General features: G+C 69.2%; 57 protein-coding genes, 1 tRNA gene and 1 pseudogene (2 of these 59 running past the window's edge). 26 read left to right on the forward strand and 33 right to left on the reverse strand.

Annotated elements, in window-relative coordinates; genetic code table 11:
• The 7 genes in view from RSP_RS05980 to RSP_RS06010 are tightly spaced (at most 26 nt apart) and all read left to right on the forward strand, a layout consistent with a single transcriptional unit that may run on beyond the window.
• Positions 1-460: the end of an ABC transporter substrate-binding protein gene (locus RSP_RS05980; RefSeq protein ID WP_017140178.1), read on the forward strand. Its footprint begins 725 nt before the window's first position; 460 of the gene's 1,185 nt are visible here — the last part of the coding sequence; its start codon lies beyond the left edge, outside the window; the stop codon is at positions 458-460.
• 20 nt (positions 461-480) lie between these two features.
• Positions 481-1,443 carry a YVTN family beta-propeller repeat protein gene (locus tag RSP_RS05985; protein WP_017140179.1) on the forward strand — a complete coding sequence of 321 codons (963 nt, stop codon included), beginning with the start codon at positions 481-483 and terminating at the stop codon, positions 1,441-1,443.
• A gap of 26 nt (positions 1,444-1,469) precedes the next feature.
• Complete coding sequence (locus tag RSP_RS05990) at positions 1,470-1,913, forward strand: cupredoxin domain-containing protein (protein WP_002719733.1); 444 nt, start codon at positions 1,470-1,472, stop codon at positions 1,911-1,913.
• Between the two features lie 15 nt (positions 1,914-1,928).
• Positions 1,929-2,177: a hypothetical protein gene (locus tag RSP_RS05995; RefSeq protein WP_011337585.1), complete on the forward strand. Its 249-nt coding sequence runs from the start codon at positions 1,929-1,931 to the stop codon at positions 2,175-2,177.
• Positions 2,174-2,902: an ATP-binding cassette domain-containing protein gene (locus tag RSP_RS06000; protein WP_011337586.1), complete on the forward strand. Its 729-nt coding sequence runs from the start codon at positions 2,174-2,176 to the stop codon at positions 2,900-2,902. Before RSP_RS05995 ends, RSP_RS06000 begins: the two co-directional genes overlap by 4 nt.
• Positions 2,899-3,759 carry an ABC transporter permease gene (locus RSP_RS06005; RefSeq protein WP_011337587.1) on the forward strand — a complete coding sequence of 287 codons (861 nt, stop codon included), beginning with the start codon at positions 2,899-2,901 and terminating at the stop codon, positions 3,757-3,759. Before RSP_RS06000 ends, RSP_RS06005 begins: the two co-directional genes overlap by 4 nt.
• A gap of 9 nt (positions 3,760-3,768) precedes the next feature.
• Positions 3,769-4,362, forward strand: coding sequence for a hypothetical protein (locus RSP_RS06010; RefSeq protein ID WP_002719737.1), 594 nt, complete (start codon positions 3,769-3,771; stop codon positions 4,360-4,362).
• A gap of 144 nt (positions 4,363-4,506) precedes the next feature.
• On the opposite strand, the gene RSP_RS06015 is transcribed toward RSP_RS06010, so the two are convergent.
• Positions 4,507-5,550 (reverse strand): quinoprotein relay system zinc metallohydrolase 2, encoded by a 1,044-nt coding sequence (locus tag RSP_RS06015; protein ID WP_023003593.1) that lies wholly within the window; start codon positions 5,548-5,550, stop codon positions 4,507-4,509.
• 105 nt (positions 5,551-5,655) lie between these two features.
• On the opposite strand from RSP_RS06015, the gene RSP_RS06020 reads away from it, so the two are divergent.
• From RSP_RS06020 to RSP_RS22725, 6 genes are all read left to right on the forward strand, one after another.
• Positions 5,656-6,462, forward strand: coding sequence for a quinoprotein dehydrogenase-associated SoxYZ-like carrier (locus RSP_RS06020; protein WP_011337589.1), 807 nt, complete (start codon positions 5,656-5,658; stop codon positions 6,460-6,462).
• Positions 6,463-6,628: 166 nt separating this feature from the next.
• Positions 6,629-7,336: a response regulator gene (locus RSP_RS06025; protein WP_011337590.1), complete on the forward strand. Its 708-nt coding sequence runs from the start codon at positions 6,629-6,631 to the stop codon at positions 7,334-7,336.
• 10 nt (positions 7,337-7,346) lie between these two features.
• On the forward strand, positions 7,347-8,507 hold the full coding sequence (locus RSP_RS06030) for an FIST N-terminal domain-containing protein (protein WP_011337591.1): 1,161 nt from the start codon (positions 7,347-7,349) through the stop codon (positions 8,505-8,507).
• Positions 8,497-9,930: an ATP-binding response regulator gene (locus RSP_RS06035; protein ID WP_011337592.1), complete on the forward strand. Its 1,434-nt coding sequence runs from the start codon at positions 8,497-8,499 to the stop codon at positions 9,928-9,930. The genes RSP_RS06030 and RSP_RS06035 overlap by 11 nt, the downstream gene beginning before the upstream one ends.
• Positions 9,931-9,940: 10 nt before the next feature.
• Positions 9,941-10,549 (forward strand): hypothetical protein, encoded by a 609-nt coding sequence (locus RSP_RS06040; RefSeq protein WP_017140180.1) that lies wholly within the window; start codon positions 9,941-9,943, stop codon positions 10,547-10,549.
• Positions 10,546-11,049: a hypothetical protein gene (locus RSP_RS22725; protein WP_011337594.1), complete on the forward strand. Its 504-nt coding sequence runs from the start codon at positions 10,546-10,548 to the stop codon at positions 11,047-11,049. Before RSP_RS06040 ends, RSP_RS22725 begins: the two co-directional genes overlap by 4 nt.
• A gap of 97 nt (positions 11,050-11,146) precedes the next feature.
• On the opposite strand, the gene RSP_RS06050 is transcribed toward RSP_RS22725, so the two are convergent.
• From RSP_RS06050 to RSP_RS06105, 12 genes are all read right to left on the reverse strand, one after another.
• Positions 11,147-11,929 carry an ABC transporter ATP-binding protein gene (locus tag RSP_RS06050; RefSeq protein WP_011337595.1) on the reverse strand — a complete coding sequence of 261 codons (783 nt, stop codon included), beginning with the start codon at positions 11,927-11,929 and terminating at the stop codon, positions 11,147-11,149.
• The gene (locus RSP_RS06055) at positions 11,926-12,906 is read right to left on the reverse strand and encodes an ABC transporter substrate-binding protein (RefSeq protein ID WP_011337596.1); all 981 of its coding nucleotides are present in this window, start codon (positions 12,904-12,906) and stop codon (positions 11,926-11,928) included. Before RSP_RS06055 ends, RSP_RS06050 begins: the two co-directional genes overlap by 4 nt.
• A gap of 19 nt (positions 12,907-12,925) precedes the next feature.
• Positions 12,926-13,726, reverse strand: a complete 801-nt coding sequence (locus RSP_RS06060) for an ABC transporter permease (protein WP_011337597.1) — start codon at positions 13,724-13,726, stop codon at positions 12,926-12,928.
• A gap of 113 nt (positions 13,727-13,839) precedes the next feature.
• Complete coding sequence (gene phoB / locus RSP_RS06065; RefSeq protein WP_002719748.1) at positions 13,840-14,532, reverse strand: phosphate regulon transcriptional regulator PhoB; 693 nt, start codon at positions 14,530-14,532, stop codon at positions 13,840-13,842.
• The gene (phoU, locus tag RSP_RS06070) at positions 14,532-15,257 is read right to left on the reverse strand and encodes a phosphate signaling complex protein PhoU (RefSeq protein ID WP_002719749.1); all 726 of its coding nucleotides are present in this window, start codon (positions 15,255-15,257) and stop codon (positions 14,532-14,534) included. The genes phoB and phoU overlap by 1 nt, the downstream gene beginning before the upstream one ends.
• A gap of 10 nt (positions 15,258-15,267) precedes the next feature.
• Positions 15,268-16,065: a phosphate ABC transporter ATP-binding protein PstB gene (gene pstB / locus RSP_RS06075; protein ID WP_011337598.1), complete on the reverse strand. Its 798-nt coding sequence runs from the start codon at positions 16,063-16,065 to the stop codon at positions 15,268-15,270.
• Positions 16,066-16,075: 10 nt separating this feature from the next.
• The gene (gene pstA, locus RSP_RS06080; protein WP_011337599.1) at positions 16,076-17,425 is read right to left on the reverse strand and encodes a phosphate ABC transporter permease PstA; all 1,350 of its coding nucleotides are present in this window, start codon (positions 17,423-17,425) and stop codon (positions 16,076-16,078) included.
• Positions 17,422-18,867 (reverse strand): phosphate ABC transporter permease subunit PstC, encoded by a 1,446-nt coding sequence (gene pstC / locus RSP_RS06085; protein ID WP_011337600.1) that lies wholly within the window; start codon positions 18,865-18,867, stop codon positions 17,422-17,424. Before pstC ends, pstA begins: the two co-directional genes overlap by 4 nt.
• Before the next feature lie 58 nt (positions 18,868-18,925).
• Positions 18,926-19,969 carry a substrate-binding domain-containing protein gene (locus RSP_RS06090; RefSeq protein ID WP_011337601.1) on the reverse strand — a complete coding sequence of 348 codons (1,044 nt, stop codon included), beginning with the start codon at positions 19,967-19,969 and terminating at the stop codon, positions 18,926-18,928.
• Between the two features lie 375 nt (positions 19,970-20,344).
• Complete coding sequence (locus tag RSP_RS06095; RefSeq protein WP_011337602.1) at positions 20,345-21,034, reverse strand: SOS response-associated peptidase; 690 nt, start codon at positions 21,032-21,034, stop codon at positions 20,345-20,347.
• 10 nt (positions 21,035-21,044) lie between these two features.
• Positions 21,045-21,398, reverse strand: a complete 354-nt coding sequence (locus tag RSP_RS06100; protein ID WP_002719755.1) for an ArsR/SmtB family transcription factor — start codon at positions 21,396-21,398, stop codon at positions 21,045-21,047.
• Between the two features lie 66 nt (positions 21,399-21,464).
• Positions 21,465-21,965, reverse strand: coding sequence for a flavin reductase family protein (locus tag RSP_RS06105; RefSeq protein ID WP_002719756.1), 501 nt, complete (start codon positions 21,963-21,965; stop codon positions 21,465-21,467).
• 235 nt (positions 21,966-22,200) lie between these two features.
• On the opposite strand from RSP_RS06105, the gene RSP_RS06110 reads away from it, so the two are divergent.
• On the forward strand, positions 22,201-23,196 hold the full coding sequence (locus tag RSP_RS06110) for a magnesium transporter CorA family protein (RefSeq protein WP_011337604.1): 996 nt from the start codon (positions 22,201-22,203) through the stop codon (positions 23,194-23,196).
• A 143-nt stretch (positions 23,197-23,339) separates the two neighbouring features.
• On the opposite strand, the gene RSP_RS06115 is transcribed toward RSP_RS06110, so the two are convergent.
• From RSP_RS06115 to RSP_RS06150, 8 genes are all read right to left on the reverse strand, one after another.
• On the reverse strand, positions 23,340-24,416 hold the full coding sequence (locus RSP_RS06115) for a 2'-deoxycytidine 5'-triphosphate deaminase (protein WP_011337605.1): 1,077 nt from the start codon (positions 24,414-24,416) through the stop codon (positions 23,340-23,342).
• A gap of 65 nt (positions 24,417-24,481) precedes the next feature.
• Positions 24,482-24,559, reverse strand: a tRNA-Pro gene (locus tag RSP_RS06120).
• An 80-nt stretch (positions 24,560-24,639) separates the two neighbouring features.
• Positions 24,640-25,485 (reverse strand): MerR family transcriptional regulator, encoded by an 846-nt coding sequence (locus RSP_RS06125; RefSeq protein WP_011337606.1) that lies wholly within the window; start codon positions 25,483-25,485, stop codon positions 24,640-24,642.
• 6 nt (positions 25,486-25,491) lie between these two features.
• Complete coding sequence (gene ihfA, locus RSP_RS06130) at positions 25,492-25,794, reverse strand: integration host factor subunit alpha (RefSeq protein ID WP_002719760.1); 303 nt, start codon at positions 25,792-25,794, stop codon at positions 25,492-25,494.
• Between the two features lie 90 nt (positions 25,795-25,884).
• Positions 25,885-26,856, reverse strand: coding sequence for a beta-ketoacyl-ACP synthase III (locus RSP_RS06135; RefSeq protein WP_011337607.1), 972 nt, complete (start codon positions 26,854-26,856; stop codon positions 25,885-25,887).
• Between the two features lie 6 nt (positions 26,857-26,862).
• Positions 26,863-27,975, reverse strand: coding sequence for a phosphate acyltransferase PlsX (gene plsX, locus RSP_RS06140; RefSeq protein WP_011337608.1), 1,113 nt, complete (start codon positions 27,973-27,975; stop codon positions 26,863-26,865).
• Between the two features lie 25 nt (positions 27,976-28,000).
• Positions 28,001-28,207 (reverse strand): 50S ribosomal protein L32, encoded by a 207-nt coding sequence (gene rpmF / locus RSP_RS06145; RefSeq protein ID WP_002719763.1) that lies wholly within the window; start codon positions 28,205-28,207, stop codon positions 28,001-28,003.
• Positions 28,208-28,384: 177 nt separating this feature from the next.
• Complete coding sequence (locus tag RSP_RS06150; protein WP_011337609.1) at positions 28,385-28,978, reverse strand: YceD family protein; 594 nt, start codon at positions 28,976-28,978, stop codon at positions 28,385-28,387.
• Positions 28,979-29,199: 221 nt separating this feature from the next.
• Here RSP_RS06150 and RSP_RS06155 point away from each other — a divergent pair, with 221 nt between their 5' ends.
• On the forward strand, positions 29,200-29,697 hold the full coding sequence (locus tag RSP_RS06155) for an outer membrane protein assembly factor BamE (protein ID WP_011337610.1): 498 nt from the start codon (positions 29,200-29,202) through the stop codon (positions 29,695-29,697).
• 92 nt (positions 29,698-29,789) lie between these two features.
• On the opposite strand, the gene msrB is transcribed toward RSP_RS06155, so the two are convergent.
• Entirely contained in the window at positions 29,790-30,194 is a 405-nt protein-coding gene (gene msrB / locus RSP_RS06160; protein ID WP_011337611.1) for a peptide-methionine (R)-S-oxide reductase MsrB, read from the reverse strand.
• 106 nt (positions 30,195-30,300) lie between these two features.
• Here msrB and RSP_RS06165 point away from each other — a divergent pair, with 106 nt between their 5' ends.
• The gene (locus tag RSP_RS06165) at positions 30,301-31,053 is read left to right on the forward strand and encodes a GNAT family N-acetyltransferase (protein ID WP_011337612.1); all 753 of its coding nucleotides are present in this window, start codon (positions 30,301-30,303) and stop codon (positions 31,051-31,053) included.
• 6 nt (positions 31,054-31,059) lie between these two features.
• On the opposite strand, the gene mnmA is transcribed toward RSP_RS06165, so the two are convergent.
• The gene (gene mnmA / locus RSP_RS06170) at positions 31,060-32,199 is read right to left on the reverse strand and encodes a tRNA 2-thiouridine(34) synthase MnmA (RefSeq protein ID WP_011337613.1); all 1,140 of its coding nucleotides are present in this window, start codon (positions 32,197-32,199) and stop codon (positions 31,060-31,062) included.
• A gap of 123 nt (positions 32,200-32,322) precedes the next feature.
• Here mnmA and sciP point away from each other — a divergent pair, with 123 nt between their 5' ends.
• The 5 genes from sciP (at position 32,323) to RSP_RS22645 (ending at position 38,076) form a co-directional block, all read left to right on the forward strand.
• The gene (gene sciP, locus RSP_RS06175) at positions 32,323-32,601 is read left to right on the forward strand and encodes a CtrA inhibitor SciP (protein WP_002719769.1); all 279 of its coding nucleotides are present in this window, start codon (positions 32,323-32,325) and stop codon (positions 32,599-32,601) included.
• Between the two features lie 95 nt (positions 32,602-32,696).
• Positions 32,697-33,410 (forward strand): response regulator transcription factor CtrA, encoded by a 714-nt coding sequence (ctrA, locus tag RSP_RS06180; protein ID WP_002719770.1) that lies wholly within the window; start codon positions 32,697-32,699, stop codon positions 33,408-33,410.
• 93 nt (positions 33,411-33,503) lie between these two features.
• Positions 33,504-35,618, forward strand: a complete 2,115-nt coding sequence (gene ligA, locus RSP_RS06185) for an NAD-dependent DNA ligase LigA (protein WP_011337614.1) — start codon at positions 33,504-33,506, stop codon at positions 35,616-35,618.
• Complete coding sequence (gene recG / locus RSP_RS06190; protein WP_011337615.1) at positions 35,615-37,702, forward strand: ATP-dependent DNA helicase RecG; 2,088 nt, start codon at positions 35,615-35,617, stop codon at positions 37,700-37,702. Before ligA ends, recG begins: the two co-directional genes overlap by 4 nt.
• A gap of 251 nt (positions 37,703-37,953) precedes the next feature.
• On the forward strand, positions 37,954-38,076 hold the full coding sequence (locus RSP_RS22645) for a hypothetical protein (RefSeq protein ID WP_002719773.1): 123 nt from the start codon (positions 37,954-37,956) through the stop codon (positions 38,074-38,076).
• A 150-nt stretch (positions 38,077-38,226) separates the two neighbouring features.
• Here RSP_RS22645 and RSP_RS06195 read toward each other — a convergent pair whose 3' ends face one another.
• Entirely contained in the window at positions 38,227-38,667 is a 441-nt protein-coding gene (locus tag RSP_RS06195; protein ID WP_002719774.1) for an iron-sulfur cluster assembly scaffold protein, read from the reverse strand.
• A 65-nt stretch (positions 38,668-38,732) separates the two neighbouring features.
• Between RSP_RS06195 and hisI the strand changes: the two genes are divergently transcribed.
• The gene (gene hisI, locus RSP_RS06200; protein ID WP_011337616.1) at positions 38,733-39,092 is read left to right on the forward strand and encodes a phosphoribosyl-AMP cyclohydrolase; all 360 of its coding nucleotides are present in this window, start codon (positions 38,733-38,735) and stop codon (positions 39,090-39,092) included.
• 193 nt (positions 39,093-39,285) lie between these two features.
• Here hisI and gluQRS read toward each other — a convergent pair whose 3' ends face one another.
• The 3 genes from gluQRS to gyrA are packed head-to-tail and all read right to left on the reverse strand — an operon-like array spanning position 39,286 to position 44,204.
• On the reverse strand, positions 39,286-40,119 hold the full coding sequence (gene gluQRS, locus RSP_RS06205) for a tRNA glutamyl-Q(34) synthetase GluQRS (protein ID WP_011337617.1): 834 nt from the start codon (positions 40,117-40,119) through the stop codon (positions 39,286-39,288).
• The gene (gene trmFO, locus RSP_RS06210; protein WP_011337618.1) at positions 40,104-41,438 is read right to left on the reverse strand and encodes a methylenetetrahydrofolate--tRNA-(uracil(54)-C(5))-methyltransferase (FADH(2)-oxidizing) TrmFO; all 1,335 of its coding nucleotides are present in this window, start codon (positions 41,436-41,438) and stop codon (positions 40,104-40,106) included. The genes gluQRS and trmFO overlap by 16 nt, the downstream gene beginning before the upstream one ends.
• A 3-nt stretch (positions 41,439-41,441) precedes the next feature.
• Positions 41,442-44,204, reverse strand: coding sequence for a DNA gyrase subunit A (gyrA, locus tag RSP_RS06215; RefSeq protein ID WP_017140181.1), 2,763 nt, complete (start codon positions 44,202-44,204; stop codon positions 41,442-41,444).
• Positions 44,205-44,407: 203 nt separating this feature from the next.
• Here gyrA and RSP_RS06220 point away from each other — a divergent pair, with 203 nt between their 5' ends.
• Entirely contained in the window at positions 44,408-44,671 is a 264-nt protein-coding gene (locus RSP_RS06220; RefSeq protein ID WP_002719779.1) for an usg protein, read from the forward strand.
• Positions 44,672-44,784: 113 nt separating this feature from the next.
• On the opposite strand, the gene rocF is transcribed toward RSP_RS06220, so the two are convergent.
• Positions 44,785-45,711, reverse strand: a complete 927-nt coding sequence (gene rocF / locus RSP_RS06225) for an arginase (RefSeq protein ID WP_011337620.1) — start codon at positions 45,709-45,711, stop codon at positions 44,785-44,787.
• A gap of 487 nt (positions 45,712-46,198) precedes the next feature.
• Here rocF and RSP_RS06230 point away from each other — a divergent pair, with 487 nt between their 5' ends.
• The 3 genes and pseudogenes from RSP_RS06230 (at position 46,199) to RSP_RS06240 (ending at position 49,457) form a co-directional block, all read left to right on the forward strand.
• Positions 46,199-48,169: a heme lyase CcmF/NrfE family subunit gene (locus RSP_RS06230; RefSeq protein WP_011337621.1), complete on the forward strand. Its 1,971-nt coding sequence runs from the start codon at positions 46,199-46,201 to the stop codon at positions 48,167-48,169.
• Positions 48,166-48,621 carry a cytochrome c-type biogenesis protein gene (locus tag RSP_RS06235; protein ID WP_011337622.1) on the forward strand — a complete coding sequence of 152 codons (456 nt, stop codon included), beginning with the start codon at positions 48,166-48,168 and terminating at the stop codon, positions 48,619-48,621. Before RSP_RS06230 ends, RSP_RS06235 begins: the two co-directional genes overlap by 4 nt.
• A 61-nt stretch (positions 48,622-48,682) precedes the next feature.
• Positions 48,683-49,457 (forward strand): annotated as a pseudogene (locus RSP_RS06240) (enoyl-CoA hydratase-related protein).
• Between the two features lie 51 nt (positions 49,458-49,508).
• On the opposite strand, the gene ilvN reads toward RSP_RS06240, so the two are convergent.
• From ilvN to RSP_RS06265, 5 genes are all read right to left on the reverse strand, one after another.
• Positions 49,509-50,069, reverse strand: a complete 561-nt coding sequence (gene ilvN, locus RSP_RS06245; protein WP_002719784.1) for an acetolactate synthase small subunit — start codon at positions 50,067-50,069, stop codon at positions 49,509-49,511.
• Positions 50,070-50,151: 82 nt separating this feature from the next.
• Positions 50,152-51,906 (reverse strand): acetolactate synthase 3 large subunit, encoded by a 1,755-nt coding sequence (locus RSP_RS06250; RefSeq protein ID WP_029534508.1) that lies wholly within the window; start codon positions 51,904-51,906, stop codon positions 50,152-50,154.
• Between the two features lie 306 nt (positions 51,907-52,212).
• A complete protein-coding gene (locus tag RSP_RS06255; RefSeq protein WP_011337624.1) occupies positions 52,213-53,130 on the reverse strand; it encodes a calcium/sodium antiporter in 918 nt (305 codons plus the stop codon).
• Positions 53,131-53,619: 489 nt separating this feature from the next.
• Entirely contained in the window at positions 53,620-54,462 is an 843-nt protein-coding gene (locus tag RSP_RS06260; protein WP_011337625.1) for an arginyltransferase, read from the reverse strand.
• A gap of 106 nt (positions 54,463-54,568) precedes the next feature.
• A protein-coding gene (locus tag RSP_RS06265; RefSeq protein ID WP_011337626.1) for an RDD family protein crosses the window boundary here: on the reverse strand, positions 54,569-54,622 show its 3' end. 399 nt of this gene lie beyond the right edge of the window; the window shows 54 of its 453 coding nt (coding positions 400-453); the start codon falls outside the window, past its right edge — the gene reads right to left on this strand; its stop codon occupies positions 54,569-54,571.

A 54,622-nucleotide genomic window follows, 5' to 3' on the forward strand; every position in this document is an offset into this window, starting at 1 on the left:
CGCGGCCTATCTGCCCTATCACACCTGGGAGCCGCGCCCCGTCGCGGGCTCGGCCGGTCTCGTGCCGGTCACATGGCATCCCGCGATGGAGATGTGGGGCGGTACCCAGTTCCAGAGCCGCTTCGAGAAGCTCGCCAACCGGCCCGCGCGCGAGGAGGATTATCAGGTCTGGCTCGCGCTCCGCGCCGTGGGCGAGGCCGCCACGCGCACCCAGTCGGCCGAAATGCCGGTGCTCAGGGACTACATGCTGGGCGCTGAATTCCAGCTCGGCGCCTTCAAGGGACAGCCACTCACATGGCGCGACTGGGACGGCCAGCTGCGCCAGCCGATCCTGCTCGGGTCGGGGCCCATCGTGGCCTCGGTCTCGCCGCAATCGGAATATCTGCACCAGGTCTCCCAGCTCGATACGCTCGGCATCGACCGCCCGGAAACGGCCTGCAGGATCGACCGCCAGAAGTAATCGAGAGGGGAGGACGACAGATGATGATGCGACTGACGGGCCTGATGGCCTGCCTCTGCACGGCGAGCCCGGCGCTTGCGGGCAAGATCTTCGTAAGCAACGAGAAGGGCAACGACATCACCGTGCTCGACAGCGAGAGCCTCGAGGTGATCGCGACCTTCCCCGGCGGCCAGCGCCCGCGCGGCATCACCGCCTCGCCCGACGGCAAATGGCTCTATGTCTGCGCCTCCGACGACAATCTGGTGCGGGTCTTCAGCACCGACACCTACGAAGAGCAGCCGACGCTGCCCTCGGGGCCCGACCCCGAGCTGTTCGTCCTGCATCCTTCGGGCAATCCGCTCTACATCGCCAACGAGGACGACAACATCGTGACCGTGGTGGATGTCGAGACCCGGACGGTGCTGGCCGAGGTCCCGGTGGGGGTTGAGCCCGAGGGGATGGGCGTGTCGCCCGACGGCACGATCGTCGTCAACACCTCCGAGACCACGAACATGGCCCATTTCATCGACACCACGACCTTCGAGATCACGACGAACGTGCTGGTCGATCAGCGGCCGCGCTTTGCGCAGTTCACCGACGATGGCAGGCATCTCCTCGTCTCGGCCGAGATCGGCGGCACCGTCTCGGTGATCGATCCGTCGGCGGGGCAGATCGAGAAGAAGATCACCTTCGAGGTGCCGGGCGTCCTGCCCGAGGCGCTGCAACCGGTGGGGATCCGGGTCACGAAGGACGGCTCCAAGGCCTATGTGGCGCTGGGGCCCGCGAACCGCGTGGCGGTGGTGAACGGCGAGACATGGGAGGTCGAGGATTACCTCCTCGTCGGCCAGCGCGTCTGGCAGCTCGCCTTCTCGCCGGACGAAAAATATCTCTACACGACCAACGGAAATTCCAACGACATCTCGGTGATCGATGTCGCCACGGATGAGGTGATCCGGTCGGTGCAGGTGGGCGAACAGCCCTGGGGCGTCGTCGCGGTGCCATGAGAGACGAACGGACAGGGAGAACAGACATGATCGGACGCATCACAGCCATCGGGCTCGCAGCCCTCGTCGCCGCCCCGGCGGTCACGCCGGCCGGGGCCCATGAGTTCGGCTTCGCAGGCCTCATGTCGGCCTCGAACCGCGAGGATCTGGCCGATCTGACGCTCGCCTCGGGCAAACCCGTCGCCGCCGAGCCCTACGAGCTCAAGTCGGGCACCTTCTACCGCATCAAGATCGTGGCCGACGGCTCGGCCGAGCTTGCGCTCTCGGGCGGAGACTTCTTCCGCGCCATCTGGATCAACGAGGTCGTCATCAACGGCATCGAGATCCGCCCGATGGGGGTTCATTCCATCGAGTTCGACGAAGCCGGCGAGGCGCTGATCTCCTTCGTGGCGATCGTGCCCGGCAGCTTCACGTTGTCGATCCCCGGCTCGTCCGGCGAAACGCAACGCGCCACGTTCAACATCCGCTGACAGGGAGGAAAGAGGATGAAGAGACTTGCCACGCTGGCCATCGTGCTGGCAGCGAAGACCACCGGCGCCGTCGCGCAGGAGGTGGACGAGGCCACGGTCGGAAAGATCAACGCGATGCTGACCGAGATGCAGTGCGAGGTCGATCCGGTGAACATCGAGGCCGACGACGGCGGCTACGAGCTCGACGATGTGTTCTGCGCCGACGGCCAATACGACATCAAGCTCGACGCCAACCTTGCGGTGACGGAGAAACGCAAGGAATGACCGCAGCCGCCCCGCCCGCGCTCGAGATCGCCGGACTGAGCCACAGCTTCGGCGCGGTCCGGGCCCTCCGGGAGGTGAGCTTCACCGTCCCGCGGGGCGCCTTCGTGGCCCTTCTCGGCGTGAACGGGGCGGGCAAGACCACGCTCTTCTCGCTCGTGACCCGGCTTTACGATTCCACGAGCGGGACGATCCGCGTGGCGGGCTTCGATGCCCGCCGCCAGCCGGGCGAGGCGCTCGCCCGGCTGGGCGTCGTGTTCCAGAGCCGGGCGCTGGACGGAGACCTGACGCTGACGCAGAACCTGCGCTATCACGCGGCGCTGCACGGGATCGGCCGACGCGAGGCCGCGCCCCGCATCGCCGAGGTGCTGACGCTGGTCAGCCTGTCCGACAAGGCCCATGCGCGGGTGGCGACCCTCTCGGGCGGCCAGCAGCGCCGGGCCGAGATCGCACGCGCGCTCCTGCACCGGCCCGAGCTTCTGCTCCTCGACGAGGCCACGGCGGGGCTCGACCTGCGCGCCCGCGACGAGGTGCGCCGGGTGGTGCGCGACCTGATCGCCACGGAAGGCGTCTCCGCCCTCTGGGCCACGCACATGATGGAGGAGATCGCGCCCGAGGATCGGGTGGTGGTGCTCCACCGTGGCGAGGTGCGGCTTGCCGGTCGCGCGGCGGAGCTGGGCGGCAGCCTCGCGCAGGGGTTCCTCGCGCTGACGGAAGAGACCGCATGACCGCGCCTCATCGACCGCCCCGTCTCACCGCGCCGCGCCCGCGCCCCGGCCACGGGCTCACGTTCCGCGGCCATCTGACAGCCTTCGGCGGCATCGCGGGCCGCGAGATCCTGCGCTTCACCCGCCAGCGCGAGCGGTTCCTTTCCGCACTCGTGCGCCCGCTCGTCTGGCTCTTCATCTTCGCGGCGGGATTCCGGGCGGTGCTCGGCCTCTCGATCACGCCGCCCTATCAGACCTATGTGCTCTACGAGGTCTATGTCACGCCCGGCCTCTGCGCGATGATCCAGCTGTTCAACGGGATGCAGAGCTCTCTTTCCATGGTCTACGACCGCGAGACGGGCGCGATGCGGACGCTGCTCGTCAGCCCCTATCCGCGCTGGTTCCTTCTCGGCTCGAAGCTCGTGGCGGGCGTGCTGGTCTCGATCCTGCAGGTCTATGCTTTCCTCCTCATCGCCTGGCTCTGGGGCATCCGCCCGCCGCCGCTCGGCTATCTCGCCGTCCTGCCCGCGCTGTTCCTGTCGGGGCTGATGCTGGGCGCGCTCGGCCTCTTCATCTCGTCGGCGATCCGGCAGCTCGAGAACTTCGCGGGCGTGATGAACTTCGTGATCTTCCCGATGTTCTTCGCCTCGACCGCGCTCTATCCGCTGTGGCGGCTGAAGGACTCGAGCCCGCTTCTGGCCGATATCGCGCTGGCCAATCCCTTCACCCACGCGGTCGAACTGATCCGCTTTGCCCTCTACCGGCAGGTCGAGCCTCTGGCGCTGGCCGTGGTCGCGGGCGCAGGCCTCGTCTTCTTCGGAGCGGCGGTCTTCATGTACGATCCCTCGAAGGGCCTGTGGGCCCTGCGCAAGCGATAGGAGGTTCCCATGCTCAGATGGTGCATTCCGGCGATCCTCGCGGCGGGCACCGCCATGGGGGCGGATTTCTCCGATCCCGACTGGCCCTGCATCCAGCGCAAGCAGCCGCATCTGTCGCTGGGGCAGGTCTGGAGCGGGCCTCTCCCGGATGCCGCGACCGAAGAGCTGGCGCGCGAACCGGCGATCCAGGGGTTGGCGCAGGAGCTGGAACAGCGGCGGCTTCCGGTGGAAGAGGCCGAAGGGCGGATCGCCCGGTTCGCCGCCGACCACGAGCCGCAGGAGCTGGTGGCGCTCTATGTCGCGACCTTCGAGCGGATCGAATCCGTCCGCAACCGCGTGATGGCGGGCATCACCCGCTATGCCCACAGCCAGGAGGCGCTCGACCGCCGGATCAACGCGGCCCGCACCGAGATGGGCCGGCTCATGGCGGCGGAGGACAAGGACTTCGACCGGATCGACGCACTCGAGGAGCAGCTCGACTGGGACACGCGGATCTTCCGCGAGCGCCAGCAGTCGCTGACCTATGTCTGCGAGACGCCGGTGATCCTCGAGCGCCGGGCCTTCGCCCTGGGCCGGGCGGTGACGCAGCACCTGCCGAAATAGTCGCGCCCGCTGTCGATGCGACGCGCCCCGTGCTGCACGCTGGGTGCTGCGCGGTTTCTCCCCCGCGCGCTCCCGATGCGGTTGGGCAGCCTGAAGCGGCGCTCCTCACCGACGTCCGCCCGCCGTCCGGCCGGGGCGGGTGGCCTATTCCCACTCCAGCTCGGCATAGGCGGCCGAGGCGTTGCGCGGATGGCTCTCCTCGTAGCCCGTCCAGTGCCGCGCGTCTTCGGGATCGCGCGCGCGGATCGCGGCGCTCATCGGCAGTCCCTCGGCAATCGCCGCGCGGATCGTGGTGCGCAGATGCTCGAGATAGGCGCGCGTCGCCTGCGCTCCCTCGGGCCAGGGCAGCGGCGCGGGACCGTGCCCCGGCACGATGCGGCGCACCTCGGGATGGGCGGCCGAAAGCCAGCCGATCCAGCCTTTGAGCGAGCCGTCGAGCGTCGGCAGCAGGCCGTTGAACACCAGATCGCCGGTGAAGAGCGTGCCCGAGACCGGCTCGAACACCGTCAGGTCATTGTCGGTATGGGCCGTGGGCACCGCCTGCAGATGCAGCCGGAGGCCGCCCAGATCCAGCCACTCCTCCGCCACGCCGCGGTCGGGCGGCACGGGCCGCGTGCCGAGCAGCGCGCCCGCGCCGATCTGCGTGGGATAGCTCTCCATCCAGCCCTCGGCGCGCGCCTCGATGCCCGCGGCGAGTTTCGGCGCCCCGAGGATCTCGGCGCCCGCCTCGCGGAAGAGATCGGCGCCGAACGTGTGGTCGGGATGCATGTGGGTCAGGATCACCGCCCGGATCGGCAGGTCGCTGCGCGCGCGGATCGCGGCATAGAGGGCCTCCGCCTCGGCCCGGCTCGCGCCTGCGTCGATGACGGCGATCCCTTCGGTGCCGATGGCAAGGCTCAGATTGGCGATGGCGCCGCGGTTCTGCGGATCGGGCAGGGCGGTCTGCCCCTCATGCACCCAGAGGCCGCCGCCGATCTCCTTCATCGCAAGCCGCGGCAGCGCCTCGGTGGGCAGGCACCGGCTCTCGCCCCCGGCAAGCTCGGGATGCGCCGAAAGCCAGTCCGCCGCCCGCGCCTCCGCGGTTTTCCGGCAGTCGGCCTCGCTCAGCGCCGCGGGTGCCGGAAGCAGCCGCTCGGCGCAGAGGGCGGGATCCGCCAGCAGGCAGACGCTCAGCATCAGATGAAACATGCCTCTGCCTAGCCGCTTCCGCAGGCGCGCGCACTCAGCCGAAAGTCTCATAGGCGGGGCGGGCTGCACATGGTTTCATGTTGACTGCCAGCACAGGAGATCGCCATGCGCATCGTCCGGTCGAGCATCATTTGTGCAGTTCTGCTGACCACCCCGCTCTGGGCCGAGGAAAAGCCCAGTCCGCTCCAGTCGGGCGAGGCCTGGGAGAGCCTGCAATTCGACGTCTTCGGCACCGGGGACATCGTCGAGACGCCCGGCGCGCTCAGCCTCGACACGCCCTTTCGGGCGCACGATCCGGCGCTCGTGCCGGTGCGGGTGACGCAACCTCCCGACGGGCCGCGGATCGAGGAACTGACCTTGGTCATCGACGAGAACCCTGCGCCGGTGGCCGCGACCTTCACGCTGGGCCCGGCGATGCATCCGCTCGATCTCGAGGTGCGGGTGCGGGTCAATGCCTATTCCAACGTGCGCGCGGTGGCGCGGACGGAAGGCGGCCAGTGGCAGATGGCAGGCCGCTTCGTCCGCGCGACGGGGGGATGTGCCGCGCCTGCGGGCAAGGATGCCGAGGCGGCTCTGGCCCATCTGGGGCAGATGCGGTTTCAGCCCGTCTCCGCCGACACGAGTGGCGGCGACCTGCGGCGCGAGGCCAAGCTCATGATCCGGCACCCGAACTATTCGGGGCTGCAACGCGATCAGGTCTCGCTGATGATGATCCCCGCCCGATTCATCGACCGGCTCGAGGTGATGCAGGGCGAAGAGCTTCTGTTCTCGATGACCGGCGGCATCTCGATCTCGGAGGATCCGGTCTTCACCTTCCGCTACCGCGACAATGGCGCAGGCGAGGTGACGGTGCGGGCCGTGGACACGGAAGGGGTGGAGTTCGGGGCGACCTTCCCGCTGCCTGCCGGCTGACGGCAACATTTGCCCGCCGAAGGGAACCGCAAGGGCTTGTCGCCCGTTGGGGAAACCGGGCAAGATCGTCCGGGATGCGGATGCGACCATAGGGAGCGTGACGGTCGGGGCCGACGGGGAAGACCGCGCAGGGAGGAGGAAGCCCGCGCGGAAACGGGAGGAAGAGATGGGACATGTTTCGGGAGGCATCGCCTGCGCAGGGGCGCAGCGGGTGCCCACACGCATGATCGGCGACATCCTGATCGTCGATGACCACCCGCTGATGTGCGACGCGCTGGCGATGACCTTGACCCACGCCTTCGGCCTGAAACGCGTCCGCAGCGCCGCGAGCCTCGCCGCGGCGGAGAAGATCCTGCGCGAGGGGCCCTTGCCCGATGCCATCGTGCTCGACCTGAACCTGCCGGACGTGCGCGGCATCGAGGGCGTGATGAGCCTGCAGAAGCTCGCGCGGAGCGTGCCGCTCACGGTGATCTCGGCCGAGGTCGATGCCGAGATGGTGACGGCCGCCATGGCGGCCGGGGCGCAGGGCTATGTCTCGAAAAGCCTGCCGCGGCCGCAGATGGTCGAGGCTTTCGCCCGGATGTGGACCGGCGAATTCGTCACGCCCGAGGAATACGATGCCGACGGGGCGGGCGAGGACGGCGGCGAGCAGATGCGCGAGCTGGCCCGCAGCTTCGCCACCCTCACGCCGCAGCAGATGAACATCCTGCGGCTGATCTGTCAGGGCCGGCCGAACAAGCTCATCTCCTACGAGCTCTCGATCGCCGAAGCGACGGTCAAGACCCACATCGCCGCCATCATGACGAAGATCAACGTGAGAAACCGCACGCAGGCGGCCCTGCTGGCCAGCAAGGCGCGGATCTTCGCGCGGTAGGGAGCGTCGCGTGACGACAGAGCATCCGGCGGAGGTGAGGGAGACCGCCCAAGGGGCGGGGGCGCCCGTGGTCTTGTCAGAGCCTGCGGATGCGCCGGATCTGGCCGAGCGCCTGCGGGCCGGGCTGGCGGACGCACGGCCCGCGGCCGTCCTGCTCTTCGCCTCGCCGGGCGCCGATCTTCCGGCGCTGGCGGCCCATCTCGGGCCCGCTCTCGGCACGCGGGTCGTGGGCTGCTCCTCGGCGGGCGAATTCGCCTGCGGCGGCTACGGCCACGGTCACGTCGTGGCGGTGGGCCTGCCGGCGGCACGCTTCCGCACCGAGGCGGTGTGGCTGCGCAACCTCGCCGGGCTCGGCGTCTCGGAATGGATGGCCGAGCTGCGCGCGCTCTTTTCCCGCTTCGAGGTCCAGCCGCGGCGGCACCGCTTCGGGCTTCTCCTGATCGACGGGCTCAGCCGTCAGGAGGAGCTGGTGGCGGCGACCGTCGATGCGGTGGCCCACCGCCTGCCGGTGCTGGGCGGATCGGCGGGCGACGGGCTGCGCTTCGAGGAGACCTGCCTCGTCCTCGACGGCGAGAGCCACCGCGACAGCGCGATCTTCGCGCTGTTCGAGACGGATTTCGCGCTGGAGCAGGTGATCTTCGACCATTTCACCCCCTCGGGGAGCCGGATGGTGGTGACCGCCGCCGTCCCCGAGGAGCGGCTGATCCTCGAGATCAACGCCGAGCCCGCGGCCGAGGAATATGCGCGCCTGATCGGCCTTGCGCCCGAGGCGCTGAACCCGCGCGTCTTCGCCGAGAACCCGCTCCTTGTCCGGATGGGCGGGCAATATCACGTCCGCGCCATCCGCGAGGTCACGCCCGAGGGCGGGCTCACCCTCATGTCTTCGATCGAGAGCGGCGTCCTGCTGGCGCTCGGCCGGGCCGACGATCTGACCCACGGGCTTCAGGCCCGGCTCGAGGCCTTGGGAGAGCGGCCTGCGCTGATCCTCGCCTTCGACTGCATCCTGCGCCGTCTCGCCCTCGAACAGGCGGGGCTCGAGCCCGCCGTGGCGCGGCTCTTCGCCGACTGGCGCATCGCGGGCTTCAACACCTACGGCGAGCAGCACGGCGGTGTGCATGTGAACCAGACCTTCGTGGGCCTCGCCCTGATGGAGCCCGCCCATGCTGCGTGACGACGACGGCCTCGAACGGCAGGTCGAGAAGCTGAAGCGGATCAACGCGGCGCTCGTCGAGCGGCTGGATCGCGCCGATGCCTCGCGCGGCTCGCACTGGATGCTGTTCCAGACCGCGACCGTGCTCGAGCAGGAGCTGCTGGCGCGCAACCGCGATCTGGAACAGGCGCTCGCCCATCTGGAATCGGTGAACCGGGAACTGGCCCTCGCGCGCGAGACGGCGGACGAGGCGAACCGCTCGAAGAGCCGTTTCCTGCGCGCCGCAAGCCACGATCTGCTGCAACCCCTGAGTGCCGCCAAGCTCTTCCTGTCGCATCTGTCCGAAACGGTGAACGAACCGCTGCAGGCCGATCTGGTCTCGCGGATCGGCACGGCCTTCGATTCGACCGAAGAGCTGATCCGCGCGCTGCTCGAGATCTCGCGGCTCGATTCCGTCAGGCTCGACATTTCGACCGAGCGGGTCTCGCTGGGCCGGCTCTTCCAGCGGCTGATGGTGGATTTCCACGGCGACGCGGCCGCCCGCGGGCTGGAACTGCGCTTCGTCAACTCCTCGGCCACGGTCATGTCGAACCCGGTCTTCCTGCGCCGGATCGCCCAGAACCTCGTCTCGAACGCGATCAAATACACGCGGACGGGCCGGGTGCTCGTCGGCGCCCGGCGCGAGGGGGCGGATGTCTGGCTCGAGGTGCATGACACGGGCCCCGGCATCGCGCCCGAGGACCGCGAGCGGATCTTCAACGAATTCGAGCGGCTGGCGCCCGAAGGCGAGGAACCGGGCACGGGCCTCGGCCTCTCCATCGTGCGGCGCGCCTGCCTGCGGCTCGGCCACGAGGTCGCACTCGACAGTGCCCCGGGGCGCGGCTCGGTCTTCCGCATCCGCCTGCCGCGCGCGCTCGAGGCGCCGGGGGCGATCGAGGCGGGACCGGCCTCGGCGGCCAGCACCGGCGCGGTCCAGCGTCTGGCCGGAGCGCCACCGGAGCAGATGCTGATGGCCGATCCGGTGGCGGCGGGCCCTGCGGCCGCGCCCCTCGTCGGGCGGCGGGTGCTGGTGGTCGAGAACGATGCAGCGATGCGCGACGCCTATGCGCTCCTCCTCCGGCGCTGGGGGATGCTGGTCGCCACGGCCGACGGCACTCAAGCGGCCCTCGACCGTCTCGGAAGCTTTCTGCCCGAGCTTCTGGTGACCGATTACCGGCTCGACCGCGGGGAGACCGGCCTTCAGACCATCGCGGCGCTGCGCCGCCGTCTGGGTCCGCGCCTGCCCGCGCTGATCGTGACGGCCGAACCCGCCGCCCAGCTCGAAGCGCAGGCCGACCGGCTGGAGGCCGCGCTGCTGCGCAAGCCGGTGTCCGAGAGCGCGCTGCGCGAGCGGCTCTCGGCGCTTCTGGAGGGCCGCCGCCGGAGAGCGGCCGCCGCGGAATGAAAGGATGAGCATGAGACCCTTGCGAGCGATGCTGCTCCTCGTGGCGCTGACGGTGGCCACCGGGGCCGAAGCCGGACGGCTGGCCGAGGTGATCTTCCGCCCCGGCGCCTTCGCCGCCACCGGCGAGGTCACGTGCTACGCCCATCGGCGCGAGGGGCCCGAGGTGCGGGGCCTCCAGCTCGTGCCCGAGGGCGCGCTTCTGGTCTCTCCCGTGGCCAGCGCCGAGGGCCCGCGTCTCGCGCTCGTCCAGAGGGTGGACGGGCGCGACCAGCCCGTCGCCAGTTTCTCGGCCGCGGGCGGCGATCCGGTGCTCCTGTGGTTCCTCGAGAACACGGTGCGCAGCATGGCGACCATCACCGAGGGCAGCCCCTTCTACATCCGCAACCGGATGCGCGAAGCGCTCGGGGCCGCCGGTCTCGCCGAGGCCGAGGGGCCGGTGACGGCCGAACTGCGCCCGTTCGCCGAGGATCCGAAGCGGGCCGCGATGGGCGCCTTCGCGGGCCTCGTCCTCCGGATCACCGTCGATCCCTCCGCCCCCGTTCCGATCCGCGCGCTTGAAGCCGATACGACGGCCGCGGGCGGCATCTACCGCGAGACCCTGACGTTGGAGGCGCCATGACTTCCCTTCTGCCGTTCCCCCGCATGCGGTGCCTCGCGCTGATCCTGGCCCTCCTGCCGCTGCCCGCCATCGCGCAGACCGGCACACCCGCCGCGCCGCCGGAAGTCTCAGGCGGCGCTCCCACCGCGGCCCCCCAGCACACGGGCGAGGCAGCCCCGCCCGGCGCGGCGCGGGGGCCGGATGCGGGCGCGGTGCGCGCCGCGCCCGATCTCCATTTCGACGAGCGCCTCAACGATTATCCGACGCTGGCGCGCGCCGACTATATCTTCGCCTGCCTCGCGACCAACGGGCAAGATCGCAACACGATGCGGCGTTGCGCCTGCTCCATCGACGTGATCGCCTCGATCCTGCCCTACGAGGCCTATGAGAAGGCCGAGACCATCCTCTCGATGCGACTGGGGACGGGCGAGCGCGCCGGCCTGTTCCGGATTCCCGCGACGCAGGCCGGCGTGGCCGACCTCCGGCGCGCGCAGGCGGAAGCCGAGATGACCTGCTTCTGAGGAGCGCCCGGCCGCCTTCGGGCGAGCGCAGTCCCGCGACCCCGGCGGGATTGCCGACCTCCGGCGCGCACAGGCGGACGCCGGGATGACCTCCGGCCTACCTTCGTCCGTGGAAGTCCGAGCCGGGGTCGTTCAGCACCATGTCGCGCAGCCGCTCCCAGAGATGGCGGCGGAGTTCGGCATAGAGGGGCAGGGCGCGGGTATCGGTGTCGCGGCGCGGGCGGGGGAAGGGAACGGCCACCTCCTCGACCACCCGGCCCGGTCGCGGCGACATGAGGAGGATCCGGTCGGCGAGGATCAGCGCCTCATCCACCGAATGCGTGACGAAGAGCACAGTCGCCGGGCGCCGCTCCAGAAGCCGCATGAGCTCGACCTGCATGAGCTCGCGCGCCTGCGCGTCGAGGCTCGCGAAGGGCTCGTCCATCAGCAGGATCTCGGGTTCGGCCGCGAGCGCGCGTGCCAGCGCCAGCCGCTGGCGCATCCCTCCCGACAGCTGGGCCGGCCAGCTTTTCGCGAAGCGTGAAAGACCGACCAGCTCGAGGTAGCGGTCGGCCCGCTGCCGCGCCTCGGCCCGCGACAGCCGCGGCAGGGCGAAGGCCACATTCTCGCGGGCGCTCTTCCAGGGGATCAGCCGGAAGGACTGGAATACCAGCGCCGTCTTTTCACCCGGACGCGGCGGCGCGCCCTCGACCGTCACCCGGCCCGCGTCGGGCGCGATCAGCCCCGCCACGAGGCGCATGAGCGTGGTCTTGCCGCAGCCCGAGGGGCCGAGCACCACCACCACCTCGTCGCGGCCGAGCGACAGTGAGACGTCCTCCAGCGCAGAGACCTCGCCGAAGGCCAGCGACACACGGTCGAGCCGGACGTGCTCGGCCCTCACCCCTGCGCCGGGCCGAGCTTCTGCAGCACCGTCTCCAGCGGCCCGAAGTCCGTCCATTCCTCCAGCCCGACCGGGCGGAGACCCTGGAAATCCTCGGTGCCATACATCCATTCCGTCGTCACCTTCAGTTCCTCGCGCGTGAACCCGCCATCGATGCTCCAGCTGTTGCGGTAGGCGCGGGCCAGTTCCTCGAGATCGGCTCGCGGCACGTCGGGGCGCGCCACCGCCATCCGCTCGACCCATGTCGCGGGATCCTGGAAATCGCGTGCGGCCAGCACCAGCGCCTCGATCACCGCCTCGACCTCCGCCCGGCGGCTCTTAAGAACCTCGGTCGTGACCGCATTGACCTTGGTCGTGACCGGGGCGGCCGCGAAATAAGCGTCCATGCCCACGAGGATCCGCAGGCCCTCGCGATCAGGCATGGCCGTCCATGTTCCGATCGACATGGTGGTGGCATCGACCTGACCCGCCAGCAGCGCCTGCGCCCGGACCGCGGGCTGGCCCAGCGGCACGAGGTTCAGCTTCGAGACATCGACGCCTTCGGCCGCCAGAACCTTCGCGCTCAGCGAATGGTCGAGCGAGCCCACCCGGCCGATGCCGAAGCTGCGGCCTTCGAGCGCGCGGGGCGTCTCGATCTCGGGCTTCGCCGCGATCAGGAAGGGCAGCGCCTTGTTGGGCGACATCACCGCGCGCAGATCGGTCGTGCCGCGGGCGGCGAGTTGCAGCAGCGCATCCGTCGAGACATTGGCCATCTCGCCTTCGCCCGCCTGCAGCGCGGCCAGCGCCATCGGCGTCTGCTGCACGCGCACCAGCTCCACCTCGACGCCGGCGCGCTCGAAATAGCCGTTGGCCAGCGCCAGATCCATCACGGAATTCGGCACCAGCGGCGTCTCGAGATCGCTCACGATGAGACGGAAGGGCTCGGCCGCGGCCGGGGCGGCGACGGCCAGCAGAAGCAGGGCGAAAAGGCGTTTCATGGATCCTCCGGGGAACGGGTTACGGCCTGTCCGGTAGGCGCCAGCGCGACAGCCGGCCCTCCAGCAGGCGAAGGCTCTCGGTCACGATCACGCCGATCGCGGCGAGAGCCAGCACGATCACGAAATAATCCGCCATGCGGAACGTGTTGCCATAGAGGGCGAGAAGCCCGCCGAGGCCGGTCACGGCGGTGTAGAGCTCGGCCACCACGGTGTTGATGAGGCCGATGGTGGCGCCGAGCCTGAGCCCCACCACGAGGAAGGGCAGCGCGCCCGGCAGCACGATATGAAGCTGGATGCGCGCGGCCGAGGCCCCGGTCGAGCGCGCCATCTCGATCAGTTCACCGTCCCGGGCGAGGACGCCCGCATAGGTGTTCAGCACGATGGGCATGACCGCGCCGAGAAAGACGATCATGGCCTTGGCTTCGGTGCCAAGCCCCAGCAGCACGATGATGAGCGGGATGAAGGCCACCCGCGGCGTGGCCGCCAGCGCGAAGACGAAGAGGTCGAGCGTGCGGCCCAGAAGCCGCACCATGCCCATCAGTGCGCCGAGCGGGATGCCCACCAGCACCGCGGCCCCGAGGCCGGTGCCGTAGGTCAGGAGGCTCTGGCCGATGGCGGTCTGCAGCCGTCCCTCGGCCCAGAGCCGCGCCGCCGCCTCTGCGGTGGCGGCGGGCGAGGGGATCAGGCCGCGCGGGACGGTGGCCGAAGCCAGACCCCATAGAAGGAGGAGGAGGCCGAGGAAGAGGAGGCGCAGCACGAGGACGGTCCCGGCCCCCGCCGGCCGCCGGCTTCCGCCGCCCGTCCCTGTCCATCCCGCCATCCGACCCCTCCCCGGGCGCTGTCGGCCGAGCCTTGCAGGATCAATGGGGGACGGCAATCCCACTTTAGGTTGAGGGGTGAAACCCCCGCGAAAGCAGGCGGCCGGGCTGTGGCTCAGCCGAGCGCGTAGCCTGCGCCGCGCACGGTGCGGACAGGATCCTCGCCGCCGTGGAGGCAGAGCGCCTTGCGCAGCCGGCCGACGTGCACATCGACTGTACGGCTGTCAACATAGATGTCGCGCCCCCAGACCCGGTCGAGCAATTGCTCGCGGCTCCAGACCCGGCCGGGCTTCTCCATGAAGGTCGAGAGCAGCCGGAACTCGGTGGGCCCGAGCTTCAGGAGCTGGGCGCCGCGGTGCACCTTGTGGGTTTCGGGATCGAGGCGGATGTCCTCGAACTCGAGCGTCAGGCCCACGCTAGAGGGTCGCGCGCGCCGGAGCTGGCTGCGCACCCGCGCCATCAGTTCGACCACCGAGTAGGGCTTGACCACATAATCGTCGGCCCCGGTTTCGAGGCCGCGCACCCGGTCCACCTCTTCCGAGCGGGCCGAGAGCATGATGATCGGCACCGAGCGCGTCGAGGGGCGGGACTTGAGCTGACGGCAGACCTCGATCCCGGAGACCGAGGGCAGCATCCAGTCGAGCACGATCACGTCCGGCCCCGCTTCCTCGACGAGCATCAGCGCCTCGTCGCCGTTGCCGGCCTGCACCACCCGGAAGCCCTCGGATTCGAGGTTGTAGGACAGGACCTCGCGCTGTGCGGGCTCATCCTCGACGAGCAGGACCACGGGCTGATCGGCGGGCGACATCAGTCGGCCCTCTCGGCGGGCATCATGCTGGTTGCGGTCATGTCGGCCTTCGGGCGCGGCTCCTCGGGCAGGCTGCCGGTGACCAGATAGATCACCTGCTCGGCGATCGAGGTGGCATGGTCGCCCATCCGCTCGATGTTCTTGGCGATGAAATGCAGATGCATGCAGGCGGTGATGTTGCGCGGATCCTCCATCATGTGGGTAAGGAACTCGCGGAACAGGGCATTGTACATCTGATCCACCTCGCGGTCGCGCTGGCGCACGTCCGCGGCGAGCTGGGCATCGCGGTGAATGTAGCTGTCGAGCGCATCCTTGAGCAGCAGCTCGACCGCATTGGCCATGCGCCGGATCGAGCCCGTCGAGTCGCCCACCTGCGCCAGCTGACCCAGAACGACCGAGCGTTTGGCGAGGTTCTTGGCATAGTCGCCGCAGCGTTCGAGCGCCGCCGCGATCTTGATGACGGTCAGCACGGTGCGCAGGTCGGTCGCCGTGGGCGAGCGCAGCGCGATCAGCCGCGCGGCCTCGGCCTGGATCCGCTCCTCGAGCGCGTCGATGGCCGCGTCGTTGCGCCGGACCTGTTCGGCCAGCTCCTCGTCGCGGGTTTCGAGGGCCTGCGCGGCATCAAGGATCGCCGCCTCGACCATGCCGCCCATCTTCATGATGAGGGCCTGCACGGCCTCGAGATCGCGGTCGAAGGCCTGGAAGATATGGGGTTCTGTCATCATGCGGTCCTCCTCAGCCGATCCGGCCCGAGATGTAGCTTTCCGTGCGGGGATCACGCGGATTGGTGAAGATCTGGCCCGTCTCGCCGTATTCGACAAGGCGGCCGAGGTGAAAGAAGGCGGTGCGCTGGCTCACGCGGGCGGCCTGCTGCATCGAGTGGGTGACGATCACCACCGAGAATTGCGCGCGCAGCTCGTCGATCAGCTCCTCGATCTGGGCGGTGGCGATCGGGTCGAGCGCCGAGCAGGGCTCGTCCATCAGCAGCACCTCGGGCGAGGTGGCGATGGCGCGGGCGATGCAGAGCCTCTGCTGCTGGCCGCCCGAGAGGCCGGTGCCGGGCGAGGACAGGCGGTCCTTCGCCTCGTTCCAGAGCGCGGCCCGGCGCAGGGCGCCTTCCACGATCTCGTCGATCTCGGCCTTGGACCGCGCGAGGCCGTGGATGCGCGGCCCGTAGGCCACGTTGTCGTAGATCGATTTGGGGAAGGGGTTCGGCTTCTGGAACACCATGCCCACCTTGGCGCGCAGCTGCACCGGATCGACGCGGGTGTCGTAGATGTCCTGCCCGTCGAGCGTGATCTTGCCCTCGACCCGGCACCCCGGGATCGTGTCGTTCATGCGGTTCAGGCAGCGCAGGAAGGTCGACTTGCCGCAGCCCGAAGGGCCGATGAAGGCGGTGACGGTCTTGCCGAGGATGTCCACATCCACGTCGCGGAGGGCGTGGTTGGAGCCATAGAAGACCTGCGCCTTGCGGGCGGCGATCTTGACCTCGTCGGCGCTCACGATGCGGTCTGCGTAACGGATGTCGTCCATGAAAGCCTCCTTACCAGCGGCGCTCGAAGCGGCGGCGAAGAATGATGGCAGCGGCGTTCATGCAGATGAGGAACGCGAGCAGCACGATGATGGCCCCCGAGGCCCGCTCGACGAAGGCGGGATCGGCGCGCTGGGTGAAGTTGTAGACCTGCACCGGCAGGGCCGAGGCGGGGTCGAAGAAGCCCTCGGGCGGGGCGGCCGGATATTCGCGGACGAAGGCCACCATGCCGATCAGCAGGAGCGGCGCGGTCTCGCCCAGGGCGCGGGCCATGCCGATGATCGTGCCGGTGAGGATGCCGGGCAGGGCCAGCGGCAGCACATGGTGGAAGACGGCCTGCATCCGCGAGGCGCCGACGCCGAGGGCCGCGTCGCGGATCGAGGGCGGCACCGCGGCGAGGCTGACCCGGGTGGCGATGATGATGGTGGGCAGCGTCATCAGCGTGAGGATCAGGCCGCCCACGATGGGGGCCGACTGCGGCAGGCCCATCATGTTGATGAAGATGGCGAGGCCCAGGATCCCGAAGACGATGGAGGGGACGGCGGCGAGGTTCGCGATATTCACCTCGATCAGGTCGGTCCAGCGGTTCTTCGGCGCGAATTCCTCGAGATAGATCGAGGCGGCGACGCCGATGGGCAGGGCCAGGACCAGCACGATGATCATCATGTAGGCGGAGCCGAGGATGGCCACGCCCAGCCCCGCGGCCTCGGGGCGCACTTCGGAGGCGTCGGCGCCCAGAAGGAAGTCGGGGTTGAAGGCCAGCGTGATGAGGCCCGCCTCGCGCATCCTCTGGGCGAGGCCCAGCTGCTCGGGCGTCACGTTGCTGTCGAGCTTCGCGCTCTCCATCGTCACGCGACCCTTGAAGAAGCCGTCCACCCGGCCGTTGGCGAGCGCCCGGAAGGTGATGGTCTCGCCCACCAGCGCGGTGTCGGCCAGCACGCGATTGCGCAGGGTGGCCGCGGCTTCCTTGGACAGGAGGCCCGCGATGTCCTTGTCGCTGATCCCTTCGGTCTTGAGGCCCGCGGCGGCGACGGCCGCCACCATCGAGGCTTCGAGCTGCCGGCCGTAGCCGATAGTCGTGACCTTCTTCATCTCGTCGATGTTGCGGTTGCCCTTCGGGTCCACGATCTTCGCGTCGAGCGTCAGCGGGATCTCGATGAAGGTCTGGCGGAAGGCGCCGGCGCCGTTGCCGATCACCGAGCTCAGGAGCACGACGAGGGCGAGGATCGAGAGGCCGACCGCGGTGAGCCCGTAGGCGCGGAAGCGGCGTTCGGCGGCATTGCGGCGGCGGGTGCGGCTGTCGGGGGCAAAGAGCGTGCCCGCGCGCGGGGCCCGGCCCTCGGGGGCGGAGGCGTCGGTCATTCGTACTGCTCCCGGTATTTGCGCACGATGTAGAGGGCGAGGACGTTCAGCACCAGCGTGATGACGAAGAGCGTGAGACCCAGCGCGAAGGCCACCAGCGTCTCGGGCGAGGCGAATTCGGTGTCGCCGGTGAGCTGGCTCACGATCTTCACCGTCACGGTGGTCATGGCCTCGAACGGGTTCATCGAGAGCTTGGCCGCGGCGCCCGCGCCGAGGACCACGATCATGGTCTCGCCGATGGCGCGGCTCGCGCCGAGGAGGATCGCGCCCACGATGCCGGGCAGCGCCGCGGGCAGGATCACCTGCTTCACGGTCTCGGACTGCGTGGCGCCGAGCCCGTAGGAGCCGTCGCGCAGCGATTGCGGCACGGCGTTGATGATGTCGTCGGACAGGGACGAGATGAAGGGGATCAGCATGATCCCCATCACGAGGCCTGCCGTCATCACCGAGGAGGAGGAGGAGCCGAGCCCGAGCGGCTGGGCGAACCAGTCGCGCAGCGCGGGGCCCACGGTGATGAGGGCGAAGAGGCCGTAGACGATGGTGGGGATGCCCGCGAGGATCTCGATGGCGGGCTTGGCCCAGCCCCGCGTGCGCGGCCCGGCATATTCCGACAGGTAGATCGCGGTCAGAAGCCCGATCGGCACCGCCACCACGAGGGCGATGATCGAGATGTAGATCGTGCCCCACAGGAGCGGCCAGATGCTGAGGTCGGACCCGCCGCGGAACTGCGGGTTCCAGGTCAGGCTGAAGAAGAAGTCCTGCGCCGGATAGAGGCGGAAGAAGTGCATCGTCTCGAAGACGAGCGAGAGCACGATGCCCACGGTCGTCGCCACCGCCACCAGCGAGGCCGCGATCAGGAGCCACATGATGAAGCGCTCGGAGACGTTGCGGGCGCGGAAGTCGGGCGTCGTGCGCAGGAGGGCCGCGGCGAGGCCGCCGAGGCTCGCGCCGAGCACGAGGACCGACATCCAGAGGCCGAAGCTCGCCTGAAGCGCGCGATGGGTCCGGGCGGCGTTGAGTGTTTCGGGCGTGACGTCGGCCACGGCCGCGCCGACCGCACGCAGACGCGGCGCGAGCCCTTCGGGCGTGAGCGCCGCCAGATCGCGATCCGAGAGATCCTCGGCCACCGCGAGCCGGTCGAGGCCCACCGAGATGCGCCGCACCTCGGCCATGGCGAGGCTCGCGGTCGTGGCGTCGTCGGTGGCGGGCAGGAGGCTCGCCACCCGCTGCTCGACCACGAGCGGTTGCACGGCAAGCCACAGCACCAGCAGCGCCAGCGCTGGGACGGCGGTCAGCAGCGCCGCATGCTGGCCGTAGTGGCCGGGCAGGGAATGCAGCCGGCGCGGATCCCCGCCCGCGCGGGCGAGCGCGAGACGACGGCCGGCCACGAAGGCTGCGGCGGAGAGGATCAGGACGGCCAGAACGAGGGTGCCGAGGCTCATGCTATGTCCGGTCAAGGGAAGGAGGCGGCGCGAGGAGCCTCGCGCCGCCGGGGGAGGGTCAGTTGCTCAGCGGGCCCATCGGCACGCGGTTCGCGACCATTTCCTGCGTCTTGGCCAGCTCGGGATCCGAGACGAGGCCGTAGGCCGCGAGCGGGCCGTCGGGGCCGGCCATCTCGTCGGAGACGAAGAACTCGATATATTCCTGCAGGCCCGGGATCACGTCGAGATGGGCGTTCTTGACGTAGAAGAAGAGCGGGCGCGACACCGGGTAGTCGCCGGCGGCAATGGTCTCGACCGAGGGGCTGACGCCCGACATGGTGGCAACCTTCAGCTTGTCGGTGTTGTTCTGGTAGAACGACAGGCCGAACACGCCGATGGCGTTCTTGTTGGCGCTGATGCGCGAGAGCGTCTCGGTATAGTCGCCGTCGATGTCGACCGAGGCACCGTCGGTGCGCAGCGTCATGCAGAGCTCTTCGGCCTTGTCCTCGTCGCCGCCGTTCGCGGCCGCGAAGGCCTCCATGGCGCCGCTTTCCTCGCAGCCGGCGAGGACCACCTTCTCGTCGAACACTTCACGGGTGCCGTGCTTGGTGCCCGGGATGAAGGCGAGGATCGGCTGGTCGGAGAAGTCGCCGTTCACGTCCTTCCAGCTCTTGTTCGGGTTGGCCACGAGCTTGCCGTCGACCACCACCTGCGCCGCGAGCGCCTTGAACCAGTCGGCCGGCGTGAAGGCGAAGTCGGGGCCCTGGATGTCCGAGGCGAAGACGATCCCGTCGTAGCCGATGCGCACTTCCATGATCTCGTTCACGCCGTTCTGGGCGCAGAGGTCGATGTCGGACTGCTTGATGCGCGAGGAGGAGTTGGCGATGTCGATGGTGTTCTCGCCCACGCCTTCGCAGAGTTTCTTGCGCCCCGCGCCCGAGCCGCCGGATTCGACGACCGGCGTCGGGTAGTCGAAGTTCTCGCCGAAGGCCTCGGCCACGATGGTGGCATAGGGCAGCACGGTCGAGGAGCCGGCGCTCTGGATGTTGTCGCGGGCAGCGGCGATGCCTGCGGAGGCGGCGACCACGGCCAGCGACGACACCGTGAGCTTGAGAAGGGACATGGGGTACTCCTGTCGGTTGGGACGGCCGCGCCGGGCGACCTCGGGGCCGTCCTAGACCTCCTGCGAGTCGGGTTTATTGCAGTTCGGTGACAGTTTTGTAACGGAGGCCGGCGGGGGCGCCGCGAAGCCTGGGCAAGACTGATGCGCCTGAGGGTGGATGCGAGGGACACACGGAGCCTGCTGCCGTGCAGGAGAGCGTCCCGGCCATCGGCATTGTCGCACCTCCTCGGTCGCGACCCGCCATCGACAGTGCCGTGGCCTTCGGCACGCTCGGCACCTCCTCGGCACTCGCCGTTGTGCGGAACAGCGTCTTCCCCGGCATTGGCATCGGTCGACCGCCGGCTGCCCGCCGCGTCGGCCGGGTGCAGCGCCGGGTCAGAGGGAGAAGAGATCCGGCGCCACGGGCTCGATCGGCTCGATGAGATCGGGACCCTCGTTGCGGATCGAGTTGACCGTCCGGGCGACCTCGTGCCAGCCCAGAGCCTCCATCGGCAGGCGCGGCAGCGCCTCGACCGGGCAGCCGCCGAGCCAGTCGGCGGCCGCCTCGAGGCCCATCATCACCGGCATCCGGTCGTGCACCTGCGCCAGCGCACCGCGCACGGGCTCTGTCAGGACGGCGCAGGTCGGACCCTCGTACTCGGGCAGGCGCACGCGGCTTTCGAGCCCCGCCATGAGGAGGGCCGGTGCATTGCCCGAGGGGCGGATGTAGTGGGGATATTTCACCCCGCCGCGCACCTGCCACTCGTAATAGCCCGAGGCCAGCACGAGGCAGCGTCCGCCGCGATAGGCCGCGCGGAAGCTGGGCGCGGTCGCCACGCTCTCGATGCGCGCATTGATGGTGGTGGCCTTCCAGTCCTTCAGGCTGCCGCGGTGAAAGGCGGGGATCAGCCCCCAGCGGGCGAGATCGCCCTGAAGACCCAAGGGCCCCTGCCGCACGATGGGAATCATCGCCGTGGGCGGCACGTTGTAGCGGGTCTCGATCTCGGTCGCACCGGGCGCGAGCCCCTGCATCCAGCCGGCAAGCTGCGCCCAGGTCAGCTCCTTGTGGGCCATGCGTCCGCACATGGCCTCTGCCTCAGGGCCGGCAGAACATGTCGTAGAGCAGCACCATGGCGCGGCTCACCTTGGGATCGGCGATGGAATACCAGATCGTCTTGCCCTCGCGCCGGGCCGACACCAGCCCCTCCTGCCGGAGCCGCGCGAGCTGCTGGCTGACGGCCGCCTGCCGCGAGGCGAGGAGCGACTCGAGCTCGGTCACCGATCGCTCGCCGTTCGAGAGATGGCAGAGGATCATCAGACGCCCCTCGTGCGAGAGCGCCTTGAGAAAGCCCGCGGCCGCCTGCGCCTGCATCACCATCTGCTCGGGAGGCACGGGTGCCGCCTCGTCAGCATCCAGTTGCGGGTCGTGCAGGTCGAAGGACATGGGCATGGAACTCCTCATCGGGAGCACATGTAGCATGGCGGACGGCCCGTGGCGAGATGCCGCAAGGTGAGGTCAGCTCTCGGGGAGGAAGCGCCCGAACCGGCCCTGCGAAAAGAGGAGCGGCGCGCCCGGACGCAGGGTCGCCCGCAGCACCGAGCCCAGCACGATGGCATGGTCGCCGCCCTCGTGCAGGGCGGCCTGCCGGCAGTCGAACCGGGCGAGGGGCGCGGGCAGGAGGGGCACGCCCTCGGCATTCGAGCGATAGCTCAGGCCCTCGAAGCCTGCGCCGCCGCGGGTGAAACGCGCGGCGAGATCGCCCTGATCGGCATCGAGCACATGGATCGCATAATGCGCGGCATTGGCGAAGAGGTCGAACCGGCTGGAGGACCGGGCCGGAGACCAGAGCACCAGCGGCGGGTCGAGCGAGACCGAGGCGAAGCTGTTGGCGGTCATGCCGGCCGGCCCGTCGTCGGTCAGCACCGTCACCACGGTCACGCCCGTCGCGAACCGGCCGAGCGCGTCGCGGAAGGCGCGCGCATCGGCGTCGGGGGCGAAGAGGATCTCCTCGGTCATCCGGGCTCTCCTTCGGGCAGGCCCCGGCGGGCGGGCCGCGGGCAGCTGGTCTCGTTCCGCCTGCGCGACCGGAAGGCGCTCGGGCGGGCTTTCCGTCTCACGATCCGCGCCGATGTGCAATGCGTCGGAAGCGTCGGTGCGGGAGGAGAGGCGCGGAACGGCCCCGGTTCCCGTGCGATCCGCCCTTGTCGCGCCGGATGGCTGCGCTAAGCCAGAGCTGTCAGCCGGAGGTGCCATGCTGTTTGCCTATCAGAGAAACGGGGCCAAGTTGCGCCGCCTGCCGCCCGCGTCGGAACCGGAGGCCGAGGCCTGCCTCGCCTCGGCCCTCTGGATCGACCTCTACAAGCCGCTTCCAGGTCAGGTCGAGGCTGTCCGGCAGCTGGGGGTCGAGGTGCCGACGCTGGCCGACATGGAGGAGATCGAGGTCTCGAGCCGCCTCTACCGCGAGGAGGGGCTCGATTACATGACGGTGGTGCTGCCGGGCCAGACCGAGCTGAAGGAGCAGATTTCCGCGCCCGTCTGTTTCGTGCTCTCGCCCGAGCGCCTGGTGACGGTGCGCCATCATGTGCCGCGCCCCTTCGAGACCTATCCCGAGCGCGCCGACAAGGTGGGCCTCGGCTGCGCCCGCCCCGAGCAGGTGTTTCTGGGGCTGATCGAGGAGATCGTGGGGCGGCTCGCGGATCTGATGGAAGGATCTGGGCGGAGCCTCGACACGGTCTCGCGCGCGATCTTCCAGCCGCCGGTGGCCACGCGCTCTCATGGCGCGCCGGCGCCCGAGCGGCTGCAGGAGCTGCTGGAACAGGTCGGGCGCGAGGGCGAGCGGCTGGCCCACATCCGCCTCGCGCTCCTGACGCTGGAGCGGGCGCTCGGCTTCTTCGCCCAGACCGTGCCCGACCGGATCGAGCAGGAGGGGCTGAAGCCCGCGATCAAGAGCCTGCAGCGCGACATCGCGGCGATGGAGGTCCATGCCGATTTCGTCTCGCAGCGGGTGGCGCTGGCGACGGACGCCACGCTGGGCATGATCAACCTCGCGCAGAACGCGACCGTGAAGATCGTGTCCGTGGTGGCGGTGCTGTTCCTGCCGCCGACGCTGGTCGCAAGCATCTACGGCATGAACTTCGCCCACATGCCCGAACTGGAGCGGCCCTGGGGCTATCCCGGCGCGCTCGGGCTGATGCTGGCCTCCGCCGCCGGTGCCTGGGCCTATTTCAAATGGAAGAAGTGGCTGTGAGCGGCCGCCCGGCGCCGTCTGCATAGCCGTCCGTCGAGGGAAAGGCCCGGAGGGCGGCTGGCCGCAAGGCCGGACCGAAGCGGCGGCGCCGGGCAGGGCGCAGCCCCTGCGGCGTCCGTCCGGCAGCGGGGCCTTCCGCGCGGTCAGCCGGCCCGGAAATGTTTCGCGAGCTTCAGCCCCTGGCCCTGATAGTTCGAGGCGATGCCCGCGCCATAGAGCATGTCCGGGCGCTCCTCCATCCGCTCGTAGACGAGGCGGCCCACGACCTGCCCATGTTCGAGCGCGAAGGGCGCCTCGTGGCAGCGCACTTCCAGAACCCCGCGCGAGCCCGTGCCGCCGGCCTGCGCATGGCCGAAGCCCGGATCGAAGAAGCCCGCGTAATGGACGCGAAATTCGCCCACCATGGCGAGGTAGGGCGCCATCTCGGCGGCATGATCGGGCGGAATCGTCACCGCCTCGCGGCTGACGAGAATGTAGAAGGCGCCGGGATCGAGGATGATGCGCCCGTCGCGCGCGCGCACCTCCTCCCAGAAGTCCGAGGCCGGATAGTGGCCGATTCGGTCGAGATCGATCAGGCCGGTGTGCGGCTTGGCGCGGTAGCCCACGAGATCCCCCTCGACGGGGCGCAGATCGACCGAGAAGCCGAGCCCGCCCGAGATCACCGGCGTGCCGTCGACGAGCGGCTCGCGCCCGTGAAGGTCGGCGAGCTCCGCATCCGACAGCGTGGCCTCGCCCGCCCGGAAGCGGATCTGGTTCAGCCGCATCCCGGGGCGGACGAGGACCGAGAAGCTGCGCGGGCAGACCTCGGCATAGAGCGGGCCATGGTAGCCGTCGCGGATCCGGTCGAACTCGGTGCCACCGTCGGCGATGGTGCGGGTGAGCAGGTCGAGCCGCCCGGTGGAACTCTTGGCGTTGGCCACGGCCGAGACGCCCGGCGGCAGGGCAAGGCTCTCCATCAGCGGGATGACATAGACGCAGCCCTTCTCGAGCACGGCGCCCTGGGTCAGATCCACCCGGTGCATCTCGAATTCGGCGAGGCGATCTTTCACCGAGCGGCCGGCGCCCGCGAGAAACGAGGCGCGCACGCGATAGGCCACGCGGCCGAGCCGCAGATCGAGGCTCGCGGGCTGGATCTGTCCGGCGATCGGGGGAATGTCGGCGGCAATGGCGCCCGAGGCGATCAGCGACCGGATCCGTTGCGATGCGAGAACTCCGGCCATCCCTCTCTCCTCGACAGGCTTTCAGAAGCAAAGAAGCCCGCCTCGACAGAGGCGGGCTTCTTTGTTGGTCGGGCCGGCGAGATTCGAACTCGCGACCTTCCGCCCCCCAGACGGACGCGCTAACCAGGCTGCGCCACGGCCCGACAGGCGGGATACATAACGAGATTTGCCGCGGGAGCAAGCGGGAAACGCACCGGATCTCCCGCCTTATTCCGCACCCCCGTCACGCCTGCCGAAGCCGGTCGCGCAAGGCCAGCAGGCGTTCGCGCAAGGCCAGCACCTCGGCCCGCTGCGCGTGAAGACAGCCCGCAGGAAGCGCCCTGAGCCGCGCGGGACGCCATGTCACCGCCGCGTCCCCGTCCGAATCAACCGAGGCGCCGTCCGATTCGGCCTCCGGCTCGCAGGGCAGGGTGGCCTCCGGGGAGGGGCGCTTTGCCTCGGGCTTCGGCGGCAGGGGGGCCGTGCTGCGACGCAGCCGTGCCGGAACCTCGCCGGGATCGCGACGCGCGACGAGCGGCTCGGGCGGGGACCAGGCAAAGGGGGCCGCGGGTTCGATCTCGGTGACAGGCGTCTGCGGCGGATCGGCCGGGGCCTCTTCCGGTGGCTCGTCCGCGCCCTTGGTCGGCACGGGCTCGGGATCGGAGAGAGCGGACGCGGCATGCGCGGCCGCGGCGCGGCGCAGGGTCTCTGCCCGCTGCGGCTCGCGCGCGAAGGGCACGACCTCGCCGCGCGGCTCTTCCTCGACCGCGGCGAAGGGCGCCTCGTCCAGGGCAGGATCGTCGGCGCCGGGATCCTGTCCGCCGAGGCCCGCCACATGGCGCACGCCCTGCTCGCGCAGGATCTTCTGCACGCCGCGGATGGTCATGCCCTCGTCATGGAGCAGGCGGCGGATGCCGGCGAGCAATGCCACGTCGGAGGGCCGGTAGTAGCGCCGCCCGCCCGCCCGCTTGACCGGCCGGATCTGCGGGAAGCGGCTCTCCCAGAAGCGCAGCACATGGGCCGGCGTCTGCAGGATGTCGGCGACCTCGCTGATCGTGCGGAAGGCTTCAGCCGATTTTTCCATCCGCATGTCCGATCAGTTCTTGCCGCCGGCGGCGACACGCTCCTTCATCAGATGCGAGGGGCGGAAGGTGAGGACCCGGCGGGGCGAGATCGGTACCTCGTCGCCCGTCTTGGGGTTGCGGCCGATCCGGGCCGACTTGTCGCGCACCGTGAAGGTGCCGAAGGAGGAGATCTTCACCGTCTCGCCCGAGGCCAGCGCGTCCGACACATGCTGAAGCACGGATTCCACCAGCTGCGCGGATTCGTTGCGAGACAGGCCCACCTCGCGAAACACCGCTTCGCTCAGATCCATGCGCGTCAAGGTCTTGTCGCTCATCACATTCCCCACCCAAGGTTTCGCCACAGGATGAGGTATGAAGGATTCCGAGTCAATATCAACGGCTTGGAGCGGGCCGTTGAGACAGGTCTACCAGCGGAGGACCACCGAGCCCCAGGCGAGCCCGCCGCCGATCGCTTCGGTGACCAGAAGGTCGCCTTCCTTGATCTGCCCGCGTGCCTTGCCGACCGAGAGGGCCAGGGGAATCGAGGCGGCCGAGGTATTGCCGTGATCCTGCACCGTCAGGATCACGCGGTCCATCGGAACCTGCATCCGCTGGGCGGTGGCCGAGATGATGCGCAGGTTGGCCTGATGCGGCACGATCCAGTCGACATCGCCGGCGCCGAGGCCCGCCTTCTCCAGTGCCGTATGCGCTGTTTCTGCAAGCTTCTCAACGGCATGGCGGAAAACCTCGCGTCCCTGCATCCGCAGGTGGCCCGTGGTGCCGGTCGAGGAGCCGCCATCGACATAGAGCAGGTCCTTGAAGCGGCCGTCCGAATGCAGGTCGGTCGCAAGGATGCCGCGGTCGGCGGAGGTGCCGGCGCTCTCGGTGCCCTCGAGCACCACCGCGCCCGCGCCATCGCCGAAGAGCACGCAGGTGGCCCGGTCGTTCCAGTCCATCAGGCGGCTGAAGGTCTCGGCCCCGATCACGAGCACGCGCTGCGCCTGACCCGAGCGGATCAGCGCATCGGCATTGGCCAGCGCATAGACGAAGCCCGCGCAGACCGCCTGCACGTCGAAGGCGAAGCCGCGGGTCATGCCCAAGGCCGCCTGCACCATGGTGGCGGCGGAGGGGAAGGTGAGATCGGCCGTGGAGGTGGCGACGATCAGCGTGTCGATGTCGTCCGGCTGAAGCCCCGCGTCCTCGAGCGCTGCACGCGCCGCGCGGGCGGCGAGGTCGGAGGTCGTCTGTCCCTCCGCCGCGAAATGCCGCCGTTCGATGCCCGACCGGGTGCGGATCCATTCGTCGGTCGTCTCGACGATCGCCTCGAGTTCGGAGTTCGGGACGACACGGTCGGGCAGATAGTGCCCGACGCCCCTCACCACGGCGCGTATTGTCATTCAGCTCTACCGTTTCTCAGATCTGCCGGGGGCGGCCATCTCGTCCGGGGCATCCTGCCCCGCCCGTCCGGCGGATGCAAGCCGTGCCGCCAGCCGCTCGTGGAAGCCCGATTGCGCGAGCCGGGCCGCCAGCGCGATGGCCGCGGCGACCCCCGTGCCATCGGCGGAGCCGTGCGATTTCACCACGGTTCCGTTCAGCCCGAGAAAGACGCCGCCGTTCACGCGGCGCGGATCGATGCGCTTCTGCAGCCGCTTGAGGGAGCCCAGCGCCAGAACCGCCGCCATCTTCGACAGGATGTTCGCGCCGAACGCCTCGCGGAGGAAATCCGAGATGAGCTTGGCCGTGCCTTCGCCCGTCTTCAGCGCGACATTGCCGGTGAAGCCGTCGGTGACGATCACGTCGCAGCGGCGGCCGGGGATGTCGCCGCCCTCGATGAAGCCCACGAATTCGTAGGCGCCGGCGGCGGCATTGGCCGAGATCAGATCCTGGGCCACCTTGAGTTCGGCGCGGCCCTTGTGCTCCTCGGTGCCCACATTCAGCAGGCCCACGCGGGGACGCTCGAGGCTGAGACCGTTGCGGGCATAGGAGGCGCCCATCAGGGCATATTGCGCAAGATCCTCGGCGTCGGCCTTGATGTCGGCGCCGACGTCCAGCATCACGTTGAAGCCGCCGGGATTGCGCGAGGGCCACATGCAGGCGATGGCCGGCCGGTTGACGCCGGGCAGCTTGCGCAGCCGGATCATCGAGACTGCCATCAGTGCGCCCGTGTTGCCGCAGGAGACCGCGACGGTCGCCTCGCCCGCGCGGACGCTCTCGATGCAGGACCACATGGAGGTGCCTTCGCCATGGCGCATGACCTGGCTCGGCTTGTCGTTCATCGTGACCACGCGCGGAGCGTGGCGGATCTCGCAGCGACCCTTGAGGTCCTTGCGCTTGGCGATCATCGGGCCAAGATGGGCCTCGTCACCATGGACGATGAAATAGGCGCCGGGGATGGCGGAGGCGGATTCAGCGAGGCCGGCCACAACAGCGGCCGGACCCCGGTCTCCGCCCATCGCATCGACGGATATGACTATGCGTCCTGCGCCCGTCGCCTGGAATGCGGTTTCGCTTGCCATGCGTTGGGGGGAGGTCAGGCGCGGCTTACGCCGCGTCCTCGTCCAGATCGGTTTCCGCCGTCACCGCCACCACTTCGCGCGAGTCATAGTGACCGCAGGCGCCGCAGACGTGGTGCGGGCGCTTCAGTTCGCCGCAGTTCGGGCACTCGGCCGGATTGGAAGCGACGAGCGCGTCGTGCGAGCGACGCATGTTGCGCCGGGAACGGGTGACTCGGTTCTGAGGGACAGCCATGTCTCAACCTCGTGTTACGGAGGGGCCAGGCCCCTGTTTTGCCTTGGGGATTCGCGCGCTTCCCCAAGGGGCGGGCGCTTGTGATCCGCGTGTCGAACGAGGCGCGGAACATAGTGGGATTCTGGCCCGGCGCAAGCCCCTTTCTCTCGGGGCGTGGCGCATGGGCCGCGGGCTTGGTCAGCCGTCGCCCTCGGCGCCGCCCGCGGGCTCGTCGCCGCCCATCCGGCGGCGGAGCTCGGCCAGGCTCGCGAAGGGTTTCAGGTCGGTGTCCGAGAGCGGGGCCGCCCCGGGGGGCGCGAACGTCGCGGCGTCGAGCTCGGCCCCCGGCGCGCGGGGGTAGAGCGGCAGCGCGAGCGCGAGGGCCTCGACCGCGACGGCGCCGGCATCGATCACCTCGGGCAGGGGTTCGCTGTCGTCCTCGGGGATCTCGACCTCCTCGCCCTCGGGGACGGTGTAATTGGCGAGGTAATGCCGGCTCACCGCCTCGTCGATCCGCGTCGTGACGGGGGCCAGCGTGACCGAGCAGGGCTGCACCACGGTGGCCGCGAGCCGCCCCTCGAGTTCGAAGTCGCGCTTGCCCATCGGGCGGATCTCGCCCTTGAAGCTCATGCCGCGCACGGCGCTGATGCCGAGCAGGGCCGCCACCAGCCCCTGGACCTCGGCGTCGGGCTCGATGCGGAAGCGGGTGGGGCGGTTGGCGGAGAGGGCGGCCACCCGGAACGGGCAGGAGACGGGCAGATCGGCACTCGAGGCTTGGACGGGTTCCGGCATGACGCGGTTTCTTTCCGGTTTTCGGGCGGTTGCGGGCGCCTTGTCCGCGCCGCGGGCCGCCGGTGGGGGCGCAGGCGGCGGGGCTGCCGGGGCGCAGGGTGCCGGTCCTCGTTCCTTCCTTGAACAGAGGCCGGACCTTCTGTAAGCCGGTGGCTGAGCCGCAGACGGTCCATCGTCGCGTTCGGGATACGGGGCTTCGCCCCGCAAGGCAAGGGGTCGTCATGGCGCGGGAAGTCAGGATCGGAGCAGCGCAAAACCGGCGGGGCCTGCGCAGGTTGGCGCTGGGACTGTCGCTTGCCGTCGTGGTGGCCGCCTGCCAGCCGATCTACCGCAATCACGGTTATGTGCCGACCGAGATCGACCTGCAGCGGATCGAGGTCGGCCGCGACACCCGCGACAGCGTGGCCGAGATCGTGGGCCGGCCGTCGGCCTCGACGCTTCTGAACGACAGCGGCTGGTATTATGTGCAGAGCCGCTACCGCCATTACGGCGCGCGCGAGCCGCAGGAGGTGGACCGTCAGGTGGTGGCGATCACCTTCAACCCGACGGGCACCGTGCGCAACATCGAGCGGTTCGGTCTCGAGAAGGGGCAGATCGTGCCGCTGTCGCGCCGAGTGACCGACACGACGATCGAGGGCACGGGCTTCCTGCGCCAGCTGTTCGGCAACATCGGCGCGCTGCGGACGCAGGACATGATCAACGACAACGGCATCCGCTGAGCCGCTGGGCCGGACGGAGCCGGGGGCTTCGCGCCCCCGGACCCCCGCGGGATATTTGAGCCAGAATGAAGGGCGCGCCGGCGGAGGGCGGCCTAGCCCTTCGGCTCGAAGGTCATGGCCACGCCGTTCATGCAGTAACGCAGGCCCGTCGGCTGCGGGCCGTCCGGAAAGACGTGGCCCAGATGCGCCTCGCAGCGCGCACAATGCACCTCGGTGCGGCGCATGAAGAAGCTGCGGTCCACGCTGGTCTCGACCGCTTCGGGATCGATCGGAGCCCAGAAGCTGGGCCAGCCGGTGCCGCTCTCGAACTTCTGCGCCTGATCGAACAGGGGCGCGCCGCAGCCCACGCAGCGGAAGACGCCAGGCTCCTTCGGGAAATCGTCGTGGGTGCCGGCCCGCTCGGTGCCGTGCTTGCGCGTCACCTTGTAGGCGAGCTCGGAAAGCTCGGCCCTCCATTCCGCATCGCTCTTCACCACCTTCTCGCGCTCGTCGGTCATGTTCGTCTCCCGCTGCTGGCGCGGCCCCTTGACCGCTTGCGCCCTTCGGCGGCGCGGCTCATATCTAGGCGCGCCGTTCCGCTGCGCAAGTCACGAGGAGGTGTCGATGCTCGCGCTCAGCAGGGGCCGCTATCTGGCGCGGCCGGCCGCGGGCCTAGAGGATCTGCGCCGGGCGCAGGAGCTTCGCTGGCTGGCCTTCCATGCGCGCCGCGCGGGAAGCGGGGCCTCCGGGCTGGACGCCGACCGGTTCGACGGGGCCTGCAGCCACATGCTGATCGAGGAGGCGGAGAGCGGGGCGCTGGTCGGCTGCTTCCGCTTCCTGACCTTCGCCAGCGGGCGCGAGATCGGCCGCAGCTATTCGGCGCAGTTCTACGAGCTGTCGGCGCTGGAGGGCTTCGCGGGGCCAATGGTCGAGATGGGGCGCTTCTGCATCCATCCCGATCGGCGCGATCCGGACATCCTGCGCGTGGCCTGGGGGGCGCTGACGCAGCATGTGGACCGGGCCGGGATCGAGATGCTCTTCGGCTGCTCCTCGTTCCATGGTACCGAGCCCGAGGCCTATCTCGACACGTTCGCCATGCTGAAGGAGCGCCATCTTGCGCCGCCGCGCTGGTTGCCGCGGGTGAAGGCCGCCTCGGTCTACCGCTTCGCCCAGCGCCTCGCACGGCGCGAGCCGGATGCGCGGCGCGCCATGCTGCAGATGCCGCCCCTCCTGCGGACCTATCTGATGATGGGAGGATGGGTGTCCGATCACGCGGTGGTGGACCGCGAAATGGACACGCTCCATGTCTTCACCGGGCTCGAGATCGGCGCCATTCCCGCGCGCCGCGCGCGCGCCCTGCGCGCCGTGGCGGGCTGAGGCAGGTCAGCGGGCGCCGCGCCAGATCCAGCCGCCGCCCAGAATGCGGCTGTCGCCCGGCGCGTAAAAGACGCAGGCCTGACCCGGCGAGACGCCGTCCTCGGGGGCGATCAGTTCCACCTCGGCCTCGGTGTCCGACAGCGGGCGGATCACCGCCTCGCGCGGGGCCCGGGTGGAGCGCACCTTGGCCATCACCTGCCATTCGGAGCGGGAGGTGAGCGGGGCATCGCCCAGCCAGTTGATCTCGCGCACCGGGACGATCCGGGTCGAGAGCGCCTCCTTCGGGCCCACGATCACCTGACGCCGCTCGGGATCGAGCCGCACCACATAGAGCGGATCGCCGAGGCCGCCGATGCCGAGGCCGCGTCTCTGGCCGATCGTGTAGTGGATGACGCCACGATGTTCGCCGAGCACCCGGCCGGAGAGATCCACGATCTCGCCCGGGTCGGCCGCGCCGGGGCGCAGCTTCTGGATCACCTCGGCATAGTTGCCGTTCGGCACGAAGCAGATGTCCTGGCTGTCGGGCTTGTCGGCCACGGGCAATCCGTGCCGCGCGGCCAGCGCGCGGGTCTCGGCCTTCGAGGCGAGATGGCCGAGCGGGAAGCGCAGGAAGGCCAGCTGCTCGGGCGTGGTCGAGAAGAGGAAATAGCTCTGGTCGCGCGCGGGGTCGGCCGCGCTGTGCAGCTCGGGCCCCGCCGGGCCCATCTTGCGCTGGATATAGTGGCCCGTCGCCATGCAGTCGGCGTCGAGATCCTTCGCCGTCTGCAGCAGGTCCTTGAACTTCACCCGTTCGTTGCAGCGGATGCAGGGCACGGGCGTGGCCCCGGCCAGATAGGCGTCGGCGAATTCGTCGATCACCGCCTCGCGGAAGGTGTTCTCGTAATCGAGCACATAATGGGGAAAGCCCATCGTCTCGGCCACGCGCCGCGCGTCATGGATGTCGCGCCCGGCGCAGCAGGCGCCCTTCTTGGCCAGCGCCGCGCCATGGTCGTAGAGCTGGAGCGTGACGCCCACCACATCGTAGCCCTCGGCGGCGAGCTCGGCCGCCACCACGGAACTGTCGACGCCGCCCGACATGGCCACCACCACGCGGGTGACGGCGGGGGGCTTGGCGAAACCCAGCGAATTGAGCGGATGGTCGAGCATGGCTGCGCGCCTTCGGATCGGTGAAGCGCGCAATATAAGAAAATGCAGCGCAGTCTCAACCCCTCGTTTCACCGATGATTAAGGCCGCTCCGTCAGCCTTTCCGCCTGATGGAGGGATGAGGGATGTATCTCAAGCGCGTTGATGGTCCGCGGCAGGTGACGCTGCCGGACGGGACCGTTCTGAGCCGGGCCGACCTGCCGCCGCTCGACACACGGCGCTGGGTTGCAAGCCGCAAGGCAGCCGTCGTGAAGGCGGTGATCCACGGGCTCATCACCGAGCGCGAGGCGCTGGACCGCTACAGCCTGTCCGAAGAGGAATTCGCCCTGTGGCGGTCGGCGGTGGCCGCGCACGGCGAGAAGGCGCTGAAGGTCACGATGATCCAGAAATATCGGCAACTTTAGATTGTATTCAGCTTCGCCTATGCGAGAGTAACTCATGATTAACCATTGGGCATCATTGTAGTTAATACCTAGGGTGGCGATGCGGAGCGCGAGTGATGAGAATACTGCTGGTGGAGGATGATCCGACCACGTCCCGCAGCATCGAATTGATGCTGACTCATGCGAACCTGAACGTCTATTGCACCGATCTCGGCGAGGACGGGATCGATCTGGCCAAGCTCTACGATTACGATCTCATCCTGCTGGATCTCAACCTGCCCGACATGAGCGGGCACGAGGTCCTGCGCCAGCTCCGCCTTGCGCGGGTGGACACGCCCATCCTGATCCTGTCCGGCGCCGACGATACCGAGAACAAGATCAAGGGCTTCGGCTTCGGCGCCGACGATTACATGACCAAGCCCTTCCACCGCGAGGAGCTGGTCGCCCGCATTCATGCCATCATCCGCCGCTCGAAGGGCCATGCCCAGTCCGTGATCCGGACGGGTAAGATCCTCGTTAATCTCGATGCGAAGACCGTCGAGGTCGAGGGTAAGCCCGTGCATCTGACGGGCAAGGAATATCAGATGCTGGAGCTGCTCTCGCTGCGCAAGGGCACGACGCTCACGAAGGAGATGTTTCTTAATCACCTTTACGGAGGCATGGACGAGCCCGAACTCAAGATCATCGATGTGTTCATCTGCAAGCTGCGCAAGAAGCTGGCCGAGGCCACGGGGGGCGAGAGCTACATCGAGACGGTCTGGGGCCGGGGCTATGTCCTGCGCGATCCGGTGACGACCGAGACCGACCGGCGGTTCGCCATCGGCGCCTGACCGGCCTGCCCGGGCGCGGCCTCCGGGACAGGCGGGCTGGACGAGGCTCGGGCGGTTGCCTAAAGCTGCGGAGGGCGCAGGCGGGGGACCCTCATGCAGGACGAGAGGCCGGTGGATCAACTGACCGAGGCGGAAGCCGCGGCCGAGCTTGCACGGCTGGCAGAGGCGATCGAGGCTGCGAATACCGCCTACCACACCCACGACGCGCCGCAGATCAGCGACGCGGACTATGACGCGCTCAAGGTGCGCAACCGGGCCATCGAGGAGCAGTTCCCGGAGCTCCGCCGGAGCGACAGCCCGAGCGACCGGGTGGGCGGGGCGCTGGCCGAAGGATTTGCGAAGGTTCGCCACGATGTGCGGATGCTCTCGCTCGAGAATGCGTTCGACCTTGCCGAGGTCGAGGACTGGATCGAGCGGATCCGGCGTTATCTCGGCCATGTGGGCGACCTTCTGTTCACGGCCGAACCGAAGATCGACGGGCTCTCGCTGTCTCTCCGCTACGAGAAGGGGCGTCTCGTGCAGGCGGCGACCCGCGGCGACGGCGAGACCGGCGAGAATGTGACCGAGAACGCCCGCACCATCGCGGACCTGCCCACCGAGCTCGACGGCGCGCCGGACCTGCTCGAGGTGCGCGGCGAGGTCTACATGAGCCACGAGGATTTCGCGGCGCTGAATGGCCGGCAGGAGGCCGCGGGCCAGCGCCTCTTCGCCAACCCGAGGAATGCGGCCGCGGGCTCGCTCCGCCAGCTCGATCCGGCTGTCACCGCCTCGCGCCCGCTGCGCTTCTTCGCCTATGCCTGGGGCGCCCATTCCGAGCCGCTGGCCGCCACGCAGCACGAGGCCATCGCCCGTCTGGCCGCTTTGGGCTTTGCCACGAACCCGCTCACCCGCCTTTGCACGGGGCCCGAGGAGCTTCTGGCGCAACATGCCCAGATCGAGCGGCAGCGTGCGGCGCTGGGCTATGACATCGACGGTGTGGTCTACAAGGTCGACGATCTGGCGCTGCAGCGGCGGCTGGGCTTTCGGGCCTCGACGCCGCGCTGGGCCATCGCGCACAAGTTCGCAGCCCAGCTCGCCTGGACCCAGCTCGAGGGGATCGACATTCAGGTCGGCCGCACCGGCGCCCTGTCGCCTGTGGCGCGCCTCAAGCCGGTGACGGTGGGCGGGGTCGTGGTGGCCAATGCCACGCTCCACAACGAGGATTACATCGCCGGCCGCGATTCGAAGGGGCAGGAGATCCGCGGCGGCAAGGACATCCGCGTGGGCGACTGGGTGCAGGTCTACCGTGCGGGCGACGTGATCCCCAAGGTGGCCGATGTCGATCTCGACCGCCGCCCCGAGGGGGCTGCGCCCTACCGCTTTCCCGAGACCTGCCCCGAGTGCGGCTCCGAAGCCATCCGCGAGCCGGGCGATTCGGTGCGCCGCTGCACCGGCGGCCTGATCTGCCCGGCCCAGCAGGTCGAGCGGCTGAAGCATTTCGTCTCGCGCGCGGCCTTCGATATCGAGGGGCTCGGCGCAAAGCAGGTCGAGGCGCTCTGGCGCGACGGCTGGATCCGCCAGCCCGCCGACATCTTCGAGCTGCCGAACCGCTACCGCGACGGGATGCAACGGCTCGAGAATCGGGAGGGCTGGGGGCGGAAATCGGCCGAGAATCTCTTCGCGGCCATCGAGGCGCGGCGGCGCATCGCGCTCCACCGGCTGATCTTCGCGCTGGGCATCCGCCATGTGGGCGAAACCACGGCCACGCTTCTGGCCACCCACTACGGCTCCTGGGCCGCTTTCGAGGCCGCGATGACCCGCGCCGAGGTGGGCGCGGGGCCCGAGTGGCAGGACCTTCTCTCCATCGACGGCGTGGGGGCGGTGCTTGCCACATCGCTCGTCACCGCCTTCCATCAGGAGGCCGAGCGGGCGGCGGTCGACGCGCTTGCGGCCCATCTGACCGTCGAGGATGCCGAGGTGCGCGCCCCGGTCGCGAGCCCCGTCGCGGGCAAGATCGTGGTCTTCACCGGCACGCTCGAGAAGATGTCGCGCGCCGAGGCCAAGGCGCGGGCCGAGGCGCTGGGGGCGAAAGTGTCCGGCTCGGTTTCGGCCAGGACCGATCTCGTGGTGGCGGGGCCGGGGGCGGGATCCAAGGCCAAGCAGGCCGCGGCGCTCGGCATCGAGACGATCGACGAGGACGGTTGGCTGCGCCTGATCGGGGACGCATGAGCCGGCCGGAGATCCTCTTTCCGCTCTTCGCCGATCTGGAGACGCTGGAGGGGGTAGGCCCCAAATCCGCCAAGGCCTTCGCGGGGCTGGGCGTGACCCGGCCGAAGGACCTTCTGTTCCTGCTGCCGCATTCCGCGGTGGATCGTAGCCGCCGGTCCTCGATCCGCGATGTCCTGCCGCCGGTGACGGCCACGGTCGAGGTGACGGTTGGCGCCCATTACCCGTCGCGGCGCAAGGGCGGTCCCTACCGCATCGCCGTACGGGATGCCGAGGCCGAGTTCACGCTCGTCTTCTTCCACGCCCGCGGCGACTATCTGATGAAGCTCCTGCCGCCGGGCGAGCAGCGGATCGTGTCGGGCCGGATCGAGGTCTTCGACGGCATGGCGCAGATGGTCCATCCCGATCATGTGCTGCCGCCCGAAGAGGCCGCGGCCTTGCCCGCCTGCGAGCCTGTCTATCCGTTGACGGCGGGGCTCACGCAGAAGCTGGTGGCGAAGGCGGCGTCGGCGGCGCTCCTGCGGCTGCCGGAGCTGGCCGAATGGATCGATCCGGGCCTCAAGGCGCGCGAGGGCTGGCCCGACTGGGCCGCGGCGGTGCGGGCGGCCCATGCGCCTGAGGCCCCCGCGGAGGTCACGCCCACCGCCGCCGCGCGGCGCCGCCTCGCCTATGACGAGCTCTTCGCCCATCAGCTGACCCTCACGCTCGCCCGGGCCTCGCGCCGCCGCGGCAGGGGCGTGGCCTCGGTCGGCACGGGCGCGCTGCAGCGGCGCGTGCTGGAGAGCCTGCCCTTCGCGCCCACCGCGGCCCAGACCCGGGCCGTGGCCGAAATCGCGGCCGACATGGCGGCGCCGCAGCGGATGAACCGGCTCCTGCAGGGCGACGTGGGGGCGGGCAAGACGCTGGTGGCCTTCCTCGCCCTCGCCATCGCCGTCGAGGCGGGCGGGCAGGGCGTGATGATGGCGCCGACCGAGATCCTCGCGCGGCAGCATCTGGCGAGTCTCGCGCCGATGGCCGAGGCGGCGGGCATCCGGCTCGCGCTCCTCACCGGTCGCGACAAGGGCGCCGAGCGGGCGGCCAAGCTCGCGGCGCTTGCCGCGGGCGAGATCGGCGTGCTGGTCGGCACCCATGCGGTCTTCCAGAAGGACGTGATCTTCCACGATCTGCGGCTCGCCATCGTCGACGAGCAGCACCGGTTCGGCGTGGCGCAACGGATGGAACTCGGCGCCAAGGGGGCCGCGGCCGACGTGCTGGTGATGACCGCGACGCCCATTCCCCGCAGCCTCGCGCTCGCCAGTTACGGAGACATGGATGTCTCGGTCCTGGACGAGAAGCCGCCCGGGCGGACGCCGGTCAAGACCGCGCTCGTCTCCTGCGAGCGCATCGACGAGGTGGTCGCGAGCCTCGCCCATGCGGTGGCGGAAGGGCGGCAGGCCTACTGGGTCTGCCCGCTCGTCGAGGACAGCGAGGCGGTGGACTATGCCTCGGCCGAGGCCCGCTTCCAGCATCTGCGCGCGGCTCTGGGCGAGGGCACCGTGGGGCTCGTCCATGGCCAGATGCCGCCGGCCGAGAAGGATGCGGCCATGGCGCGGTTCGTGGCGGGCGAGACGCGGGTGCTGGTCGCCACCACGGTGATCGAGGTGGGGGTGAACGTGCCCAATGCCTCGATCATGGTGATCGAGCGCGCCGAGATCTTCGGGCTGGCCCAGCTCCACCAGCTGCGCGGCCGGGTGGGGCGCGGGGCGGCGCAATCGACCTGCCTTCTCCTCTATCAGGCGCCTCTGGCCGAGAGCGGCCAGCGCCGCCTCACCATCCTGCGCGAGACCGAGGACGGCTTCCGCATCGCCGAGGAGGATCTGGCGATCCGCGGCGCGGGCGACCTGATCGGCACGGCTCAATCCGGCCTGCCGCGCTTCCGCATTGCCGATCTCGAGCGGCAGTCGGCGCTGATGGAGGTGGCGCAGTCGGATGCGCGGAAGCTCCTTCACGACGATCCGACGCTCGCCTCGCCCCGCGGAGAGGCGGCGCGGCTTCTGCTCTGGCTCCTCGATCAGGACCGCGCGATCCGTCTGCTGTCCGTCGGGTAAGCGGCCCTTCTGACCGTCGCCTTCACGAGCCCTGCCTGCACCCCCCGGTGAGGGTCGCTGCCTGCGGGCTGTTCGGCCTTTCTCACCCCCTGCGCCCAGCGGTGCTTGAACGGCTCAGGTCGACGACCGTTCCTGAGTTCCTGCTGTCCCCACGGTATGTTCTCTTAAAATCCCGTTCGGTTCTTAAAAAGTTCTTTACACTGGTTAGCGGTTGTGGGAACAATGACGGAACATAAAGACGGAGATCGCTCATGCTGACCGAGATGAAGGAAGTCCTGTCCCGCTGCTCCGAGACACTGATCGAGGATGCGCTTGGCGTGGCTGCCGTCTTTTCTCTTCTGATCGCGGCGCTCTACCTGCCGCACCTCGTCTGATCCGACTGCCTGCGACCGGTCGCCCTCGGCAGCCGCCTGCTGCCTGTCCCCCAAGGATCCCCAGGACCGGACGCCACTGCCGCCGCCCCTTGCCCCGGGCGGCGGCCTTTTCATGCGGGCTGGCCGGTAGAGGCAGCGTCGGGCGGTTCGTCAGCCTTTATCGGCGAGGGCGAAGGCCTCGGCCGCCGCTTCCAGCGCGAGCAGGATGGAGGCGTGCCGGTTGCGGTAGTCGCGCGCGGGCAGGAGCACCTCGTAGCCCTCGAAGGGGGCGGCCGGCACCGGCCCGGCTTCGGTCAGCATGGCCTTCAATGCGTCGCGTGCGCCCTCGACCTCGGCGCGCGAGCGGCCGAGCAGCGCACCTCCCATGATCGAGGCCGAGGCCTGACCCAGCGCGCAGGCCTTCACATCCTGCGCGAATTCGGCCACCCGCCCGTCCCGCAGGTTCAGATCCACGGTCACGGTCGAGCCGCAGACCGGCGAGCGCTTCCGCGCGCTGCCCTGTGGGTCGGCAAGCCGCCCGGTGTGCGGGATGTCCGCCGCCAGTTCGAGGATGCGCCCCGAATAGAGGCTGATCAGGTCGCTGTCGCTCATGGCTTTCCTCTTTGCGCTCGACCTCCTAGATAGGCCTCCGCGCGTCCGATGGAAAGGAACCCGAGATGGCCTTCGACCCCGCATCGCTCACCTTTGATGCCAATGGCCTCATCCCGGCCGTGGCACAGGACCATGCGACCGGCGAGGTGCTGATGATGGCCTGGATGAACGCCGAGGCCGTCGCCCGCACCGTCGAGACCGGGTGCGTCACCTACTGGTCGCGCTCGCGGCAGGCCTTCTGGGTGAAGGGCGAGACGTCGGGCCATGTCCAGCGCCTGATCGAGCTGCGGATCGACTGCGACCGCGACTGCCTGCTGCTGCTCATCGAGCAGGAGGGCCCGGCGTGCCATACCAACCGCCGCTCCTGCTTCTACACCGCGCTCCGCGAGGGCGAGGAGCGGATCATTCTCGACCCGATGGTCTGACCGGCGTCGCGGGCGGCTCCGGGCCATCTGATTGCGCGTCTAGGTCCGCCGCGGGGGCAGGTCGGAACGCCTGAGCCCGGTCGACCAACGCCCGCGCCTCAAGCCGCCGGAGCGCCAAGCCGAGGAGATCCGATCCCGGATCGCGAAAGGCGGCGGAGGGCTGATGGCCCGAAGGTTCCCCTGACCCAGCCCTTCAGAACCCCACCAGCGCGCGGACCTCGGCCGGGCTCAGGCCCTCGGCACGGTATTTCCCCAGCGCCTTCGAATCGTCGCGCTTGGCGAGCCGCTTTCCGGCTGCATCCCGGATCAGCCGGTGATGGTGGAAGTCCGGGACGGGCAGGCCCAGCAGGCGCTGCAGGAGGACATGGATCGCGGTCGCCTCGAACAGATCGGCTCCGCGGACCACTTCGGTGACGCCCTGCGCGGCATCGTCCACCACGACGGCGAGATGGTAGGAGGTGCCGAAGCCGCGCCGGGCCAGCATCACGTCGCCCACGCTGCGGGCGAGGTTCTGCGGTGCGTGCCAGCCCTCGGCCTCCGGGCCGGTCTCGTGGAAGCGGAGCCCGCCCGCGTGCTCCTCCGCCCGCGCCATGTCGAGCCGGATTGCATCGTCGGGACCGGCCTCGGCCATGGGGCGGCCGCGGCAGGTGCCGGGATAGACGATCCCGTCGGGTCCGACCGGCACCCCCTCCTGCGGGGCGGCGAGGGCCGCTCGGATGTCGGCGCGGCTGCAGCGGCAGGGATAGGTGAGCTCCATGGCGGTCAGGCGGTCGAGCGCCGCGCGATAGGCCCCGCCGCGGTCGGACTGCCGCAGGACCGGCTCGGGCCACGCGAGGCCCAGCCAGTGCAGGTCGTTGAAGATCTGCGCCTCCCATTCCGGGCGGCATCGGCTGCGGTCGATATCCTCGATCCGGAGGAGGGCCGTGCCGCCCGCGGCGCGCTGCCAGACGGTCAGCGCCGAGAAGGCGTGTCCCAGATGCAGCGGCCCCGTCGGCGAGGGGGCGAAGCGGGTTACGCGCCCAGCCATTCCGTGAAGGCTGCCTTCGCCCGGTCGGTATAGGCCTTGTAGCGGTCCTTGCGCCCGCGCCGGCCGCCCCTGGCGTCGATGGGCGGGAAGAGGCCGAAGTTCACGTTCATCGGCTGGAAGCTCTTCGCCTCGGCGCCGCCGGTGATGTGCGTGACCAGCGCGCCCATCGCCGTCTCGGGCGGCGGCGGCGGCAGGTCGCGCCCGAGGATCTCGGCCGCAGCCATCCGCCCGGCCAGAAGCCCCATGGCCGCGCTTTCGACATATCCTTCCACGCCCGTGACTTGCCCGGCGAAGCGGATGTTCGGTCTGAGCTTCAGCCGCATCCGGTCGTCGAGCAGGGTGGGAGAGTTCAGGAAGGTGTTGCGGTGGATGCCGCCCAGCCGGGCGAAGCTCGCATTCTCGAGCCCCGGAATCATCTTGAAAACAGCGGTTTGCGCACCGTATTTCATCTTCGTCTGGAAGCCCACGATATTGTAGAGCGTGCCCAGCTTGTTGTCCCGCCGCAGCTGGACCACGGCATGGGCCTTCTCCTCGGGCCGGTGGCTGTTTGTCAGGCCCACAGGCTTCATCGGCCCGTGGCGCAGGGTCTCGCGCCCGCGCTCGGCCATCACCTCGATGGGCAGGCAACCGTCGAAATAGCCTGCCGTTTCACCCTCGTGGAACTCGGTCTTTTCTGCCGCGAGCAGCGCGTCGATGAAGGCCTCGTATTGCTCCCGGTTCATCGGACAGTTGATGTAGGCGGTGCGCTCGTCCTCGGTTTCGCCCTTGTCGTAGCGCGACTGCCGCCAGGCCACTTCCATGTCGATGGTCTCGGCATAGACGATGGGGGCGATGGCATCGAAGAAGGCCAGCGCCTCGGCGCCGGTGAGCGCCCGCAGGCTTTCGGCCAGCGCGGACGAGGTGAGCGGCCCCGTGGCCACGATCCAGTTGCCGCTCGAAGGAAGATCGGCAACCTCTTCTTCCACAACGGAAATCAGCGGATGGGCCCGCAGCCGCCCCGTCACGCTCTCCGCAAAGGGATCGCGGTCCACGGCGAGCGCGCCGCCCGCCGGCAGCCGGTGGGCGGCCGCCATCTCCATGATGAGCCCGCGCGCGGCGCGCATCTCCCAGTGGAGCAGGCCCACGGCATTGCGCTCGTCATCGTCCGAGCGGAACGAGTTCGAGCAGACCATCTCGGCGAACTGGCCGGTGCGGTGGGCGAAGGTGCCCACCTTCGGCCGCATCTCGTGCAGCACGACGGGCACGCCCATTTCGGCGGCCTGCCATGCGGCCTCGGAGCCGGCCATGCCGGCTCCCACGATATGCAGGCTCTCTGCCATGGATCAGGCCTCGTCGCCGCCGGTCTCGCCCGGCTCCGCATCCTCGACCCCCTCGGCCGTGTCGCCCGCATCCGCGATCCGCGCCACCGAGACGACCTCCTCGCTGGCCCCGGTGTCGAAGACGCGCACGCCGCCGGCCGAGCGCGAGCGGAAGCTGATCTGCTCGACCGGCACCCGGATCGACTGGCCGCCCGAAGTGGCCAGCATCACCTGATCGCTCATCTCGACCGGGAAGGAGGCCACGAGCTGGCCGCCGCGCATCGACTTCTCGAAGGCGGTGACGCCCTGGCCGCCGCGGCCGCGGACCGGATAATCGTGGCTGGACGAGATCTTGCCCAAGCCCCGCGCGGTGATGGTGAGGATCAGATCCTCGGCCGCCGACATCTCGGCATAGCGGGTGGGCGAGAGCTGGCCCGCCTCGACCGCATCTTCCTCCTCGTCGGCCTCGGCCTCCTCGGTCACGCCCGCCATCAGACGGCGCTGCTTGAGATAGGCCGCGCGTTCCGCCGGATCGGCCTCGAAATGCCGGATGACCGACATGGAGACGACCCGGTCGCCGGAGGCGAGGCGGATGCCGCGCACGCCGGTCGAGTCGCGGCCCGAGAAGACCCGCACGTCGGTGGTGGAGAAGCGGATCGCCCGGCCGAGGGCCGTGACCATCATCACATCGTCCTGCTCGTCGCAGATCGAGACATTCACGAGGCTGACGCCCTCGGGCAGCTTCATCGCGATCTTGCCGTTCCGCTTCACGTTGGTGAAGTCCGACAGCCGGTTGCGGCGCACGTCGCCCTCGGAGGTGGCAAAGACCACCTGCAGGCGATCCCATTCCTCCTCGGGCTCGTCGATCTTCATCAGCGCGGCGATGCTGATGCCGGTCGCGATGGGCAGGATGTTGACGATGGCCTTGCCCTTCGCCGTCCGCCCGCCGAGCGGCAACCGCCAGCACTTGAGGTCGTAGACCATGCCGTCGGTGGTGAAGAACAGAAGCTGCGTGTGGGTGTTGGCGACGAAGAGCGTCGTCACCACGTCGTCTTCCTTGGTCGCCATCGAGGCGAGCCCCTTGCCGCCGCGGCGCTGGCTGCGGAATTCGGCGAGCGGGGTGCGCTTGATGTAGCCGCCCGAGGTGATGGTCACCACCATGTCCTCGCGCTCGATCAGATCCTCGTCCTCGAGGTCGCCCGCCCATTCCGAGATCTCGGTGCGGCGCGGCACGGCGAACAGGTCCTTCACCTCGCGCAGCTCGTCCGAGATGATCGCCATGATCCGCTCGCGCGAGCCGAGGATGTCGAGATAGTCGCGGATCTTCGCGGCGAGTTCGGCGAGTTCGTCGGTCACTTCCTTCACGCCCATCGCCGTCAGGCGCTGGAGGCGCAGGTCGAGGATCGCGCGGGCCTGGATCTCGGAGAGGTTGTAGGTGCCGTCCTCGTTGATCGTGTGCGACGGATCGTCGATCAGCCGGATATAGTCGGCAATGTCGGCCGCAGGCCAGCGCCGCGTCATCAGCCGCTCGCGCGCCTCGGCCGGATCGGCCGAGCTGCGTATCGTGGCCACCACCTCGTCCACGTTCGAGACCGCGACGGCGAGGCCGCAGAGGATGTGGCTGCGTTCGCGTGCCTTGCGCAGCTCATAGGCCGTGCGGCGCGCCACCACATCCTCGCGGAAAGTCAGGAAGTGGCTCAGGAAATCGCGCAGCGTGAGCTGCTCGGGCCGGCCGCCGTTCAGCGCCAGCATGTTGCAGCCGAAGGTGGTCTGCATCGGCGTGAAGCGCCAGAGCTGGTTCAGGACCACCTCGGGCGTGGCGTCGCGCTTGAGTTCGATGACCACGCGGACACCGACCCGGTCGGATTCGTCCTGCACATGGGCGATGCCCTCGATCTTCTTCTCGCGGACCATGTCCGCGATCTTCTCGATCATCGTGGCCTTGTTGACCTGATAGGGGATCTCGTCGAGCACGATCGCATAGCGATCCTTGCGGATCTCCTCGACCCGGGCCTTCGCCCGCATGATGACCGAGCCGCGCCCCTCGAGATAGGCCTTGCGGGCGCCGGAGCGGCCGAGGATCACGCCGCCCGTCGGAAAGTCGGGGCCGGGGATGATCTCCATCAGCCGCTCGGTCGAGATGTCGGGGTTCTCGATCATGGCGAGCGTGGCATCCACCACTTCGCCGAGGTTGTGCGGCGGGATGTTGGTGGCCATGCCGACGGCGATGCCGCCCGCGCCATTGACCAGCATGTTCGGGAAGCGCGCGGGCAGGACGGTGGGTTCGCGGTCCTTGCCGTCGTAATTGTCCTGGAAGTCGACCGTATCCTTGTCGATATCGGCCAGCAGGAAGGCCGCGGGCTTGTCCATCCGCACTTCGGTGTAGCGCATGGCCGCGGCATTGTCGCCGTCCATCGAGCCGAAGTTGCCCTGACCGTCCAGAAGCTTCAGCCCCATCGAGAAGGGCTGCGCCATCCGCACCAGCGCGTCATAGATCGCGCCGTCTCCGTGGGGGTGGTATTTCCCCATCGTGTCGCCCACCGGGCGCGCCGACTTGCGGTAGGGCTTGTCGTGCGTGTTCCCCGTCTCGTGCATCGCATAGAGGATGCGGCGGTGCACCGGCTTCAGCCCGTCGCGCAGATCGGGGATCGCGCGGCTGACGATGACGCTCATCGCATAATCGAGATAGGCGGTCTTCATCTCCTCGGCGATGGAGACCTGCGGCAGTCCGCTCAGCGGTCTGCCCATTTCTTCATCATCGCCGGGCTCTTCGGGACGGTCGGTCAAGGGGAGGCTCTCTTTCGCGGCAAACCATATCTCGTTGGCCGGGACTATAGACCATCCCGGATATGGGGTGCAATGCCGCGGGGCGCCGGGCCGCGGCCCCGCTGCGAGCAGCCGGTGGGTCCGAGTGACAACATACCGTTATCATTGAAAAATCGCCAGACTGCGGCATCCTTTTAACAGGATGCACTCATCGGAGGGTCACGATGCGCGAGACGGAACTGATGCTGGCGGGCTACGGGCTGACCACGGCCGAGATCTTCTACCGGATGCCCGACCATCGGAATGTGCTCAACACCTTCGTCTGGCAAGAGTATGACCTCGCGCCGGACTATCCCGCGCTCTTCCGCTTCATCGAATTCTGGCAGGAGAAGATCGAGGGGCCGCTGCATTCCGTGCGGTTCACGCATCGCAAGCTGATCCACCCCGGCGAATGGCGCAATGTAGTGGGCGAGTTCCGGCTGAACTGAAGGGGCGCCCGGCCGGTAGCGCAGGGTCTCAGGGGGGCGACCGTCAGGCCACAGCCGGCCGCGCCCACCGGAGCCCGCCTGCGACCGGCAGTGAGCCGCCGGGAAGCCGCCTCTCAGCCGAAGCTGCGCGTGGGCCTGTCGAAGACCTTGCGCCCCATGATCGAGGCGGCGAGTTCGACCATCAGCCGCGCGGTGCGTCCGCGCTCGTCGAGGAACGGGTTCAGCTCCACCAGATCGAGCGAGGTCACGAGACCGCTCTCGTGCAGAAGCTCCATCACCAGATGCGCCTCGCGCACCGTGGCGCCGCCCGGAACGGTGGTGCCCACCGCGGGCGCATGGGCGGGATCGACGAAATCCACATCGAGCGAGACGTGCAGCATCCCGTTGGCCGCGCGCACCTTCTCGAGGAACTCGCGCATCGGCGCGCAGATGCCGAACTCGTCGATCACCCGCATGTCGATGATCGAGACATCGTGGAGGAGGAGCGCCGCATGTTCCTCGGGATCGACCGAGCGGATGCCGAAGAGGCAGATCCGCTCGGGCGGCAGCGGCGCGGGGAAGGGCGGGAAGCCGTCGAACCCGTCGCGCCCGGCGGCATAGGCCACGGGCACGCCGTGGAGATTGCCGGAGGTGGTGGTCTGGAGCGTGTGGAAGTCGGAATGGGCGTCGAGCCAGAGGAGGAACAGCGGCCGCCCCACCGCCGCCGCATGGGCCGCGGCCCCGGCCACGGTGCCGAGGGCAAGCGAATGATCCCCGCCCATCACGATGGGAAAGCCGTCGCCCAAGGCCTCTTCGACGGCGGTCTTCAGCGCCGCGGTCCAGCCGATCGTCTCGGGCAGGTCGTGAACCGGACCCTCCGGCGGCGTCATCTCGGGCAGGGGCCCGAGGGCCACGTCGCCGCGATCCTCGACCGCGTGACCGAGATCGGCGAGCGCGCGGCCGAGGCCCGCCACGCGATAGGCCGCAGGCCCCATCAGGCAGCCCGGGCGGCGCTGGCCGCTGTCGATCGGCGCGCCGATCAGGATGCAGGTCTTGCGCATGGAAACCCTCCGTATCTGTGGCAGCGCATCATGGCGGCAGCCTGACGCGAGTGACCAGCCCCGCCGAGCCTTCCGGCCGGTCTTCCGCAGGGGCCGCGGCAGCGCAGGCCCAGGACGCTGCCGGGCGAGGGCTCCCGGCTTCCGGAAAGCCGCCTTCGCGCCTGTTCCTGCAAAAGCGCGACAGGCCAACCGATCGCTGCATGCGGCGGTTCCTGTCCCGCAAGCTCCCGGAGGCCTCGAACCCGACCCCTGGAGGCACGTGAAAGGTCTTCGCTGCGCTCCGTCCCGCTTGCAGCGCGCTCTTCTCCTGGCAGGGCGCCACGGCGACCTTTGGCGGCGGCGTCCGGCCTGTCGCCGTCCGACGGCATGTCCTCGATCGGCGCAATCGACCGTCCGACCATCAAAATGACGGGAAGGCGACCGTCAGCCATTTAACCCGGCCGGGGATGCCGCTAAGGTTTGCGACGATTTCGGGAGGGCGGACCCTATGATTGTCGAACTCGGCCATTTCGCGCTGGTGCTGTCGCTGGCTGTGGCCCTTGTGCAGTCCGTGGTGCCGCTCGTCGGCGCGGATCGGCGCTGGTCTGGCTGGATGGCGGTGGCCGAACCCGCGGCGGTCACCCAGCTTCTGCTGATCGGCTTCTCCTTCGCCGCGCTGACCTGGGCCTTCGTGACCTCGGATTTCTCGGTGCGCCTCGTGGTGCTGAACTCGCACACGCTGAAGCCCATGCTCTACAAGATCAGCGGCGTCTGGGGGAACCACGAGGGCTCGCTGCTCCTGTGGGTGCTGATCCTCGCGCTGTTCGGAGCCTGCGCCGCGGTCTTCGGGCAGAACCTGCCGCCCACGCTCAAGGCGCGCGTGCTGGCGGTGCAGGGGATGATCGGCGCGGCCTTCCTGGCCTTTCTCCTCTTCACCTCGAACCCGTTCCTGCGCATGGGCGAGGTGCCCTTCGACGGCGAGGATCTGAACCCGCTCCTGCAGGATCCGGGCCTCGCCTTCCACCCGCCCTTCCTTTACCTCGGCTATGTCGGCCTCTCGATGGCCTTCTCCTTCGCGGTGGCGGCCCTGATCGAGGGCCGCGTCGATGCCGCCTGGGGCCGCTGGGTCCGGCCCTGGACGCTCGCCGCCTGGGTGTTTCTCACCATCGGCATCGCGCTCGGCTCCTGGTGGGCCTATTACGAGCTCGGCTGGGGCGGCTTCTGGTTCTGGGACCCGGTCGAGAACGCCTCCTTCATGCCCTGGCTGATCGCGGCGGCGCTGCTCCACTCTGCCATCGTGGTCGAGAAGCGCGAAGCGCTGAAGAGCTGGACGATCCTGCTGGCCATCCTCGCCTTCGGCTTCTCGCTCATTGGCACCTTCATCGTGCGCTCGGGCGTCATCACCTCCGTCCATGCCTTCGCCAACGATCCCGAGCGCGGGATCTTCATCCTGATGATCCTCGCGGTCTTCATGGGCGGGGCGCTCACGCTCTTCGCCGCGCGGGCGAGCGCCATGGAGGCCAAGGGGGTCTTCGGCATCGTCAGCCGCGAGTCGGGCCTCGTGCTGAACAACGTGCTGCTGACGGTGGCCTGTTTCGTGGTCTTCATCGGCACGATCTGGCCGCTCCTGGCCGAACTCCTCTGGGGCCGCAAGCTGTCGGTGGGTGCTCCGTTCTTCAACGCGGCCTTCACCCCCTTCATGGTGGTGATCGCCCTCGTCCTGCCTCTGGGCGCCGTCCTGCCCTGGAAGCGGGCCGAGCTCGGCCGCGGGATGCGGCCGCTCTGGGGGGCGCTCGCGCTCTCGGCGGCCCTGGGTGCGCTGGTCTTCGCGCTGCAGACGGGCCGGTCGGCGCTCGGGCCCGTCGGCCTCGCGCTCGGCGCCTGGCTCGTCTTCGGCACGCTCCTCGACCTCTGGGGCCGCACCGGGCGCGGCGCGCTCGGCGGGCGGCTCGCGCGCCTCCGGCGACTGCCGCGCGCGGACTGGGGCAAGGCCACTGCCCATGCGGGCCTCGGCGTCACGATCTTCGCCGTGGCGGCCATCACCGCCTGGCAGGTCGAGTCGATCCGCGTGATGAAGCCGGGCGAGACCTTCGCCCTCGGCCGCTACGACGTCCTGCTCGAGGGCGTGCGCGAGATCGAGGGGCCGAACTACCGCTCGACCGTGGCCGACTTCCGCGTGACCCGCGACGGGGCCGAAGTGGCGACACTCCATCCCGAGAAGCGCGTCTATCCGGTGGCCGCCATGCCCACGACGGAAGCCGCCATCGACTACGGCTTCACCCGCGACCTCTACCTCGTGATCGGCGACCCGCAGGAGGGCGGCGGCTATGCGGTGCGCAGCTACATCAAGCCCTTCGCCAACTGGATCTGGGGCGGCGCGCTGCTGATGGCGCTCGGCGGGCTGCTGAGCCTCTCGGACCGCCGCTACCGCATCGCCGCCGGGGCGCGCCGGATGCCGGCCGCGGTGGCTGCAGAATGAGGCTCGCGGCGCTTCTCCTCGCGGCCCTTCTGGCCACGCCCGCCTTTGCGGTGCAGCCCGACGAGATCCTGCCCGATCCGGCGCTCGAGGCGCGGGCGCGGGACATCTCGCAGGGGCTGCGCTGCCTCGTCTGCAGGAACGAGAACATCGACGATTCGAACGCCCAGCTCGCCCGCGATCTGCGGCTTCTCGTGCGCGAGCGGCTGGCGGCGGGCGACAGCGATGCCGAGGTGGTCGAGTTCGTGGTGGACCGCTACGGCGAATATGTGCTGCTGAACCCGACCACGGGCGGGGCGAACCTGATCCTCTGGATCGCGGGTCCGGCCATGCTCGCGGGCGGGCTCGGGCTTGCGGCGCTCTATCTCCGCCGCCGCCGCACCGCGCCCGATGCGGCCTCGGCGGCCCTTTCCGACGAAGAGCAGGCGCGGCTCGCGGAAATCCTGAAGGACTGACGCGCCGTTCCGCTTTCGCGGCCCTCCCGCCCGGCTATTCTGGGGCAAAGGGAGGGACAGAATGGACTATCGCACGATCAGGGTCGAGCAGCAGGGCGGTCTCTGCCGTGTCACGCTCGCGCGGCCCGAGGTGATGAACGCACTCTCGAGCCGGATGCGCGAGGAGCTTCTCCATGCGGTGACCGAGGCCGGCACGCGCGCGCGCGCTCGTGCTGACGGGCGAGGGGCGCGGCTTCTGCTCCGGGCAGGATCTGGGCGACGCGCGCGCTCTGGGCGTCCCGGATTTCGAGCGCATCCTGCGCGAGGAGTACGAGCCGCTCCTGCGGGCCATCGCCCATTGCCCGCTGCCGACGCTCGCGGCCGTGAACGGGGTCGCCGCCGGCGCCGGGGCCAATCTGGCGCTCGCCTGCGACGTGGTGATCGCGGCCGAAAGCGCGGGCTTCATCCAGGCTTTCACCCGGATCGGACTGATCCCCGACGCGGGCGGCACCTGGACGCTGCCGCGCCAGATCGGGCTCGCCCGGGCCATGGGGGCCACGCTCTTCGCCGACCGGATCTCCGCCGCCGACGCCGCCAGCTGGGGCATGATCTACGAGGCCGTGCCCGACGAGGCGTTCGAAACCCGCTGGCAGGCCCGCGCCGCCCATCTGGCAGAGGGCCCGACCGAGGCCTACCGCGGCCTGAAGCAGGCGCTGCGGGCCAGTTTCGACAACAGTTTCGAGGAGCAGCTGGCCCTCGAGGCGCGCCTGCAGGGGCAATGCGGCGCGTCCGCCGACTTTCTCGAAGGCGTCACGGCCTTCCTCGAAAAGCGCCCCGCCACCTTCTCGGGGCGCTGACGCAAAAGCCCGGCGCACTCCCGCGCCGGGCCTCGTTCCCACCGGCGCGCTTCAGATCCCGCGCGAGAGCGCCGCAACGCCGGTCCGCGCCATCTCGCGCAGGCCCAGCGGCCGCATGAGATCGGCCAGAGCGTCGATCTTCTCCGGCGTGCCGGTGATCTCGAACACGAAGCTCTCCAGCGTCGAATCGACCACCTTGGCGCGGAAGATCTCCGCCAGCCGCAGCGCCTCGATCCGCGCCTCGCCCTTGCCGGAGACCTTGAACAGCGCCAGTTCGCGCTGCACCGAGGGGCCTTCCACCGTCAGGTCGTGCACCTCATGCACCGGCACCAGACGCGCCAGCTGCGCCTTGATCTGCTCGATCACCGCGGGCGTGCCGCGGGTGACGATGGTGATGCGGCTGCGGTGGCCGGTATGGTCCACCTCGGCCACGGTCAGGCTGTCGATGTTGTAGCCGCGGCCCGAGAAGAGCCCGATCACCCGCGCGAGAACCCCGCTCTCGTTGTCCACCACGAGCGCCAGCGTATGCTGCTCGATGACGTCCGAATTGGGGTCGCGCAGATCGTAGGCCGAATGCTGGGTCGATCCCTGCTTGATGTTGAGCGGCGCCATGCGTCCGTCTCCCTGATCCTGTTTCATTCTGGCGGAAATATCCCCGGGGGTGCGGGGGCAGGCAGCCCCCGTCTCCGCCGGTTCAGACAAGCACCGCCCCCTTGGCGCCGATGGCGCCCTCGGTCTCGGCATCGCCCAGCAGCATCTCGTTGTGCGGCCGCCCCGAGGGGATCATCGGGAAGCAGTTCTCGTGCTTCTCGACGAGGCAGTCGAACACCACCGGCCCGTCATAGGCGATCATCTCGCGGATCGCATCGTCGAGATCGGCCGGATCCGCGCACTGGATGCCCTTGGCCCCGAAGGCCTCGGCGAGCTTCACGAAGTCGGGCAGGCTCTCGCTCCAGGATTGCGAATAGCGCTGGCCGTGCAGAAGCTGCTGCCACTGCCGCACCATGCCGAGCCGCTCGTTGTTCAGGATGAACTGCTTCACCGGCAGGCGGAACTGCATCGCCGTGCCGATCTCCTGCATGTTCATCAGGAACGAGGCGTCGCCCGCGATATTGATGACCAGCGCCTCGGGATGGGCCACCTGCACGCCGATCGAGGCGGGCAGGCCGTAGCCCATGGTTCCGAGCCCGCCCGAGGTCATCCAGCGGTTCGGGCCCTCGAAGCCCAGGAACTGCGCCGCCCACATCTGATGCTGGCCCACTTCGGTGGTGATGTAGCGGTCCATCCCCTTCGTCAGCGCCTCGAGCCGCTGCAGCGCATGCTGCGGCTTGATGAGCTTCGAGGAGGGCGCGTAGTCGAGGCAGTTCACCGCCTTCCATTCGGCGATCTGCTTCCACCACTCGGCCAAGGCCTCGCGGTTCACCTTGCGCCCGCGCGACTTCCACAGGCGCAGCGCATCCTCGAGCACATGGCCCACGTCGCCGATGATCGGCACGTCCGCCCGGATCACCTTGTTGATCGAGGAGGGATCGATGTCGATATGGACCTTCTGCGAGAAGGGCGAGAAATCCTTCACCCGGCCGGTGATCCGGTCGTCGAAGCGCGCGCCCACATTGATCATCAGGTCACAGCCGTGCATCGCGAGGTTGGCCTCGTAGAGGCCGTGCATCCCGAGCATCCCCAGCCAGCCCTTGCCGCTGGCCGGATAGGCCCCGAGCCCCATCAGGGTCGAGGTGATCGGGAAGCCCGTCGCATCGACGAACTCGCGCAAGAGCTGGCTGGCCGCGCTGCCCGAGTTGATGACGCCGCCGCCGGTGTAGAAGACCGGCCGCTCGGCGGTCTCGATCAGCTCGACCATGCGCGTGATGGCCTCGATGTCGCCCTTCACCTTCGGCTGGTAATGATCGACCCGCGCCTTCTGCGGCGGCTGGTAGGTCGCGGTCGCGAACTGAACATCCTTCGGGATGTCGACCAGCACCGGCCCCGGCCGGCCGTGGGTCGCCACATGGAAGGCCTGATGGATCGTCTCGGCGAGCCTGGCCGTGTCCTTCACCAGCCAGTTGTGCTTGGTGCAGGGGCGGGTGATGCCCACCGTATCGGCCTCCTGGAAGCCGTCGGTGCCGATCATGAAGGTGGGGACCTGACCCGAGAGGACGACGAGCGGGATCGAATCCATCAGCGCATCGACGAGGCCGGTGACGGCATTCGTGGCGCCGGGGCCGGAGGTGACGAGGACGACGCCCGGCTTGCCCGTCGAGCGCGCATAGCCCTCGGCCATATGGACCGCGCCCTGTTCGTGCCGCACGAGGATGTGCCGGATGTCGTTCTGCTGGAAGATCTCGTCGTAGATCGGCAGCACGGCACCGCCCGGATAGCCGAACACCGTGTCCACCCCCTGATCCTTCAGGGCCTGGACCACCATCCGCGCGCCGCTCATCACCTCGGTCATCTCTCTCTCCATCCTTGCCGCCTCGGGCGGCGCGATCCGCGCAACAAAAAGCCCCCGGGGTTCACTCGGGGGCGCATGGGAACCGATTATGGTCAACCGTCACCGGCCCATGCGCAGCATTCCTACAAGAAGTACGACACCAGACATTTCCGGGCCTCCGTTGCGGTCGGGCCGGACACTAGGCGGTGCCCGACCCACCGTCAATGGCAAATCGGCGAAGAAAGTGTCGCAGAGGGTCGGATGGCCGCACATTTGTTTCTCTATTTCCCCGCGGGCCGAAACAAACGGAAATCCGGGGCACCCGCGTCAGAGCATCAGCGCCACATAGCCCCCGTAGGCCGCCAGCAGCAGCGCCCCGGCCCAGCGGGGCACGCCCTTGAGCGCAAAGGCCAGGAGCACGAGAAGGAGCGAGCAGCCCAGAACCCAGGGCATGTCCTCGCGCAGGAAGCGCGGGTCGAGCCCCTGGATCGGCAGGACGAGCCCGGTGATTCCGAGGATCCCCAGCACGTTGAAGATGTTCGATCCGATCACGTTGCCGACGGCGATCTCGGAATGCTTGCGCCAGGCCGCGATGGCCGAAGTGGCCAGTTCGGGTAGCGACGTGCCGACCGCGACGATGGTCAGGCCGATCACCGCCTCGGAGATGCCGAAGGAGCGGGCGATCTGGGTCGAGCTGTCCACGAGAAGCCGCGCGCCCACCATCAGCACCACGAGCCCGCCGAGCGTGATGAGCGCCGACTTCCAGACCGGCGTCAGCGCCTCGGGGTCGGTCTCCTCCTCCTCGGTGCGCCCGGAGAGGAAGGACGAGACGAGAAAGCCTATGAGCGCCGCCACCAGCACGCCCGCCTCGATCCGCGACAGCCCGTCGCCCAGCAGCATGATCCACAGAAGGACGGTCGCGCCCACCATGAAGGCCAGATCCTTCCAGACCCGCCGTCCATCGACGGCCACCGGATAGATCAGCGCGGTGAGGCCGAGGATCAGGAGGATGTTGGCAATGTTCGAGCCGAGAACGTTTCCGACCGCGATGGAGGAGGCGCCGTCGAGCGCCGCGTTGAGCGAGACCAGAAGCTCGGGCGTCGAGGTTCCGAAGCCCACGATGGTCAGGCCGATGACCATGGGGCTGATCCGGTAGGACCGCGCGACATTGGCCGCACCCCGCACCAGAAATTCGCCTCCGAAGAAAAGGCCTAGAAGGCCCGCGACAAACAGGATGTAGACCAAGATGCACTCCTCTGCTTCCGGGCCGAAGTGGGCAGAGCCGCGGACATTGCAAGAGGAATCCGCGACGAATGTTTTTCGGTGACGCCGCGTTCGGCGGGAAGGGAGGGAAGGCCATGTCCGGTCACGACCGGACAGATCCCGCGGAACTTGCCGCTGTGTCACCGTGGGGTCAGGGCCGGGTGCCGCGTCCGCATCGGGCCGACCGATCCGCCGCGCAGAAGGCGTCGGGAACGTCAGGGGCGGCATCGCTGTCCGGTCCGGCACCGGAAGCGGGAGAGCGCGTGCCGCGAGCGGCTCCGCGCCCTGCATGAGGCTCGGGAGGCGGTTGCTGCAAGCGGATCCTGCGCTCTGCAGGGGACTCCGGGAGGCGATTGCCGCGAGCGATCCTTCCGCCCTGCAAGAGGCTGGGGAGACGCTTGCCGCGAGCGTCGGGTTGCGCTGTGCAGGAGAGCCGGGGAGGCGTTCGCTGCCAGCGGCCCCTGCGCGCCGTCAGTCGCGGCTGCGGTCGCCCGAGCGCGCCTCGGGCAGGCTGATCCGCGCCACCTGTTCGGCGATCGGATCGACGCTCAGCGGATGCAGCTCGGCGCGATGGTCGGAGGGTTGGCCGATGGCCTGCCAGCGGCCGCCCTTGTAGATCTCGAGCGCCGAATAGGTGGCCTTGTAGCCCATCTTGCGGCTGCCGGGCACCCAGTAGCCGAGATAGACATAGGGCAGGCCCGCCTCGCGCGCGATCTCGATATGGTCGAGGATCACATAGGCCCCCAGCGACCGGCCCGCGAGGTCCGGATCGTAGAAGGAATAGACCATGCTCAGCCCGTCGTCGAAGATGTCCGTCAGGCAGACGGCCGAGAGCGGGCGGTTGGAGGGCGTGTCGCCCGGGCGCGAATATTCGATGACGCGCGAGCGGATCGGCGTCTCCTCGATCATCGCCGCGAATTCGAAGATATCCATGTCGGCCATGCCGCCATCGGCGTGCCGGTCGTCGAGGTAGCGCCGGAACAGCGCATACTGGTCCTCGGTGGCCCAGGGGCTGGTGGCATTGCGCCTGAGGTCGGCATTGCGCTTCATCACCCGGCGCTGGGTGCGCGTGGGCTCGAAATCCGCCACGCGGATGCGCGCCGAGAGGCAGGCCGAACATTCGGCGCAGGACGGCCGGTAGAGCACGTTCTGCGACCGCCGGAAGCCCTGCTTCGACAGGGTGTCGTTCAGCTTCTGGGCATGTTCGCCCTGAAGTGCGGTGAACAGCTTCCGCTCCAGCCGCCCCTCGAGATAGGGGCAGGACTGCGGGGCCGTCACATAGAACTGGGGCGCGATGGGAAGCGTGTGGCGCATGGACGGCTCTTTGCTGGATTGCCGGATACGTTAGCAAGGCCTCCGGGCGGCGCCAAGGTCCCTGTTGCCGCCCGGGCCGGTCAAATGCGCGACAGCTTGCCCGCCCTCACTCGCCGGCCGCCCGGTTGATGGCCACGCTGCCCAAGACGAGGTCCGTCAG

The organism is Cereibacter sphaeroides 2.4.1, assembly GCF_000012905.2.
Classification (GTDB): domain Bacteria; phylum Pseudomonadota; class Alphaproteobacteria; order Rhodobacterales; family Rhodobacteraceae; genus Cereibacter_A; species Cereibacter_A sphaeroides.

Coding starts and splice junctions, on each gene's coding strand:
- RSP_RS22725 (WP_011337594.1), top strand. CDS start 10,546: ATGACTTCCCTTCTGCCGTTCCCCCGCATGCGGTGCCTCGCGCTGATC.
- RSP_RS06055 (WP_011337596.1), bottom strand. CDS start 12,906: ATGAAACGCCTTTTCGCCCTGCTTCTGCTGGCCGTCGCCGCCCCGGCC.
- plsX (WP_011337608.1), bottom strand. CDS start 27,975: ATGGCAAGCGAAACCGCATTCCAGGCGACGGGCGCAGGACGCATAGTC.
- RSP_RS06165 (WP_011337612.1), top strand. CDS start 30,301: ATGCTCGCGCTCAGCAGGGGCCGCTATCTGGCGCGGCCGGCCGCGGGC.
- ligA (WP_011337614.1), top strand. CDS start 33,504: ATGCAGGACGAGAGGCCGGTGGATCAACTGACCGAGGCGGAAGCCGCG.
- hisI (WP_011337616.1), top strand. CDS start 38,733: ATGGCCTTCGACCCCGCATCGCTCACCTTTGATGCCAATGGCCTCATC.
- RSP_RS06150 (WP_011337609.1), bottom strand. CDS start 28,978: ATGCCGGAACCCGTCCAAGCCTCGAGTGCCGATCTGCCCGTCTCCTGC.
- ctrA (WP_002719770.1), top strand. CDS start 32,697: ATGAGAATACTGCTGGTGGAGGATGATCCGACCACGTCCCGCAGCATC.
- RSP_RS06110 (WP_011337604.1), top strand. CDS start 22,201: ATGCTGTTTGCCTATCAGAGAAACGGGGCCAAGTTGCGCCGCCTGCCG.
- RSP_RS06155 (WP_011337610.1), top strand. CDS start 29,200: ATGGCGCGGGAAGTCAGGATCGGAGCAGCGCAAAACCGGCGGGGCCTG.
- RSP_RS06115 (WP_011337605.1), bottom strand. CDS start 24,416: ATGGCCGGAGTTCTCGCATCGCAACGGATCCGGTCGCTGATCGCCTCG.
- RSP_RS06125 (WP_011337606.1), bottom strand. CDS start 25,485: ATGCGGATGGAAAAATCGGCTGAAGCCTTCCGCACGATCAGCGAGGTC.
- mnmA (WP_011337613.1), bottom strand. CDS start 32,199: ATGCTCGACCATCCGCTCAATTCGCTGGGTTTCGCCAAGCCCCCCGCC.
- ihfA (WP_002719760.1), bottom strand. CDS start 25,794: ATGAGCGACAAGACCTTGACGCGCATGGATCTGAGCGAAGCGGTGTTT.
- RSP_RS06040 (WP_017140180.1), top strand. CDS start 9,941: ATGAGACCCTTGCGAGCGATGCTGCTCCTCGTGGCGCTGACGGTGGCC.
- pstA (WP_011337599.1), bottom strand. CDS start 17,425: ATGACCGACGCCTCCGCCCCCGAGGGCCGGGCCCCGCGCGCGGGCACG.
- RSP_RS06100 (WP_002719755.1), bottom strand. CDS start 21,398: ATGCCCATGTCCTTCGACCTGCACGACCCGCAACTGGATGCTGACGAG.
- RSP_RS06020 (WP_011337589.1), top strand. CDS start 5,656: ATGCGCATCGTCCGGTCGAGCATCATTTGTGCAGTTCTGCTGACCACC.
- phoU (WP_002719749.1), bottom strand. CDS start 15,257: ATGATGACAGAACCCCATATCTTCCAGGCCTTCGACCGCGATCTCGAG.
- trmFO (WP_011337618.1), bottom strand. CDS start 41,438: ATGGCAGAGAGCCTGCATATCGTGGGAGCCGGCATGGCCGGCTCCGAG.
- pstB (WP_011337598.1), bottom strand. CDS start 16,065: ATGGACGACATCCGTTACGCAGACCGCATCGTGAGCGCCGACGAGGTC.
- RSP_RS05990 (WP_002719733.1), top strand. CDS start 1,470: ATGATCGGACGCATCACAGCCATCGGGCTCGCAGCCCTCGTCGCCGCC.
- RSP_RS06105 (WP_002719756.1), bottom strand. CDS start 21,965: ATGACCGAGGAGATCCTCTTCGCCCCCGACGCCGATGCGCGCGCCTTC.
- pstC (WP_011337600.1), bottom strand. CDS start 18,867: ATGAGCCTCGGCACCCTCGTTCTGGCCGTCCTGATCCTCTCCGCCGCA.
- RSP_RS06235 (WP_011337622.1), top strand. CDS start 48,166: ATGAGGCTCGCGGCGCTTCTCCTCGCGGCCCTTCTGGCCACGCCCGCC.
- RSP_RS06000 (WP_011337586.1), top strand. CDS start 2,174: ATGACCGCAGCCGCCCCGCCCGCGCTCGAGATCGCCGGACTGAGCCAC.
- RSP_RS22645 (WP_002719773.1), top strand. CDS start 37,954: ATGCTGACCGAGATGAAGGAAGTCCTGTCCCGCTGCTCCGAGACACTG.
- rpmF (WP_002719763.1), bottom strand. CDS start 28,207: ATGGCTGTCCCTCAGAACCGAGTCACCCGTTCCCGGCGCAACATGCGT.
- RSP_RS06250 (WP_029534508.1), bottom strand. CDS start 51,906: ATGACCGAGGTGATGAGCGGCGCGCGGATGGTGGTCCAGGCCCTGAAG.
- RSP_RS05995 (WP_011337585.1), top strand. CDS start 1,929: ATGAAGAGACTTGCCACGCTGGCCATCGTGCTGGCAGCGAAGACCACC.
- rocF (WP_011337620.1), bottom strand. CDS start 45,711: ATGCGCAAGACCTGCATCCTGATCGGCGCGCCGATCGACAGCGGCCAG.
- recG (WP_011337615.1), top strand. CDS start 35,615: ATGAGCCGGCCGGAGATCCTCTTTCCGCTCTTCGCCGATCTGGAGACG.
- RSP_RS06135 (WP_011337607.1), bottom strand. CDS start 26,856: ATGACAATACGCGCCGTGGTGAGGGGCGTCGGGCACTATCTGCCCGAC.
- RSP_RS06230 (WP_011337621.1), top strand. CDS start 46,199: ATGATTGTCGAACTCGGCCATTTCGCGCTGGTGCTGTCGCTGGCTGTG.
- RSP_RS06025 (WP_011337590.1), top strand. CDS start 6,629: ATGGGACATGTTTCGGGAGGCATCGCCTGCGCAGGGGCGCAGCGGGTG.
- ilvN (WP_002719784.1), bottom strand. CDS start 50,069: ATGGCGCCGCTCAACATCAAGCAGGGATCGACCCAGCATTCGGCCTAC.
- RSP_RS06005 (WP_011337587.1), top strand. CDS start 2,899: ATGACCGCGCCTCATCGACCGCCCCGTCTCACCGCGCCGCGCCCGCGC.
- msrB (WP_011337611.1), bottom strand. CDS start 30,194: ATGACCGACGAGCGCGAGAAGGTGGTGAAGAGCGATGCGGAATGGAGG.
- RSP_RS06220 (WP_002719779.1), top strand. CDS start 44,408: ATGCGCGAGACGGAACTGATGCTGGCGGGCTACGGGCTGACCACGGCC.
- sciP (WP_002719769.1), top strand. CDS start 32,323: ATGTATCTCAAGCGCGTTGATGGTCCGCGGCAGGTGACGCTGCCGGAC.
- RSP_RS05985 (WP_017140179.1), top strand. CDS start 481: ATGATGATGCGACTGACGGGCCTGATGGCCTGCCTCTGCACGGCGAGC.
- RSP_RS06035 (WP_011337592.1), top strand. CDS start 8,497: ATGCTGCGTGACGACGACGGCCTCGAACGGCAGGTCGAGAAGCTGAAG.
- phoB (WP_002719748.1), bottom strand. CDS start 14,532: ATGTCGCCCGCCGATCAGCCCGTGGTCCTGCTCGTCGAGGATGAGCCC.
- RSP_RS06195 (WP_002719774.1), bottom strand. CDS start 38,667: ATGAGCGACAGCGACCTGATCAGCCTCTATTCGGGGCGCATCCTCGAA.
- RSP_RS06010 (WP_002719737.1), top strand. CDS start 3,769: ATGCTCAGATGGTGCATTCCGGCGATCCTCGCGGCGGGCACCGCCATG.
- RSP_RS06015 (WP_023003593.1), bottom strand. CDS start 5,550: ATGTTTCATCTGATGCTGAGCGTCTGCCTGCTGGCGGATCCCGCCCTC.
- RSP_RS06060 (WP_011337597.1), bottom strand. CDS start 13,726: ATGGCGGGATGGACAGGGACGGGCGGCGGAAGCCGGCGGCCGGCGGGG.
- gluQRS (WP_011337617.1), bottom strand. CDS start 40,119: ATGGCTGGGCGCGTAACCCGCTTCGCCCCCTCGCCGACGGGGCCGCTG.
- RSP_RS06095 (WP_011337602.1), bottom strand. CDS start 21,034: ATGTGCGGACGCATGGCCCACAAGGAGCTGACCTGGGCGCAGCTTGCC.
- RSP_RS06090 (WP_011337601.1), bottom strand. CDS start 19,969: ATGTCCCTTCTCAAGCTCACGGTGTCGTCGCTGGCCGTGGTCGCCGCC.
- RSP_RS06260 (WP_011337625.1), bottom strand. CDS start 54,462: ATGCGCCACACGCTTCCCATCGCGCCCCAGTTCTATGTGACGGCCCCG.